Origin of the sequence: Herbaspirillum rhizosphaerae, assembly GCF_046025915.1 — a bacterium.
GTDB lineage: Bacteria > Pseudomonadota > Gammaproteobacteria > Burkholderiales > Burkholderiaceae_D > Herbaspirillum > Herbaspirillum rhizosphaerae_A.
The window spans coordinates 1-57,671 of the sequence record NZ_JAQQFR010000001.1 but is presented as its reverse complement, the minus strand read 5'-3'; the positions used below and the strand labels follow the sequence as shown (position 1 = coordinate 57,671).

The following is a 57,671-nucleotide window of genomic DNA, read 5'->3' as shown; positions in this document are numbered from 1 at the left end:
CAATCGATAGCACGCCCAAGAAGGCAGTACCATCGGCAGCAAGGGAAGTGGATTCAAAAGCGACCAAATCCGGCATCAGTGCAGGCGGCAACAAAGCCCGCGCAGAAGTAGCAACCAAGGCAGCAAACAAGGAAGCAAGCGCCGGATTAAAGGATAAAATTGAAAAACCCGTAGTATTGAAAGTAAGCGAAGTGGCAACTAAAACTCCCAAAACTACCCCTGATACGCAAACCTTGCTCACTGAGGAACAAATCCTCAAGATGGGCGAGAAGGACTACATGAACGAAGCGCAACTTGCTTTCTTCAAGGCCCGTTTGCAACAGCTGGAAAAAGACCTGCTCAAGAACGCAGGCGAAACCACTGAACATTTGCGTGAAACCGTGTTGGTTCCCGATCCTGCTGATCGCGCGACCATCGAGGAAGAGCATGCGCTGGAATTGCGCACCCGCGACCGCGAACGCAAGTTGCTCAAAAAAGTGCAGCAATCCATCGTCTCCATCGATGCAGGCGAATACGGTTGGTGCGAAGAGACAGGCGAGCCTATCGGCATTCCTCGTCTGTTGGCACGTCCGACTGCAACTTTGTCTCTGGAAGCGCAGCAACGTCGCGAACTGAAGCAAAAGCTGTACGGCGATTAAACTCCAGTAGCAATCCCAAGCGATGACGCCGCCTGGCTGGCGTCATCCGCTCACCAACTCCATTGTTGACCTTCCTCTTGCCGCGCAAGCTGCATGATGTGATGTCTTTGCGCCTGTGGTCTTTGATCCGGGCGGTAATGTTTCGTTGATCACCAGACGTCCTTCGGCGGCCACTCTCCGGCTCGGCCTTTTCTTCTCCCTTTGTTTCTTTGGTCGTACCCATGTGCTGCGTCATTGCTTCTCCAGCGGCCCAGCTGCATGGCTAAAGTATCTTGCCTTCTCAAAATGCAACAGTGTTGCAATATGCTGATATAATTCGCGCTCGCCGACATGCTCGGTGTGACAGCGTCGCGGCATCGCGTGGATGCGTTGTCGCTTTTCTGTCTCTATGTTTTTCTTCAACAGTTTTTACCCGAAACACCTGACCACTATGGCCGTCGCCATCGCCTCTTTGCTGCATGCCTCCTGCCTTCGCGCATCCGTGCGGGTGCGATGGTCATCGGCACCCGCGCGGTCATTCTCGTTGCGCTCATCAACGCCATCGTCTGCACGGCGTGGCGGATCGACGCTGCTTCTGTTGTTATTGCTGTCGGCGACACTACTGTTCTCTCAATTTCTCGGTTTGTTGCATGGCATCGCACATGCTGGCTGGCCACCCGCCATGGAGCGCATTGCCGAAGCTTCTTTCAATGCCGCTTTGTTCAACTATGTCGATGGCGGCGAAGTTACTGATGTTGCTGACCCGGCTGAAGCAGCCAACCAGCGCAGCGATGCCGGCAAGGCCGTCGGCACACAAAGTCTTGAACATCCAAAGCATCATCATCATTCCTGTGTCGAATACGATGCCGCCAGTAGTGCAAGCGGCATTCATGTCCATTTCTTTTCTCCCCCGCTGATTCCAGGTGCGCAGGTGCTTGCTCTTTGGCAGGCATTCGCTTCCTGGGACGCTCCGCTTGCTTGTCATTTTTTCTCCCGCGCACCGCCGCGCTGATCACTGAAACCGTCGATTTTTTGACCGGATCGTAATACGTACGCCTCATAGCGCCGTCAGCCTACCGCCACAACAACTGCGGCATCGGCCGCTGAAGCTACCTGTCCGGACAAACCTCCACTCTCAATTGTCAGTCAAGGAACACCATGCAAGTCCAGCCAACCCTATTGGCAAGCGCCGTCCTGTCCGCGCTCGCCGCCATGTCCACGGCCGCTATCGCGCAAACGGCGCCGCAACAAAGCGATCCATCGCCACAAGTTCAGCAAGCGCAAAAATTGCAAGAAGTCGTCGTTACGGCCAGCCCGTTTGCCTCCGAAGAAAACGCACAGATCCTCACGCCGGCCAAGGTTTTGTCCGGCGACGAGCTACGCAACAAGCTCGGTAACTCGCTCGGCGATACCTTGTCGCACGAGCTTGGTGTGTCTGCCTCCAGCTTCGGTGCAGGCGCCTCGCGTCCTATCATCCGCGGCATGGAAGGTCCGCGCGTGATGATGCTGCAAAACGGCATGTCAACGGCTGACGTATCGACTGTCTCCAATGATCACGCCGTCGCCGCCGAAGCTGCGACCGCGCGCCAGATCGAAATCCTGCGCGGCCCGGCTGCGCTGTTGTACGGATCGGGCGCCATTGGCGGCCTGGTCAACGTCGTCAACGACCGTATTCCGACCGAACTGGTGGGCAAGCCGACCGGGCAGGTCGAGGCACGCTACGGCACCGTCGACGGGCAGAAAAATACCTCCTTCGGCGTCGACGGCTCCGCAGGTCAGATCGGTTTGCATGTCGACGGTAATTACCGCGACACCGACAACTACAAGATCCCCGGCAACGCCAAACAAGGTGATGCCACCACTGCCTCCGGCCGTTTGCCGAACTCCTTTACGCACGAGAGCAGCGTCGGCGTCGGCGGTTCCTACATCGCAAACTGGGGCCATATCGGCGCGTCGGTATCGTCGCTGGACGACCACTACGGGATTCCGACGGCAGAGAAATCCTTCATCGATTTGCACCAGACGCGTTATGACATCGATAGCCTGATCAAGGAACCGTTCGCCGGTATCGAGTCGTTCAAATTCAAGCTCGGCTATACCGATTACACCCATACCGAGAAAAAAGAAAACGGCACCGCCGACACCGTATTTACCAACCGCGCATTGCAGACTCGCTGGGAGCTGACGCACAAACCGCTGGCGGGATGGCGCGGCAACTTCGGCATCCAGACCGAGCAAAGCAACTACGCGGCGTTGTCGGCGACGGATGGCTCGCCGCAGCTGACGCCCAAAACCAAGTCCAGCTCGTTCGCCGGCTTTCTCGTCGAAGAGCGTAAATTCGGCGATGTACTGGCCAGTGCGGGTCTGCGTCTGGAGTCGGTGCAACGCCGTCCGGAGGGGTTACTGAATCGTGACTTCAATCTCTTCTCATGGTCTACCGGAGCCTTGTGGAGCTTCATGCCGGGTTATGGACTGGGTGCGACCTATTCCGTAGCCCAGCGTGCACCCACGGTCGAAGAGTTGTATTCCAACGGCCCGCACGAGTCGACATCTACATTCGATGTCGGTGATAGCAGTCTGAAAAAAGAGATCTCGCATAATACCGAGCTGACGCTGCAAAAGACGGAAGGGTTGGTGCGCTGGAAGGGCAATCTGTTTCAGAACAAGGTCAAGAACTACGTCTATGGCCGCACCAACGGTCAGGTTGACGACAGTGGCAATCCTGATCCTGCCGGCGAGTTTCTGCAGCGCTTTTGGTCGCAAGGCGACGCCACGATTTATGGCGCCGAAGCCGAGGTCAGCTATAACCTGAGCGGCGAAGGTTTTTCGGTGCGCGGGTTCGCCGATACCTCGCGAGGCAAGCTGGACAATCAGGGTAGCCTGCCGTTGCAACCAGCCACTCGCTATGGGGTTGACGTCGGCTATCGTCAAGGGCCGTGGGCCAGCGGTGTGCGCGTATTGCGCGCGCTCAAGCAAGATCGTTTGGCGTCCTTCGAACAAAGCGTCACGCCATCCTATACGCAGATCGACGCCAATCTGTCGTACACACAAAAACTGCAATCTACGCGCGTCACCTGGTTTGCACTGGTCAAGAATTTGCTGAATCAGGACATTCGTTTTTCAACATCGGTGTTGAAAGATACCGTGCCACAAACCGGTCGTAATCTGATCCTTGGTGTCCGTACCGAATTCTGATTGGTCGACTCTCCAGGTTTTTCAAACCGGTGCAAAGTAATGCTTTTCACCGGTTTTTTTTCGTCTGCAATTGACGGCGGATTGCTATATTCTGTCCAGCAATACAACGAAAAAATGCTGGTTCACCGGGGGAAGTGCATGTTGAACAAACGGATGGTCTCTGTGCTGCTGAGGTCGCTGCCGATGCTGTCACTGTTGCCGTTTTCACTGGTATGCGGGCCGGCACAGGCAGCAGAACTGGTGGTCAGACTTGGTTTCAGCAGCCCGCTGTCCGGTCCGCAGGCGCCCGCTGGCAAGGACTCACTGAACGGCGTGCAAATGGCCATCGAGCGTCTCAATCAGCAAGGCGTCAAGGTCGATGGCAAGGTGTTGCGGTTTGAGCTGCTGATCAAGGATGACAAGGCCAATCCGCAAACCGGCGCCGTCGTAGCAAAGGAACTGGTGGATGCTGGCGTCAAGGCGGTGCTTGGACCTTTTAATTCCGGTGTGGCGCTGGCGACGTCTAAAATCTACAACGATGCAGGCGTCGTCTCCCTGACAGTCGCCTCCAATCCCAAAGTGACGCAATCTGCGCTGAACCATGTTTTTCGCATTGCTGCCAGTGACAGCGAGATGGGCAGCAAGATGGCCTTGTACGCCGCACGCAACCTCAAACTCAAAGCCGTCGCTATTGTTGACGACGGCTCGGCGTATGCACAGGGGCTGATCGAGGAGTTTCAGAAAACCGTCAGACAAAATGGAGTTCAGATCGTATACAAGGCCGCGATCAGCGACAAGGAGACTGATTTTAGCGGTGTACTCAACAACATCCGCGCTGCACGCGCCGAGGCTATCTTTTTCGGCGGCTATGTGTCACAGGCCAGCGGCATGTTAAAACAGATGCAGCAACTGGGTATGCCGACCTTGTTGCTCGGTGGCGATGCACTTTGTTCTTCCGTGATGTTGACGCAGGCGGGCACCAGTCTTGGCGATCGTACCTATTGTGTGCAGGGCGGTGTATGGCTCACGCGCGTGTCGGACGGTGCGGTGTTTGCGTCAGCGTATCAAAGCAAGTACGGCAGCATGCCGGACGTGTATGCACCGACCTTTTACGATGGCGTGATGTTGCTTGCTCAGGCGATGAAATCATCCAACTCCATCGACACGCGCAACTTTTTGCCCGTGTTGGCACGTCTGCGCTACAAGGGCATTACCGCAAGCTACGAGTTTGACGCCAAGCACGACATGAAAGAATCGACCGTGACCATTTTGCGCTTCAAAGACGGCAAGCTGGCGCCGTTGTCGAGCTTCTGATTTTCGGATCGTACGCTTGGTGTGGAAGACGGTGGGCGAAAGCGGGCGACTATTTGATGGGCAGACGGATCGTGCTCTTCACTTCTTCCATGACGGCGTAGGTGTGTGTCTCGCGTACGCCTTTGAGCTGCAGCAGCGACTTGCCGAGAAATTCGCGGTAGGCGTTCATGTCCTTGACCCGCGATTTGACCAGATAATCAAAGCCACCCGCCACCATGTGGCATTCCATGATTTCGGGAATGCTCTGGACGCTTTTTTTGAAGGCTTCAAACACGTCTGCCGTGGTGCGATCCAGCACGACCTCAATAAATACCAGCAGCGACACGTCGAGCAATTCAGGATTGAGTTGGGCCGCATAGCCCAGGATATAACCAGCATCCTGCAGTTTGCGGACCCGCTCAAGGCAGGCGGCAGGGGACAGATTGACGCGCGCGGCCAGGTCGACATTGCTGATCCGGCCGTCGTTTTGCAACTCCGACAGAATCTTTTTGCTGATTTTATCTAACGTAGCCATAGAATCTGAATTTAATTTTGCCAAAGGCAAATTAGGTGAATTAAATTCTGATTATAAGTGCAATTATCGGGACTAATATCATTCAAGAGTAAATAGAATCGAGCACCATAAAAACGTTGCGCCGGAATCTGCACACCAGACCCGGACGCGACAAGCCGACCAAAGCACAGAAGAGAGACTTGCCCGCCATGCCATTATCTGCAGTTGCGCCTTGCGACCGTCTTGCCTTTTTGCCGTCCCGGCCTGAATTCAGCGATTTACCCCAAGCCTGACCTTCAACCAAGAGAGGAAACAACATGTATAACCGCATGCATATCATCGCCGCTTCACTTGCCATCATCCCGGCATTCGCATCTGCTCAGGAAGTGCAAACAGTGAAGATCGGTTTCAGCAGCCCGCTGACCGGGCCACAAGCTTCGGCCGGCAAGGATAACCAAGGCGGTTTGCAAATGGCGGTCGAGCGTCTGAACACGCAAGGTCTCGTCATCGGCGGCAAAAAGATCAAATTCGAAATCGTCGCGGAAGATGACCAGGCCGATCCGAAGTCGGGCGTGGGCGTAGCGCAAAAGCTGGCTGACCAGGGCGTCAAGGCCATCGTCGGTCCTTACAACTCGGGCGTGACTATTCCTGCATCGCGCGTCTACAACGACGCCGGTATCGTCACCGCGACGGTTGCTTCCAATCCGAAGATCACCCAGCAAGGTTTTGCCACACTGTTCCGCGTTGCCGCAAGCGACAGTCAATTGGGCGGCAAGATGGCGCTGTACGCAGCCAAGGAACTGAAGATCAAGACAGTGTCCGTGATCGATGACCGTACTGCCTATGGCCAAGGTCTGGCGGAAGAATTCATCAAGATTGCACAAGCCAACGGCATCAAGGTTGTGAGCAAGGACTTCACCAACGACAAGGCAACCGACTTCACCGCTATCCTGACCTCCATCAAGGGCAAGAAGCCACAAGCCGTGTTCATCGGCGGCTACGCGCCACAAGGCGGCCCGATCAAGCGCCAGATGAAGCAATTGGGCATCGACGCTTTGCTGATGGGCGGCGACGGTATCTGCTCGCCTGAAATGGGCCGTCTGGGCGGTGACGCGATTGGTGAAAGCGTCTACTGTACTCAAGGCGGCACCATGCTGGAGAAGGCCAAGGAAGGCAAGGCTTTCGCTGATGACTACCAAAAGAAGTTCGGTCGTCCTGCAGAAGTCTACGCAGTCTCGTTCTATGACGGCATGATGGTCATCGCTCAGGCAATGAAGGCGGCAAATTCTGTTGAACCAAAGGTCTACGGCCCTACGCTGGCTAAAATCAAATACAAAGGCGTGGCAGGTCAGTACGAGTTCGACGACAAGCATGACCTGAAGCAATCGCCAGTGACGATTTTCCGCTTCAAGGATGGCGTGCCGGTTGCTCTGACCAGCTACTAATCGGTCATCCTCCACGTTTCATTTCTGCCAGGGAATAATCGCAGTCTTGCGATTGCTTCCCTGAAATGATCCCCAGGTAATCCAGGTAGTTCATCCCCGGTCCTCTGCAGCGCAGCAGGGCCGGGATTGCCGCAGCCTCATCTTTCCGATCGGGCGGCATTGATGCATCCGTATCACCAATACGGCGCACGCAATCGGAAATGCAATACACTGCCCATTGCGAATAGTTTCTAGTATTTTGCAGAAGGAAGTTTCATGCTCAGTTATACCCGTACCGTCCAGACCATCGACGCCCATACCGGCGGCGAACCCCTGCGTATCCTGGTGTCCGGCCTGCCGCAAGTGCCCGGCGCCACCATTCTTGAAAAACGCAGCTGGCTCAAAGAAAACCGTGACGACTTGCGCCAGTTCCTCATGAACGAGCCGCGCGGCCACGCCGACATGTACGGGGCTTACCTGTTTCCACCACTGACGCCGAATGCCGATTTCGGCGTTATTTTTATCCACAACGAGGGCTACAGCGACATGTGCGGCCACGGCATCATCGCGCTGGGCAAAGTGCTGGTCGAGATGGGCTATGTTGAGCGCACTTCACCGGTGACCCGCATCTGCTTCGACGCGCCGGCCGGCTTCATTGACGCCAGCGTGGAGTGGGACGGCCAGCGCGCCGGCAAGGTCACCTTCAAGAACGTGCCGTCTTTCATCTATCAGCGCGATGTCGAAGTCGACACCCCGAGCTTCGGCAAGATCACCGGCGACATCGTCTTTGGCGGCGCCTTCTACTATTACGTCAATGCCGACCAGGCCAACTTGACCGTCAAGCCGGAACTGGTGCGCCAACTGATTCAGCTCGGTGCCGAGACCAAGGCCGCCGTCAAGGCCAAGGTCAAGATTCAGCATCCGCTGGAGCCGGGTTTGAATACGCTGTACGGCACCATCATCGACAGCGCACCCAATTTCCCCGGTGCCGATCAATCCAACGTCTGCATCTTCGCTGACCGCGAAGTTGACCGTTCGCCGACCGGCACCGGCACCTCCGGCCGCGCGGCGCAATTGTTCCAGCGCGGCAAACTGGCGTTGAATCAGAACTACGTCAACGGCAGCATCGTCGGCAGCAACTTCGGCGTCAAAGTCACCGGCACCACCAAGGTCGGTGAGCTTGATGCCGTTTTCACCGAAGTGACTGGTTCGGCGCACATCATGAGCACCAACCAATGGGTGCTGGAAGAGTCCGACCCGTTTCCGACCGGCTTCTTCCTGAGGTAAAGCTATGCATATTCTCGACGCCCGACAAACCGCCGACGCGCTGCCATATAGCCGCCTGGTTCCTGCGCTGGCACAGGCCGCGCAGGAGTATTCCGGCGGCCAGATCACTGCGCCCGACCGCCAGGTCGTACCGATCGATGCCGCCAGCGTGCTGCTCAGCATGCCGGCTGTCAGCGCCGATCTCAGTGTCACCAAATTGATCACCGTCCATGCCGACAATGCCAAACACGGCTTGCCGGTGATCCAAGGCGAAGTGGTCGTATTCGAAACCCATACCGGCCGTCGCATCGCCTTGCTGCACGGCCCGACCGTGACCGCACGCCGCACTGCGGCGATGACCTTGCTCGGTATCCAGACGCTGGCGCCCGCCACGCCGAAGTCGGCGTTGTTGATCGGCACCGGCGTGCAGGCTGCTGCGCACGCTGACGCGCTGGTGGAGTATTTCGGCGTCACGCAATTCTGGATCGTGGCGCGCGACATCGCACGCACTCAGGCATTTTGCAGCGAGCTCAGCACGCGCCACATCGATCGCAACATCGTCGCCAGTCCCTTGTCTGCGGACGCGCTGCATCAAGACGTGCCCGCCACCGACGTGCTGATCGCGCTGACCACTTCCCGCAGCGCCGTGATCCCGGCCACACTTGCCCCACATACGCTGGCCATCGGCGTCGGCGCCTTCAAGCCCGACATGGTGGAGTTCCCGGCGCAACTGCTGGCTGAGCGCACCATCGTCGTCGACGATGTCGAGGGCGCCAAGCATGAGGCAGGTGATCTGATTCAGGCCGGCGTCGACTGGAGCAAAGTCCGTAACATCGGCGACATCCTTGCCGGTCGCGGTGAACCGCTTCCTGCCGATCGTGGCCTGCCGGTTTTCAAAACCGTGGGACAGGCTTCGTGGGATCTGGCGGCGGCGCGCGTTGTACGCGACATGTTGCAGGCCTGAAGCTGCAGGCCAGAACTGAGCTGACGCAGGGAAATTTTCTTTTTCAGATTTACAAAGAACCGCCTCATCACAACCGGGGCGGAAAAAAGGGAGCATAGGAGACATATGGACATATTCATCCAGCAAATCATCAACGGCCTGGTCTTGGGGAGCATGTACGCCCTGATCGCCTTGGGTTATACGATGGTGTACGGGGTCTTGAACCTGATCAATTTTGCGCACGGCGACGTGCTGATGATCGGGGCGATGGCCGGGTTGAGCATTCTGAAACTGGTGCAGCACGTTGCCCCCGATTTGCCGGGCATCGTCAAGTTGATCATTGCGATCATCGGCGCGATTCCCGTGTGCGTGATCGTCAGCATGATCATCGAACGCGTGGCCTATCGTCCGCTGCGCAATGCACCGCGTCTTGCCCCGCTGATCACCGCCATTGGTGTCTCAATCCTGCTGCAAACGCTGGCCATGATGATCTGGGGCCGCAGCCCGGTTCCTTTCCCGCAAATCATGCCGTCGGATCCGGTGCATATCGCCGGCGCGCTGATCTCGCCAACGCAGATCATGCTGTTGCTGTTGGCGCTCGCCGCCATGATCGGCCTGGTGCTGATCGTTGAGAAGACCAAGATGGGCCGTGCCATGCGCGCCACCGCCGAGAACCCGCGCATTGCCGGGTTGATGGGCGTGGACTCGAATCGCGTGATCGTCGTCACCTTCATCATCGGCGCCGCACTGGCAGCGATTGCCGGCGTCATGTGGGCAGCCAACTACTCCACAGCGCAATTCGCCATGGGCTTCGTGCCGGGGTTGAAAGCCTTCTCGGCAGCGGTCTTGGGCGGTATCGGCAATATCTATGGCGCCATGCTGGGCGGCATTCTGCTGGGCCTGATCGAAAGTCTGGGCGCCGGTTACATCGGCGATCTGACGGGCGACTTCCTGGGCAGTAACTACCAGGACATCTTCGCCTTCATCGTGCTGATCATCGTCTTGACCTTACGCCCATCCGGAATCATGGGTGAACGCGTCGCCGATCGTGCATAAGACTGTCACGAACAGTTTCAGACAGCCTCAGAACAGATAAAGAAAGAGAGACCGACATGGCCTTCCTCACCTTCGACAAGAAACGCAACCCGCGCCAGGCAAACATCAGCCTGGCTGCGCTCCTGATCGTCATGATCGTCTTCCCCTTCGTTGCCAGCATGTTTGGTAACTCCTGGGTACGCATCATGGACATGGCTTTGCTCTACATCATGCTGGCCCTGGGCCTGAACGTGGTGGTAGGCTTTGCCGGCCTGCTGGACCTGGGCTACATCGCCTTCTACGCCATCGGTGCTTATACCGCCGGCTTGCTGGCCTCGCCCCAGTTCGCCGACGTGCTGCAATCCTTCGTCAACACCTATCCGGCCGTGGGCAACTTCCTCGTCATGGTCTGCGGTCCGCAGATCGTCCAGAGCGGTATCCACCTGTCGCTGTGGATCATCGTGCCGCTGTCGGCTTTGATTGCCGCCTTATTCGGCGCACTGCTGGGCGCACCGACCTTGAAACTGCGCGGCGACTACCTCGCCATCGTGACCCTGGGCTTCGGTGAAATCATCCGCATCTTCATGAACAACCTCAACGCCCCGGTCAACATCACCAACGGGCCGCAAGGGATCAACCTGATCGACCCGATCCGCGTCTTCGGCGTCTCGCTGGCCGGCGAACCCGGTTCCGGCTCCATCGTCAAGTTTCTCGGCTTCTCCATGCCGTCGGTCAACGCCTACTACTTCCTGTTCCTGCTGCTGTGCATCGGCGTGATCTTCTTCTCGATCCGTCTGCAGGACTCGCGTCTGGGCCGTGCCTGGGTGGCGATTCGCGAAGACGAGATCGCCGCCAAGGCCATGGGCATCAACACGCGCAACGTCAAACTCCTCGCGTTCGCCATGGGCGCCTCCTTCGGTGGTGTGGCCGGCGCCATGTTCGCCTCCTTCCAGGGCTTTGTCTCGCCGGAATCCTTCTCCCTGACCGAATCCATCGCCGTGCTGGCCATGGTGGTGCTGGGCGGCATCGGCCACATCCCCGGCGTCGTGCTGGGCGGCATCATCCTCGCCGCCTTGCCGGAAGTGCTGCGTCACGTGGTCGAACCGGTGCAGATGAGCCTGTTCGGCAAAGTCTGGATCGACGCCGAAGTGCTGCGCCAACTGCTCTACGGCCTGGCCATGGTCGTCATCATGTTGAACCGTCCGGCCGGCCTGTGGCCTTCGCCCAAGCATGAAGACCGCCCCGAAGCCGACCACCCGCACAGCGACGAGCCGGTCGGCGTCGTCAAAGCGTAACCACATCGACGAACACAGAGGACGAATCAATGAGCACCACCACCCTGTTAAAAATCGCCGACGTCAGCAAACGCTTCGGCGGCCTGCAAGCCCTGTCGGGTGTCAGCCTGACGATCGAACAAGGCCAGATCTATGGCCTGATCGGCCCCAACGGCGCCGGCAAGACCACCTTCTTCAACGTCATTACCGGTCTGTACCAACCCGATACCGGCAGCTTCGAGCTGGCCGGCAAGCCCTACAGCCCCAGCGCCCCGCATGAAGTGGCCAAGGCAGGTATTGCCCGCACCTTCCAGAACATCCGCCTCTTCGGCGACATGACCGTGCTGGAGAACGTCATGGTCGGCTGCCACGTGCGCACCAAGCAAAACGTCTTCGGCGCCGTGTTCCGTCACAAGGCAGCAAGAGACGAAGAAGCACAAATCAAAGAGAAATCGCAGAAGCTGCTCGACTTCGTCGGCATCGGCCAGTTCTCGTCGCGTACCGCGCGTCATTTGTCCTACGGCGATCAGAGAAGATTGGAAATTGCCCGCGCACTGGCGACCGAGCCACAACTCTTGGCGCTGGACGAACCTGCCGCCGGCATGAACGCCACCGAGAAGCTCGGCCTGCGTGAACTGCTGGTCAAGATTCAGGCGGAAGGCAAGACGATTCTACTGATCGAACACGACGTCAAACTGATGATGGGCCTGTGCAACCGGCTGACGGTGCTGGACTACGGCAAGCCGATTGCCGAAGGCGTACCGGCCGATGTGCAGAAGAACCCCGCCGTGATTGAGGCGTATCTGGGCGCTGCCCATTAATGCGCACCTTGTTCGCCTACTGCGCGGGCGCAGACCAGCACTGCGATGCTCGCCGTACCTCCGTACGGCTGCGCTTCTCCTGCCGGCCTGCCCCCGCTCGCTACGGCGCTCAAGGTACGCCACAGAGTCAACGAAGCGCTGTATAAAAAGTTGAAAGATCATCATGACAACAAATATCTTAAAAGTTGAAGACCTCAGCGTCGCCTACGGCGGCATCAAGGCCGTCAAGGGCGCGAGCCTGGAAGTCAACGAAGGCGAACTGGTCACGCTGATCGGCGCCAATGGTGCCGGCAAGACCACCACCTTGAAAGCCATCACCGGTACGCTGCCGAACTGCAAAGTCAGCGGCCACATCACCTATCTCGGTCAGGCGCTGAAGGGCCAAAGCTCCTTCAACCTGGTGCAGCAAAAGCTGGCGATGGTACCGGAAGGGCGCGGTGTTTTTACGCGCATGAGCATTCACGAAAATCTGTTGATGGGTGCCTACACCAGCGACGACAAACAACAGATTGCGCAAGACATCGAGCACTGGTTCACTGTGTTTCCCCGCCTGAAGGAACGCGCCAGCCAGATGGCCGGCACGCTCTCCGGTGGTGAACAGCAGATGCTGGCCATGGCGCGTGCACTGATGAGCCATCCGAAATTGCTGTTGCTGGATGAACCGTCGATGGGCTTGTCGCCGATCATGGTGGAGAAGATCTTCGAAGTGATCCGCACGGTGTCGGCGCAGGGCATCACGATCCTGCTGGTGGAGCAGAACGCCAAGCTGGCCTTGGAAGCGGCACACCGCGGTTATGTGATGGAGTCGGGCCTGATCACCATGACCGGCAACGCCAAGGAGATGCTCAACGATCCGCGTGTGAAGGCGGCTTATCTGGGTGAAGGCTGATGCAAGACTGACATCAGGCTGACAACGCTAGAGCAGGCTTCCTTGGTAGCATTCGGATACATCCTTTAAGGAACCATGCCGGGTGTTAAGGGCTCCATACAGCAGTCCCGCTGCATTCGCAGTGCATATGTTTTCGGCAACAGTGCTGTGCAGCGGGTTTCTGCTTTATTGATATCGTACGGAGCCCACCATGAATAAAAAATCCATTGTCTCCTCGGTTCTTGCCCTTACGCTCGGCGTCGGTGCTTTGCCTGCTGTTTATGCTCAACAATACGGTCGTGACGATGGCCGTCCACCGCAAGGTCATGATGATCGTCGCGGTCCTCCGGATCGTCACGACGACCATCGTAATGACCGCCGTGGCCCGCCGGATCGCCATGACGAACGCGGCGCAGGTCCTAACCACGCTTTCCATCGCGGTGACCGCTTGCCGCCGGAATACCGCAATCGCCAATACGTCGTCAACAACTGGCGCGAGCATCGCCTGAGTGCTCCTCCACGCGGCTATCAATGGGTGCAGACCGGCGGCGACTATGTGCTGGTCGCGATCGGCACCGGCATCATCATGCAATTGTTGCTGGGTAACTAAGCTGTCTGGCGCAATCCGCCAGAGAGACTTTTCAGCTCCATTCAACACCCGTCCCGCGACATCCGGACGGGTGTTTGTTTATCTGGCCAAGCTAAAACTTGATAAGAATATAATTTTGCAAAAATAGTTTTAACTTAATTTAATTTGTAATTAATGCAGTAAATGCAGAATTAATATTGGCGTATCCCGAATAAAATCGCAGCAAGCAAAAAACCGTGTTTTGCCGACTTTTCCGAGACAAACCAATATGAACAACGCCTCCCACCCGTCCGACGCTTTTACTTTTCTTCCTGCTTTCGCCGCTTTTCATCACGAAGTGCTGGCTGAGCAAACGCCATTGCGCGCAGCGATCACTGCCGTGTACCGCCGCGATGAGCGTGGTGCCGTGCAATGGCTGCTGTCGCAAGTGCAAAGCAATGCGACCTGGACCGAGGCGACCCAAAAGCTCGCGCGCAAACTGGTGCAGGCAGTACGCACCAAACGCACGCGCTCGTCCGGCGTGGATGCGCTGATGCATGAATTCTCGCTGTCGTCGGAAGAGGGCGTGGCGCTCATGTGCCTGGCTGAAGCGCTGCTGCGCATTCCCGATCACCAGACCGCCGACCGCCTGATCGCCGACAAGATCAGCAAGGGCGACTGGCGCAAGCATCTGGGCGAGTCGCCATCGCTGTTCGTCAATGCGGCAACCTGGGGCTTGCTGATCACCGGCAAGCTGGTCGGCACCAATAGCGAAAGCGGTCTGGCTTCGGCGCTCACGCGTCTGATCAACAAGGGCGGTGAACCGCTGATCCGCAAGGGCGTCGATCTCGCCATGCGCATGCTGGGCAATCAGTTCGTCACCGGCCAGACTATCGCCGAAGCGCTCGACAACAGCCGCGACAACGAAAAACGTGGCTATCGCTATTCCTACGACATGCTCGGCGAAGCAGCGCTGACCGAGCACGACGCCGCCTTCTATTACAAATCCTATGAAGACGCGATCCACGCCATCGGTCGCGCCTCCAACGGCCGCGGCATCAAGAACGGTCCCGGCATTTCGGTCAAACTGTCGGCGCTGCATCCACGCTATTCGCGTGCGCAACATGCGCGCGTGATGAACGAACTGCTGCCGCGCCTGAAGCAATTGCTGGTGCTGGCCAAGTCCTACAACATCGGCCTCAACATTGACGCCGAAGAAGCCGACCGCCTGGAACTGTCGCTCGATCTGATGGAGGCACTGGCATTCGATCGTGACCTCGACGGTTTTGAAGGCATCGGTTTCGTGGTACAGGCCTATCAAAAGCGTTGCCCCTTCGTGATCGACTACCTCGCTGATCTGGCGCGCCGCAGCGGTCGCAAGCTGATGGTGCGCCTGGTCAAAGGCGCGTACTGGGATAGCGAAATCAAGCGCGCGCAAGTGGACGGCTTGTCCGGCTATCCGGTCTACACACGCAAGGTGCACACGGATTTGTCCTACCTGACCTGTGCGCAAAAACTGCTGGCCTCGACCGACGCCATCTATCCGCAATTCGCCACGCACAACGCGCACACGCTGTCCGCGATTTACACCTGGGCGCAACAACACAAGATCGACGATTACGAGTTCCAATGTTTGCACGGCATGGGCGAGACGCTGTACGACCAGGTGGTCGGCGCCGATCAGCTCGGCAAGGCTTGCCGCATTTACGCCCCGGTGGGTTCGCATCAGACGCTGCTGGCTTACCTGGTGCGCCGTCTGCTGGAGAACGGCGCCAACTCGTCCTTCGTGAATCAGATCGTCGACGAAAACGTTGCCATCGACACGCTGATCACCGACCCGATCGCTGCCGTGCAAAAGTCCGGCGGCGAGCCGCATCCGCAGATCGCCTTGCCCCGCAATCTGTACGGTGAAGAGCGCAAGAATTCCACCGGCATCGATCTCAGCAACGAAGACAGCCTGCGCGAGCTCGACCGCATTTTTGTGCAAGCCTCTACCCATCAATGGCAAGTCGCACCGTTGTTGCATGATGGTGCCAACTCCACCGGCGAGTTGCAGCAAATCTGCAATCCGGCGGATCGCCGTGATGTCGTCGGCCAGATTGTTGAAGCCTCGCGCGCCGATGTAGAAAGCGCGCTGGAAGCCGCAACTGCCTTCGCCTCCGAATGGCAATCGGTATCCTCATCCGACCGCGCGCAAATGCTGGAGCGCGCCGCCGACTTGTTCGAGACACATCAGCCGGAACTCATGGCGCTGGCCGTGCGCGAAGCCGGCAAGTCGCTGCCGAACGCCATTGCGGAAGTGCGCGAAGCAGTCGACTTCCTGCGTTACTACGCATTGCAAACACGCCACGATGGCAACGCGCTGGCCTGGGGCCCGGTGGTCTGCATCAGCCCATGGAATTTCCCGCTGGCGATTTTCATCGGCGAAGTCAGCGCCTCGCTGGCCGCCGGCAACGTCGTGCTGGCCAAGCCGGCAGAACAAACACCACTGATCGCGCATCGCGCCGTGCAATTGCTGCATGAAGCTGGCGTGCCGCGCGCAGCGTTGCAATTCTTGCCCGGCCGCGGCGAGACCGTCGGCGCTACGCTGACGGGCGACGTGCGCGTCAAAGGCGTGATCTTCACCGGTTCGACCGAAGTCGCGCAACTGATCAATCGCACGCTGGCGCAACGCATCAAGGACGAGCACGGCGACATTCCGTTCATCGCTGAAACCGGCGGCCAGAACGCCTTGATCGTTGACTCCAGCGCCTTGCCTGAACAGGTGGTGCAGGATGTCCTGAGCTCGGCCTTCGACAGCGCCGGCCAACGCTGCTCGGCGCTGCGCGTGCTGTGCTTGCAGGAAGACATTGCCGACAAAACCATGACCATGCTGAAGGGCGCGATGCAAGAGTTGCGCGTCGGTCGTCCGGATTGTCTGGAAACCGACATCGGCCCGGTCATCGACATCGAAGCGCGCACGCAATTGCTGGCGCACATCGAACAGATGAAGCAGAACTGCAAGGTCTATCAGCTGCCGCTGGATGAGCGTCACGCGCAAGGCACCTTCGTCGCACCGACCGTGATCGAAATCGACTCTATCGCGCAGCTCAAGCGCGAAGTCTTCGGCCCGGTGCTGCACGTGCTGCGCTATCGCCGCGACCAGTTGCCGCAACTGATCGACACCATCAATGCCAGCGGCTACGGCCTGACACTGGGCGTGCATTCGCGCATCGATGAAACCATCGATTTCGTTGCGCAGCGTGCGCATGTCGGCAACATCTACGTCAATCGCAACATCGTCGGCGCGGTAGTCGGCGTGCAACCTTTCGGCGGCGAAGGCAAGTCGGGTACCGGTCCCAAGGCCGGCGGCCCGCTTTACCTGAAGCGCCTGCAGCGCCACGCCGAAGTCAAATTGTTCAGCGACAACAAGGGCGCTGCATCGGCACCGTTGAAGGCATTGCTGGATTGGGCCGCCACCCACGGTCACGCCAAACTGGCGCAAGTCGGCGCGACCTATGTGCAGGAAAGCCTGCTCTACAAGACGCTGACCTTGCCCGGCCCGACCGGCGAACGCAACACGCTGTCGTTCGCACCACGCGGCAAGATCCTGTGCGCCGCCGACGACGTCTCGGCCTTGCTCAATCAACTGGCGGCGGTGCTGGCGACCGGCAATACGGCGGTGGTACCTGCGATGCAAAGCAAACTGATTCCTGCCGGTTTGCCGCAAGTAGTGCATCAGGCGATTGACGTCAGCGGCGACATTGCGGCGGCGGATATTCATCTGGCGCTGGTCGATGCGCCGGTCATCACACAATGGCGCAATGTGCTTGCTGCACGCGATGGCGCCTTGGTACCGCTGGTGCCGACGGCTGAAGATGCGCCGATTGCCTTGTGGCGTCTGGTGGCTGAACGTGCGCTGTGCGTCAATACGACGGCTGCAGGTGGTAATGCGAGCCTGATGACCTTGTCGGTTTAAGCAGATAAAAAAATTGCCGTCGTCCTGACGAAAGTCAGAACCCAGTGTTGTCAGGACGGCCGATACGACACTGGGCCCCAGCGTACGCTGGGACGACGGATTTTTTGTATTTCCTGTTCTTGTGCCGTTTCTCTTCCTTAAAGTAGACAGATTGTCATCTGTCCACGTCTTGCTCTTCCTCCATTCTGTTTTGTCCTGCCCGGCGGCGTAAAATATGGCCTTCGGACGCGACGCGCCCACGTACTTTGCAATCTCCTTGCAATCTGCGCGGCTGACCCCATTTCACCAGAACAAGCAAAGCGACATTCTGTAGAAACACCATTCATTGAGGCATTAGCATGGAACAATTTCACGGCACGACCATCCTTTCCGTTCGACGCGGCAATACCGTGGCGCTCGGCGGCGACGGGCAGGTGACGCTCGGCAACGTGGTCATGAAGGGCACGGCGCGCAAAGTGCGCAAGCTCTATAACGGCAAGGTTCTGGTCGGTTTCGCCGGCGGTACGGCCGATGCATTTACGCTTCTTGACTTGTTTGAATCCAAGCTGGAAAAGCATCAGGGCAACCTCATGCGCGCCTCGGTTGAGTTGGCCAAGGAATGGCGCACCGACCGCATGCTGCGCCGCCTCGAAGCCATGCTGCTGACCGCCGACCGCGACAGCACGCTGGTGATCACCGGCAACGGCGACGTGCTGGAGCCGACCGACGGCATCGGCGCGATCGGATCGGGCGGTACCTTTGCCCAATCGGCCGCCAAGGCGCTGCAAGAGAATACCGAGCTGTCGCCCGCCGACATCGTCAAGAAATCACTGGTGATCGCAGGCGAGCTCTGCATCTATACCAATCTGAATCACATTATCGAAACCCTCGACTAACCTGCCCACGATCTTACTGCGAGGCCGTGATCCGGCGTCGGGCGGTGCTCGGAATCCTCATGTACTAAAGTACACTCCAAGGGTTTCAACTGAGCTCCGCTCCGTCCGCCACCGGCTGACGACCTCTCGCTACAGATCGTGAACAGGTTTCAGGTCCTTTGAACCATACAGAGCAAAGAACATCGCCATGAACATGACTCCCAAAGAGATCGTCTCCGAACTGGATAAACACGTCGTCGGCCAGGGCCGCGCCAAGCGCGCCGTCGCCATTGCGCTGCGCAACCGCTGGCGTCGTCAGCAGGTCGCCGAACCGCTGCGCCACGAAATCACCCCAAAGAACATCCTGATGATCGGTCCCACCGGTGTCGGTAAAACCGAAATCGCCCGTCGCCTGGCCAAGCTGGCCGACGCACCTTTCATCAAGATCGAAGCCACCAAGTTCACCGAAGTCGGCTATGTCGGCCGCGACGTCGATACCATCATTCGCGACCTGATCGACATCGGCATCAAGCAAACGCGTGAAGGCGAAGTACGCAAGGTGCGTGCTCGCGCTGAAGATGCTGCCGAAGACCGCGTGCTCGATATCCTGCTGCCACCCGCGCGCGATTTCGGCTTCACGCCGGAAGGCAACAAGACTGCTGCGGTCTCGGGTGACGGCGTGGAAGAAAAGGGTAGCACCACACGCCAGACTTTCCGCAAGCGTTTGCGCGAAGGCGCACTCGATGACCGTGAAATCGAGATCGAGTTGTCAGACGCCGCGCCTTCCATGGAAATCATGGCGCCGCCGGGCATGGAAGAAATGACCGAGCAGATCAAGTCGATGTTTTCCGGCATGGGCAACAACCGCAAGAAAACTCGCAAGATCAAGATCAAGGAAGCCATGAAGTTCCTGATCGACGAAGAAGCCGGCAAGCTGGTCAACGAAGAAGAGTTGAAGCAGAAGGCGATCACCAACGTTGAGCAAAACGGCATCGTCTTCCTCGACGAAATCGACAAGATCGCCACACGCTCTCAAGGCAGTGCCGACGTCTCGCGCGCCGGTGTGCAGCGCGATCTGCTGCCACTGGTGGAAGGGACGACCGTCAACACCAAGTACGGCATGATCAAGACCGATCACATTCTGTTCATCGCTTCGGGGGCTTTCCATCTGGCCAAACCGTCCGATCTGATTCCGGAATTGCAAGGCCGTTTCCCGATCCGCGTCGAACTGGATTCCTTGTCGATTGATGATTTCAAAACCATCCTGACCGGCACCGACGCCTGCCTGACCAAGCAATACCAGGCCTTGCTCGAAACCGAAGGCGTCAAGGTGGAGTTTGACGACAGCGGCATCCAGCAACTGGCGGAGATTGCGTTTTCGGTCAACGAAAAGACCGAGAACATCGGCGCCCGTCGTCTCTACACCGTGATGGAAAAGTTGCTGGAAGAGATCTCGTTCTCCGCCGGTGAAACCGGTGAGCAGACCATCGCAATCGATGCGGCCTACGTCAAGGATCGTCTGGGTGAACTGGCGGTCAACGAAGACCTATCGCGTTACGTGCTGTAAGCGTAACAGGACAGAACCGCAGAGAAGGAGCGCGCAGCCATGGCAAACAAGGCACTGGCAACGAGGCAGAAGATGAGCTTTCGCGTCGAGCCTTCGCAAAAACTTGCCAAGCCGCGCAATCCGGTTGCGGTCGCCGCCAAGCAGCGCGCCGCCGGTCCGCATCGCAAGACGGCATCGGCGCTGCGGCAGTCGGCCCGGTTGGACGTGAAAAAGAAACTGGACGAACCGGAGCAGGATTAATGCTTCGGCTTTTACCGATCAGTTGCAATGAAAAAGCCACGGATTTCCGTGGCTTTTTTACGTGCGGGTAGCGTGTAGAACAGTAGCTACGCAATCAATGTTTGCTGCGGATCACACCCGGATTGTCGTCGCCTTCATCCGGGCCATGGACGCCGAACGAGAACACGTCAAAGGCGTCGCCTTCGCTGCTGAGTCGGTATTGATAAGGATGCCCCCAGGGATCGCGCGGCAGCCGATCGATATAGCCGCCGGTTTTCCATTCCTTCGGGATCGGGCTGCGGGTTGGCTTGACGATCAGCGCCAGCAGGCCCTGATCATTGGTCGGATAGCTGCCGGTGCCTTGCTTGTAGAGTTGCAGCGCTTTTTCAATCTCGCCGAGATCTTGTTCGGCGGTGACGGTTTCCGGATTGTGCGCGTGATTGACGACGGTCATCAGACGCGGTGCGGCGACGATCGCGATCACCGCAATGACGGCGATTGCTGCGAGCAGCTGGAATTTCGTCAAACCGCGTTGCCGTGCATGGTTGGGCGTGCGAGGGTCGGGTTGCGTGGTCGTGCTGCGCATTGAACGTGCTTTCCAGAATTGCTGTGAGTGTGACAAGATGCGAGAGTATAAGGCACATAAGGCACCCCATGCATCGAGGTGGAGCGTCGCAGCGGGAAACGGTGGAATTTTTCGCAGCAGACTGTCCCGCACAATGCCGGTGTTGTCAAAATAACATTGTTATGCGCGGCATCGCCGCCGGAGGAAGACATGTCGGAGCAGTACATCCTGGCGCTCGACCAGGGCACCACCAGTTCACGTGCGATTCTGTTTGATCGTGCCGGCCATATCGTCAGCACGGCGCAAAAGGAATTTCAGCAGATCTATCCGCATCCGGGCTGGGTCGAGCACGACCCGCAAGAGATCTGGTCCACGCAAGCAGGCGTCGCTGCCGAAGCGGTGACCAAGGCGGGCGTGAATGGCGCATCCATTGCTGCCATCGGCATCACCAACCAGCGTGAGACCACCATCGTCTGGGATCGCGACAGCGGACGTCCGCTGTACAACGCCATCGTGTGGCAGGACCGGCGCACCGCTGCGTTTTGCGACGCGCTGAAATCCGCCGGCCATCAGGAATCGATCCGCGCCAAAACCGGCTTGCTGGTCGACTCCTATTTTTCCGGCACCAAGATCCGCTGGATACTCGACAACGTGCCCGGCGCGCGTGATCTGGCGAAAGCGGGGAAGCTGGCGTTCGGCACCGTCGACAGCTGGCTGATCTGGAATTTCACGCGTGGAGAACTGCACGTCACCGACGTCAGTAATGCCTCGCGCACCATGCTGTTCAATATCCATACGCTGGAATGGGATGACGAGTTGCTGGCCTTGCTGGATATCCCCCGCAGCATGCTGCCTGAGGTGCGGCAATCGAGCGAACTCTACGGTCACACTAAGACCACCGTATTTGCATCGAAGATTCCGATTGCCGGTATCGCCGGCGACCAGCATGCGGCCTTGTTCGGGCAGATGTGCACGGCGCCCGGCATGGTCAAGAACACTTACGGTACCGGCTGCTTCATGGTGATGAACACCGGCGACAAGCCCATCGTGTCGAAGAACAATCTGCTCACCACGATTGCCTGGCAGGTCGACGGCAAAGTGCACTATGCGCTGGAAGGCAGCATCTTCATCGGCGGCGCGGTGGTGCAGTGGCTGCGCGACGGTCTCGGCATCATCCGGCATTCCCGCGATGTGGAAGCGCTGGCGCGTAGCGTGCCCGACAGCGATGGCGTTTATCTGGTGCCGGCGTTTGCCGGACTCGGCGCGCCGCACTGGAATCCACATGCGCGCGGCGCCATGTTCGGCGCCACGCGCGGCACCACCTCGGCGCATCTGGCGCGCGCCGCCCTCGACAGCATCGCTTATCAGACCATGGATGTGCTGAAGGCGATGCAGGCCGATGCCGGATTGGATATTACGCAATTACGCGTCGATGGTGGGGCGACCGCCAATGACCTGCTGATGCAGTTTCAGGCCGACATTCTCGGCGTCGAAGTGATTCGTCCGGAAGTGACGGAAACCACCGCGCTGGGCGCTGCCTATCTGGCGGGGCTGGCAGTCGGATTCTGGCCGGATCAGGAAGCCCTGCGCCGGCAATGGCGTCAGGACGCCAGCTTCAAGCCGGCCCTGCCCGCAGAGCAGGTCGGCAAGCTGGTGCGCGGCTGGCAGCGCGCGATTGCGGCTGCCAAGTCGTGGGCTGACGACAGTTAATACACAGTCAGCGCAGTCAGATTACGGCGCAGTCAGCGTCACAGCCACACCGGCCTGTTCGGTGACCGAGGCCGACAGCGTGGTATACAGCTCGGAGCCGTCGCGTGCGCTCAGCCATTGCTTGCCGTCGTATTTGAAGTGATAGCCGCCCGATTTGGAGGCCAGCCACAACTCTTGCATCGGTGCCTGGCTGTTGACGATGATTTTGGAACCGTTATCGATGCATTCGATTTCCAGCACGTTGCCGCTGCGGCTGCACTCGACGTCGAGGTCAGTGTCGTCGGTGGCCTGCTCCAGTGCGGCTTCGATCGCGTTCAGCGCGGAATCCGCGAGGGCCAGGAATTCTGATTCTGTCATGCTACACTCCGAGACATTGATGTAAACCCGTGATTCTATCGTGAAGTCTCCATTTTATTTTTCCCCGGCCCGTCCGGCGTCCCTCTCACTGAGCGCTGTTGCGTTGATCGTGCTCTTGACCGGCTGCGGTCAGAAGGGGCCTTTGTACCTGCCGAAACCACCGGCGCCGCATCCTGTCAGGACTGCGCCTGCTCCGGCGGCAGCCGATGTCGGCGCTGATGCTGCAACTGATCCTGCAACTGATTCTGCAACCGATGCTGCAACTGATGTGTCAACCGGCAAAGCCGGTGCGGCATCATCGAATACCGCTGTTCCCCAATCAAAATAATTCTCGCTGTCTCTACTTTATGTCCCATTTTTCCTATCGCGACGGCGTTCTGCACGCTGAAAATCTGCCCCTGAATGCACTGGCCAAGCAATTCGGCTCGCCGCTCTACGTGTATTCCAAGGCAGCATTGACCGCCAACTACTCCGCCTACGCTGATGCCTGCAAGAAAGCCGGCCGCAGCGTGGATGCCGGTGACGGCGGCGCGCTGGTGTGCTATTCGGTCAAGTCCAACTCCAATCTGGCCGTGCTGAACCTGCTGGGCAAACTCGGTTCCGGCTTCGACATCGTATCGGGCGGCGAACTGCTGCGCGTGATTGCCGCCGGCGGCGATCCGCGCAAGGTGATCTTCTCTGGTGTCGGCAAGGGCCGCGACGAAATGCGTCTGGCGCTGGAGCACGACATCCTGTGCTTCAACGTCGAATCGATTCCTGAAGTGCATCGCCTCAATGAAGTCGCAGGCGAAGTCGGCAAGCGTGCGCGCATCTCGCTGCGCGTTAATCCCAACGTCGACGCCAAGACCCATCCCTACATTTCCACCGGCCTGAAAGAAAACAAGTTCGGCGTCGCCTACGAAGATGCCTTGGCCTGCTACCGCGATGCGGCGGCCCTGCCGAACATCGAAGTCGTCGGCATCGATTGCCACATCGGTTCGCAATTGCTCGACGACGCGCCGTTGCTGGAAGCGCTCGACAAAGTCATCGAATTGATCGATCAGCTGGAAGCCGAAGGTATCGCCATCCACCACCTCGACATTGGCGGCGGCATCGGCATCACCTATGACGACGAGCAACCGGTTCCGGTCGGCGACTACCTGGGCCGTCTCTTCGCCCGCGTCGATGCCTGGCGCAAGCAAAAATACGACGGCCGTGCCATCAAAGTCATGTTCGAACCCGGCCGTTCCATCGTCGGCAACGCCGGTCTGCTGATCACCGAAGTGCAATACCTGAAGCACGGCGAAACCAAGAACTTCGCCGTGGTCGACGCCGCCATGAACGACCTCATGCGCCCAGCCCTGTACGAAGCCTGGCATGGCGTGCAAGCCGTGCAACAGCGCAAGGATGCGGCGCAGACCTACGACATCGTCGGTCCTGTCTGCGAATCCGGCGACTGGCTGGCGCGTAATCGCGAACTGGCGCTGGCGCCCGGCGATTTGCTGGCGCTGATGTCGGCAGGCGCGTACGGCATGACCATGGCCTCCAACTACAACACCCGTGGCCGTGCAGCGGAAGTGCTGGTCGATGGCGACAAGGTGCACCTGATCCGCAAGCGTGAAAATCCGGCTGACCTGTTTGCGCTGGAAGCTATCGTCGACTGATGTCGACTCATTGATGGGCATTTCATACTGAAAGCGGGGCGAGTTCCGAAAGGACTCGCCCCATTTGCTATTTGATGATGGACCTTGACTTCGATGAACGACAAGATGCGTAAAGCTTCACCTGCCACGTCCCGCTTTACCATGCTGGACAACCGTTTTTTCGATCAGGACAGTCCTGCGCTGGCGCGCGCGCTCATCGGCAAAGTAATACGCCGGCGCTGGAAAGACCAATGGCTCTCCGCCCGCATCATTGAGACCGAAGCCTATTGCCTCGACGAGCGCGGCAGCCACGCCTCGCTGGGCTACACCCACAAACGGCGCGCGCTCTTCATGGACGGCGGCACCATCTACATGTATTACTCGCGTGGAGGCGATTCGCTCAACTTCAGCGCAGCCGGCCCGGGCAATGCCGTACTCATCAAATCAGCCTATCCCTGGATCGATGCCATCGCCGGCTCCGAAGCACTGGCCGTGATGCAGGCTGAAAATCCCGATGCGCAAGGCGCTGCGCGGCCTCTGCACCGGCTGTGTGCGGGGCAAACCTTGTTGTGCAAGTCTTTAGCCCTGCGTGTCCCCGATTGGGACGCGCGTTGCTTTGATCCGGAAGAATTGTTCGTCGACGATGTTGGAGAGAAACCGCAGACCCTGATCGAGACTACACGACTGGGCATTCCAGCCGGCCGGGATGAGCATCTGCCATACCGCTATGTCGATCCTGCCTATGCCCGCCATTGCACGCGTAATCCGCTGCGCAGAGGTCAGTGCGTACCCCTGCACTACCGCTGGGTGGATCGCGACGGCCAGGCGGCACCGGCGCAGGAATTTCCGCAAGACGTCATCCCGGTTGCAAGGTGATTTGCCCACTCCGTAATTACTGACGAGACTGACAAATCAACGCGATCGGCGTTGATACAGTGATGTACCGACTGCCGGTTTTCATTACGGCCGTGTTACATCGGGCAGCCGGGCGATGGGGATCAACTTAGTGCACTCCAACCTGCCGGGTATTCTTATGTCGAGAAGGGTTTTTTCTGTTTTCTTTTGAGAAACGATGCGTCAGAATGACGCGGGCAAGAATAATTATTGCTGTACATCACATCATTGCCGCCATTAATAAAAACAGGGGAAAAGCAATATGCAGTGTCTGCACTGTGGTGCCGATAACAGGGATTCGGCCAAGTTCTGTCTCGCGTGCGGTACGTCTTTTACTGCTTCCGCATCTCCATCAATTTCAGCTTCTCCGATAACGCCGCCAACCGATACCATTGCTTGCCCCGGCTGCCAACATGGCAACAAGCCGGGCACAAAATTTTGTGCCAAGTGCGGTACGAATCTTCAGGCGACAGTCAGCACAGCGGTGATCGCTGCACCGGCGGAACCCGTCATCACGCCTGTCGATGCGTCAGCATCCATCGCTGCGGTTGCTGCAAATCCTGCGCCGTCTCAGCCTTTGATGCCACCGCCACCGCCGGAGATCGCTCGGGAAGAAGTTGTTGCCGAACCTGTCTTTGAGCCGGTTGCCAACGTCATTGCGCCCGCTCCTGAGGTAATTCAGGAGCCGATTACAAAGGCGGTTGAACCAGTCAAGCCGGAACCTGTAACTGAGCCTTTAGTTGCTGCAGTGGTTGTTCCGCCTGAGGTCGAAGCCGCCATTAACGTCAATCCAGCGGCAGCATCGATCCCGGCTGCCGCCACGAGCAAGTCTTCCTCGCGTACGCCCTTGTTTGCCGGCATTGCGGTCCTCGTGATTGCCCTCGGCGCAGGCGGTTTCTGGTATTCCCAGAAGGGAGTTGCCACGACTCCGGCAGTGACCGCACAGGTGGTTGCACCTGCCGCAGTGCCGGCACAAGAAACTGCGCCTGTAGTTGCCGCTGCTCCGGCAGCAACGGTGCCCGCGGCAACTACAGAGGCTGCGCCAGCACTAGCGCCAACACCGGTCGCAACCGCACCGGTGGCAGCATCTGCGCCTGCTGCCGCTGAACCGGCAGCAGAATCCAAGCCGGCGCCCAAGCAAGCTTCAGCCGAAGAACTGGCTGCACAAAAGGCCCAGTTGCAGGCCAAGAAGTTGGCCGCAGAAGAAGCGCGCAAGAAAAAGCAGGAAGCCTTGCAGGCTGAGCGTGAAGAGCGTCGCGCGCGCTTGGCCGAGGCACAAGCGCAATCCCGTGCCAACACTGCGCAGGCGACTAACTCCACACCCGGCCCGACCAAGGTGTTTACGCCAAACGCTCCCGGCACCGCCGAGCGGGTTGCCGAATGCCAGCGGCAGTCTTTCTTCATGCGCGAAAAATGCATGTGGGAAGTGTGCAACGGCAAGTGGGGCAAAGACGGTTGCCCTTCCTACGAGCGTAATTAAGCGCCTCTTCACTACGATCCGGTCGCTCATCACCGCCATCCGGACGCCATCTGAGGGAAGCCGTCGGGAAGCCTTGTCATCAGGGCTTCACGCACGCTGCAAATCAAATCAACAAGGGGAAATCGCATGACCGATACAACAACTGCCGCAAAGGCATCGGCACCGCTGATGTCAACAATCGAATCGCTGCTGCAGGCAGCGTCTGCGTTCAAGAACTTTCGCGCGCTCACACTGCTCGGACTGACGTTTGTGACAGCGGTCCTGACGGGTGGTCTGTTCGCCTATCTTGCCAGCGTCACCGGCATCTATTTTCTGTTTTTCCTAGCCACACTTCTGAGCATCATCGTACTTTTCTACGGCAGCAACGGCGTGGGCATCCTGTTGATGAACGACGCGCAAGGGCATCCGGACAGCCACAGCATCATCGATGCGGTTTTGCTGTCGCTCTACACTAGCCATCGTTTGCTGGCGGTGGTTTTTCTCCAGATCCTGATCGTGCTGGCAGTGATTGTAGTCGTCGCGATTGCACTGGCGATCTGCAAGATTCCTGTGCTGGGTCCGTTGTTGTACACCTTCGTATTCCCGGTCTCGGCGGTGGTGCTCGGGATTCTTGTGTTCGCCCTGTATTTCGTCATGCTGCCGTTAGCGGCGCCAGCGGTCTGGAGCGGCAGCAGCGTTTTCCAGGTGATCGCGCAGCTCAACATGGTGGTGCGCAAGCAATTGATCATGGTGCTGTTGTCTGAGTTCATCCTGATGCTCATTACCGGTTTCGTCGCCTTCATCATTACGATGGTGATCGTGTCCGGATCGGCGATCACCTCCAGCATGTCGCTCGGCATCATCGGTTTTGGCGGCGGTGGTTTATTGGGTCTGGCGTCGGGCTTCGGTTTTGGCGGCATGGGTGGCAATGGTCACATGATGGCCGGTATGGTCGGCGGCGGATTGCTGTTCGCCGTTGGTGCGTTGATTCCAAGCCTTATCTGGAGCAAAGGTATCTGTCTGATCTATCTCAACAGCACGCGCGATCTGGATTTCTCCAAGGCGGAAGAGCAGCTCAACAGCAAACTGGATTCGGTACGCAAGAAAGCAGAAGAAGCGCGCGAACGCGCCCGCGATCTGGCGGCCCAGCAGAAACAGAAAGCAGGTGCGAATCCTGTGGCGGCTACTGCCGGAGCCGTCATTGATACGCAGGCTCCTGCTGTGGTTGCACCGTCTGCACCTGCTTGCCCTGTATGCCACGCAGGAATTTCGTCCGATGACGTGTTCTGCGGCAATTGCGGCAACAAGCTGAAATAAGAGGACAGACATGGCGCGCTTTTGTACGCAATGCGGTGTTTCCAATCTGGACACCGCCCGGTTCTGCGAAGAATGCGGAACGCCGCTGAAGGCAGCAGTGTTCGCGACGCCCGCAGGCGCTCCTGTGACGCTTGCTGCTCAGGAAGAATTTCATGCGGCCGTCGTGCCGCCTGGATTGACCAGGCGCAAGCTGGCAATCGGTGCCGGCATCGTCGCAGTTTTGTTGGTTGCTGGTGGTGGACTGGCGGTATGGCTGGCGCCGGAATCCCCTTCCGAAGCCAGTTTCAAACGTGCCATGGAGGGCTATCTGGCCGACAACGCGGGCGCACGTGAGAACCTGCTCTGTGTCACTAACATGCGCTATCAGGGTGACTCGATCCGGGTGGCTGAATATGACGCTTTCACCAAAAAATGGATGGATGCGCTGGCTGAAAGCGGTGTGTATGCACCGGCCCAAGTGGTGCGCAGCACTACCGGATTTTTCGTGCAGAACCAGTATGTCTATGCACTCACCGAAGCGGGAAAACCTTGGATCAGAAATAATCGTCTTTGTCTGGGCAACAGTGTGCAGGTGACGACGGTTTCCGGTTTTGATCAGGTGCAGAAGAACGGCGAGCGTAGCGTCGCCATAGCGCGCGCCCAGCTGGAGATCAAGGACGAAGCGCCCTGGCTGAAACAGTCGTCTCAGCGTGACGAGATCCTGCAAAAGACCAGCAAGACAAGCATGCAGTTGAACATGCCGGTGACGCTAGTCGACGGCAAATGGAAGGTTAGTCAGGATGCGTCCCTGCTCAGGCGTACAGAGTTCAGCAATGGCTTTAATCCGTTCGGCAGCGAGAGCTCACGCCTCGGCCGGGATGCGGCAGCATCGTCCAGCGGCGGCATCTTCAGCAAGATCAAGCGCTGGTTCTCTTTCGGTGGCCATCCGCTAGTGGGCAAATGGCGCGAGCAAAGCGGCATGGTCAATTTCGAGTTCACCAGTGATCAGATGATCGAGGGCGGCACGGTCATCAAGGCGCGCTTTGAGAGCGACGGCAACACCGTCAAAATCTGGCCGGAAGAGGGCGGTGGCACCCAAGGCCTGATCGTCACCATGCTTGACAAAGACACTGCAGTCATCGACATGGGTCTGATCAAGATGAAGTTGCTTAGGGTTAACTAACCCTGATGTCAAATCACCTGGCCATCGATTCATCGATTTGTCAGCTATTCGTCAAACTATTCCTTCGTCGGATCGGCCGTACCACATGCTGTAAAGCGGCGCGGCCTTCCTGACGCACGCGTAACGGGGGAGGATAGAGCAGGGCAGGGAAGGCAGGCGGGTGCGGAATTTGCATCCACATCAGAAGACGCTCCCGATACGGCTTCCTGCCGTTATAATGCGCGTTTTCGCCCACTAGCCCTCCCACTTTCCGGGCCTTTTTCAAAGCCCTTTTGCGTAAGGAAATTGCATGAATGCCCTGATCTGGTTCGTCATACTTTATTGGGTGATTTCAGTTGGTATCGGCCTTTACGCAACCAAGTTCGTCAAGAGCGGCAAGGACTTCGCCGTGGCCGGCCGTTCGCTGCCGATGTCGGTGGTAACGGCGACAGTGTTCGCGACCTGGTTCGGTTCGGAAGCGGTGCTGGGCGTCTCGTCGACTTTCCTCAAAGAAGGTCTCGGCGGTATCGTTGCCGACCCCTTCGGCTCCTCACTGTGTCTGATCCTGGTCGGCGTGTTCTTCGCCAAGCCGCTGTACCGCATGAATCTGCTGACCATCGGCGACTACTATAAGAAGCGTTTTGGCCGCGCCGCAGAAATGCTGGTGACGATCTGCATCGTAATCTCTTACCTCGGCTGGGTGGCGGCGCAGATCAAGGCGCTGGGCCTGGTGTTCAGTGTGGTCTCGGGCGGCTACATCCCGATGCACTGGGGCATGATCATCGGCGCAGCCAGCGTGCTGATCTATACGCTCATGGGCGGCATGTGGGCGGTGGCGATCACCGACTTCCTGCAAATGATCATCGTCGTGGTCGGCATGCTGTATATCGGTTGGGAAGTCTCCGGCATGGTCGGTGGACCGGCGGTCGTGATCCAGCATGCGGCGGATGCCGGCAAATTCAACTTCTGGCCTTCCCCCACGCCCAAGGAGGTGCTGTGGTTCTTTGCCGCCTGGATAACTATGATGCTCGGCTCGATTCCGCAACAGGACGTGTTCCAGCGTGTGATGTCGTCGAAGAATGAAAAGATCGCGCGTAATGCCTCTATTCTCGGCGGTGTGATCTATTTCATGTTTGTGTTCATCCCGATTTTCCTGGCGTACTCGGCGACGCTGATTGATCCCGCCATGGTTGCCCGTCTGCTGGAAACCGATTCGCAACTGGTGCTGCCGACGCTGATCATGGAAAAGATGCCGGTGTTTGCGCAGGTCATGTTCTTCGGTGCGTTGCTGTCGGCGATCAAGAGCTGTGCCAGCGCGACCTTGCTGGCGCCGTCGGTAACCTTCACCGAAAACGTGATCAAGGAAATCCGTCCATGGAAGAGCGACAAGGAATTCCTGTTCTCCATGCGCGTGGTGGTGCTGATCTTCACCATCGCCGTGACCTCGCTGGCCTTGAACAGCCAGTCCAGCATTTATCAGATGGTCGAAAACGCCTATAAGGTGACGCTGGTTGCTGCCTTTACGCCGCTGGCGTTCGGCGTCTACTGGAAGCGCGCGACGCGTCAGGGTGCGTTGGCCGCGATGATCCTCGGTCTGGTCTCATGGATCACGCTGGAATACGCCGCGCCGGAAGGCATGTGGCCGCCGCAGCTGGTCGGTTTGCTCATGAGCATCGGCGGCATGGTGGTTGGTTCGCTGATGCCGCAACTGGTGGCGCCAATTCCTCAGGTACCGGCGCAAGCTGCATTGAGCACCGACGGTCAGAGCAGCTAAGTTGATCCTGCTTGCCTGGTTAGTGTCAGCAATAGAACGCGCTAATCAGGCAAGCAATCTAGCAATGCAAGCAGTGAAAAAAGCTTGTCAGTGGTGTAAGACACTCACTCATAAGTCACTTCACGCAACGCCGATAGACAAACCTGAGTCGCTCGTGCACAACTGATTACATCCTCTTCCTCACCCTCGGGTGATTCGCATTTTTTGCATGACCAGGCGAATCGCCGAGCGGCCCGGCTCTTCAGTATTTCCCTTCTTTCAGCAGCATCCATCCGGTCTTTTCGCTCCGGCCGCCTCGCGTTTTTCATTTGCGTTTTCTCAGGGAAAGTTGTCGCTCAAAGACGACTTTATTGTCGAAAAACCAATTGGAACTAATCGGTATTAAATCGACCTCATAAAGCATGTCTTTGCAAATTCATGAATACGACTTTGCCGCGGATGCATTGTTTCTCGACTTCGACGGCACCCTCGTGAACCTGGCTCCCGAGCCCGACAGCGTGGTGCCTGCTCCGGATCTGATCGAAATGTTGCAGCGGCTCCAAGAACTCTCGCATGGCGCGTTGGCAGTGGTCAGCGGTCGTCCGGTGGTGCAGCTCGACCATTATCTGGCGCCACTCCACCTGCCTGCTGCTGGGGTGCACGGGCTGGAAAGGCGCGACGCATCGGGACGCTTGATTCAACTGTCTGCGCCCGACACGGCTCGCCTGATGGAACGTCTGGCACCGCTGGTGGCGCGCCATCCCGGGCTGTTGCTGGAACCCAAGCGCGGCGCGTTGGCGCTGCACTATCGCAAGGCACCGCATCTGGAAGAGACCTGTATCGAAGCCATGAATCACGCCGTCTCGCGCGTGCCCGGTTTTACCGTCCTGCGCGGCAAGATGGTGGTGGAAGCCAAAGCGGCGCTGGCCGACAAGGGGGATGCCATTGCGTCCTTCATGCGTGAAGCACCGTTTGCCGGACGCCGTCCGGTATTCGTCGGCGACGACGTGACCGATGAGGCAGGCTTCGACTGGGTACAGTCGCACGGCGGCGGCTTCGGCATCAAGATCGGCGAAGGGCCGAGCAAGGCGAACATGCGGCTGGATAACCCGGCCGCTCTGCATCAATGGCTGGAGCAGGCGCTGAAAGCTGTCGACCGGCGTTCTTAGGCATTGTTAACAGGAACATTTTTTCGCGCACCCGAAGTCGAATCAGCTAGCTGGCGCCGCGCAGTCAAGCACGCCGGTCATGACATCCGGGCAACAACAAAAAGAGTAAAGAGAGGAAAGGCCGCATGAGCATGTCATCCACATCATCACCGTCATCCATCGACACTCCCAGTAACGACACCTCGACCGGCGTCAGCAACGACGGCGACCGGCCTTCCACTTCATCCCTCGATCTCGGCGTCATCGGTAACTGTTCTTACAGCGCGCTGATCGACAAGCTCGGTCGTGTCGTCTGGTGTTGTCTGCCGCGATTCGACGGCGATCCGGTCTTCAATGCCTTGCTTGATCCTGGTGAGAATGGCAGCTTGTGGAGTTTCGAGCTGGAGAATTTTTCCCACAGCGAGCAGTGGTACGAGCCGAATACGGCCGTGCTGAAAACGCGTCTCTACGACACGCTGGGGCAGGGCGTCGAGATCACCGACTTTGCTCCGCGTTTTCCGAGCCGGGGCCGCTTCTTCCGGCCGCAGACACTGGTGCGCCGCGTGCTGCCGCTGAACGGCGCGCCGCGCCTGCGCGTGCTGCTGCGTCCGCGTTTTGACTGGGGACGTGAGGTGCCGGAAATTACGCGCGGCAGCAATCACGTGCGCTACGTCGGTTCGGAAATGATCCTGCGCCTCAACACCGACGCACCCATCAGTTATCTGCTCGATGAAACCGCTTTCGTCATCAGCCGCCCGTTCAACTTCTTGCTCGGTCCCGATGAAACGCTGACCGGTGGTATCGGCGACACCGCACGCAGCTTTGAACAGGAAACCGTCACCTACTGGCGCAACTGGAGCCGCAGTCTCGCCACACCGCTGGAGTGGCAAGCCGCCGTCATCCGCGCCGCCATCACGCTCAAGATGTCGGTGTACGAAGATACCGGCGCGATCATCGCCGCCATGACCACCAGCGTGCCGGAAGCGCCGGGCAGCGCGCGTAACTGGGATTATCGGTATTGCTGGCTGCGCGACGCCTTCTTCGTGGTGCGTGCGCTGAACAGCATCTCAGAACTTGGCACCATGGAAGACTATCTGCGCTGGCTCACCAATGTCGTGGTGCGCTCGGCCGGCGGCCATGTGCAGCCACTGTACGGCATCGGTCTCGAAGAAGCCTTGCCGGAACAGATCCTCGATCACTTGCCCGGCTATCGCCATCATGCGCCGGTGCGCGTCGGCAATCAGGCCTACGAGCATTTCCAGCATGACGTCTACGGCAACATCATCCTCGGGGCCGCGCAGGCTTTCCACGATGTTCGTCTGCATCACCGCGCCGGCATTGAACAGTTCAAACATCTGGAAGCCGTCGGCGAGCGCGCCTTTGAAATGTACGACCGCCCCGACGCCGGTATGTGGGAGTTGCGCACGCGCTCGCGCATTCATACTTCGTCGGCGCTGATGAGCTGGGCGGCCTGCGACCGGCTCGCCAAAATCGCCGTACGGCTGGAGTTGACTGATCGCGCCACCTACTGGATCGAGCGTGCCGACATGATCGGCAAGCGCATCCTGACCGAAGCCTGGAATGAAGAACGTCAGACCTATGCCGAAAGCTTCGGTGGCCGTGACCTCGACGCCAGCGTCTTGCTGATGGTGGAGGTCGGCCTGATTTCGCCGACCGACAAGCGCTTTATCGCGACTGTCGACGCGCTGGAAAAATATCTGTGCGACGGCCCTTACATGCGCCGTTACGAAGCGCCGGATGATTTCGGTCGTCCCGAAACCGCCTTCAACATCTGCACCTTCTGGCGCATCGATGCACTGGCTCGCATCGGCCGCAAGGAGCAGGCGCGTGAAATTTTCGAGGCCATGCTGGCCGCACGCAATCATGTTGGCCTGTTGTCCGAAGACACGCATCCGGTCACCGGCCAGATGTGGGGCAATTTCCCGCAGACTTATTCGATGGTCGGGATCATCAATTGCGCGATGCGCTTGTCAGCATCGTGGGAGAGCGTGATCTGACGCGCGTTTGCCTATGCATATATTCCCGCCGTCTTCGTTTCTATCCGTCCAACACAACAAAAAAGGAGTTCCACCATGTCCCGCCTCGTCGTAGTTTCAAATCGTCTCGCTGATCCGCGCAAGCCGGCGGCCGGGGGACTGGCGGTGGCACTGGGCGAAACCCTCAAACGTACCGGTGGCGTCTGGTTCGGCTGGAGCGGCAAGGTTGTCGAAGACGGCACGCCTGGTGAAGGCGCCTTGCATGTCAGCCAGGCCGGTTCCGTCACGCTGGCCGAACTCGATTTGTGCGCCGAAGATCACGATGCTTACTACCGCGGCTATGCCAACGGCGTGTTGTGGCCGGTGTTCCATTACCGGCTCGATCTGGCGCATTTCGAATCCGGTCATCTGGGCGGCTATCGTCGGGTCAACCAATTGTTCGCGCGCAAGCTGATGGCCTTGCTCAAGCCCGACGACCTGATCTGGATTCACGACTATCACCTGATTCCGCTGGCGGCAGAATTGCGCGCCATGGGTTGCGGCAACCGCATCGGCTTCTTCCTCCACATTCCGCTGCCGCCGCAACAAATCTTGGCAGCGATTCCTTCGCATGAATGGCTGATGCGCGCCTTGTTTGCTTACGATCTGGTCGGCTTTCAGACCGAGGCCGATCTGCTGCACTTTTCACACTACGTCAAAGCCGAAGCCACCGCTGAGACCGTCGGGGTCAGCCAGTTCCGCGCCTTCAACAGTACGGTGCAGGCCAAGGCTTTCCCGATCGGGATCGATGTCGAGGACTTTCAACGTCTCGGCTGTGCCCGCGAAGCACGCGAAACCTTCGAGACCACGCGCAAGGAATACTCGCGGCGACGCTTGCTGATCGGCGTCGACCGGCTCGATTACTCCAAGGGGTTGCCGCATCGCATCCGCGCCTTCCGCGAGTTGCTGCAGCAGTATCCGGAAAACCGTCACAGCGCAACGCTGCTGCAAGTGGCCTCGCCGAGCCGTGAAGACGTCGACGCCTACGCCGACATCCAGCGCGAACTGGAAAGCCTGTGCGGCTCCATCAACGGCGATTACGGTGATTTCGAGTGGATGCCGATTCGTTACATGCACCGCACCGTCGCGCGCAAACGCCTGCCGGGTTTGTACCGTGCCTGCGCGGTAGCGCTGGTGACGCCGCTGCGCGACGGCATGAATCTGGTCGCCAAGGAATTCGTCGCCGCTCAGGACGAGGAGGATCCCGGCGTGCTGGTGCTGTCGCGTTTTGCCGGCGCCGCCGAGCAGATGAAAGAAGCCTTGCTGGTCAATCCCTACGATACGCACGGTACGGCACAGGCGATCCAGCACGCCTTGCAGATGCCGCTGGAGGAGCGCAAGGAGCGCCATGCTGCCTTGCTGGCACGGATTCGTGAGTTCGATGTGCACTGGTGGTGCCGCAGTTTCTTGCAGACTCTGGAACAATCCCGCAGCGAAGCCTAGTTTTTTCCTCATTTCACAATAATCAATGGCATTTGTTGCTTTTTGGAATGCCTGCAGAGCTCCTTGTCCGGCCTTGACGGGCCTGACTTGCGGCGGACTCGTAAAAATGCCTGAAAAACCTTTATAATTCAGGGTTTTGGACGATTTTTGCCGGAGTAATTTATGCCGATTTACGCGTATCGCTGCGAAGCGTGTGGTTTTGCCAAAGATGTGCTGCAAAAGATGTCTGACGACGCGTTGACCGTTTGCCCGTCCTGTAACAAGGACAGCTTCAAGAAACAACTGACCGCCGCCGGCTTCCAGCTCAAGGGTGCGGGCTGGTATGTGACCGATTTCCGCGGCAATGGCAGCGGTGTCGCCAACAGTACCGGCGCGACCGGCACGGCCTTGCCTGCAAGCGAAGCGCCTGCGTCTTCTGACGCCACAGGCGGCACTCCTGCGCCAGCTGCTTCCACAACTGCTGCACCGGCCGCCGCTCCTGCTGCTTCGAGTACGCCGAGTGCCCCCAGCACTCCAAGTACGCCGAGCGCTTCTTGAGCAAAACCGCGAAAACCCATCCCATGCGCAAATACTTCATCACCGGTCTGCTGATCCTTGTCCCGCTGGCAATCACGGTGTGGGTGCTAAATCTGATCATCAGCACCATGGACCAGTCGCTGCTGCTGCTGCCGGTAAGCTGGCGGCCTGAAGCACTGGTCGGTTTCCGCATTCCCGGCCTCGGCACCATCCTTACGCTGCTGATCATCTTCTTTACCGGGCTGGCCACGCGCAACTTCATCGGCCGTCAGGTGGTGTCGTTGTGGGAAGGTTTGCTGACCCGTATTCCGGTGGTCAAGTCGATCTACTCCAGCGTCAAGCAAGTATCCGACACGCTGTTCTCGTCGTCCGGCAATGCGTTTCGCAAGGCGGTGCTGGTGCAGTATCCGCGCCAGGGTTCGTGGACTATCGCTTTTCTGACCGGTGTGCCCGGCGGCGAAGTGAAGAACCACCTGCAAGGCGATTACGTCAGCCTGTACGTGCCGACCACGCCGAACCCGACCTCAGGATTTTTCCTGATGGTGCCGCGCGCCGATACCGTCGAGCTGGACATGAGCGTGGACGAAGCGCTCAAGTACATCGTCTCGATGGGGGTTGTCGCGCCGGAGATGCAAGCAGACAAGAAGATCATCACGGATATCGCCGCCGATGCGGCCAAGCATAATTGACGGGGCGTTCAGCGCCACGGAGTCATCATCATGACCGCGCTGTTCTGCCCCGCCTTCGCCCGCCAGCACTAAAGAACACACAAGAACACAAAAACTGAATCAAACGAAACTGAAAATCGGAATAACGGAACCTGAATATGTCCATGCGAACTCAATACTGCGGCCTCACCACTGAGGCACTGCTCGGCCAAACTGTCAGCCTGTGCGGCTGGGTGCATCGTCGTCGTGACCACGGCGGCGTGATTTTCATCGACCTGCGCGACCGCGAAGGCCTGGTGCAAGTCGTCTGCGATCCTGATCGTGCCGACGTGTTCAAGAACGCTGAAGCCGTGCGCAACGAATTCTGCCTGCGCATCACCGGCGTTGTGCGTAACCGTCCTGACGGCACTGGCAACACCAACCTGAAGTCGGGCAAGATCGAAGTGCTGGCGCATGAACTGGAAGTGCTGAACCCATCGGTCACGCCACCGTTCCAGCTGGACGACGACAACCTGTCGGAAACCACACGCCTGACACACCGCGTGCTGGATCTGCGTCGCCCACAAATGCAAAACAACCTGCGCCTGCGTTACAAGGTCGCGATGGAAGTGCGCAAGTTCCTCGACGCGCAAGGCTTCATCGATATCGAAACACCGATGCTGACCAAGTCGACACCGGAAGGCGCCCGCGATTATCTGGTGCCGTCGCGCGTGAACGCCGGCGAATTCTTCGCGCTGCCGCAATCACCGCAGCTGTTCAAACAGCTGCTGATGGTCGCCAACTTTGACCGTTACTACCAGATCACCAAGTGCTTCCGCGACGAAGATCTGCGCGCTGACCGTCAGCCTGAATTCACCCAGATCGATTGCGAAACCTCGTTCATGAACGAACAGGAAATCCGCGATCTGTTCGAAGGCATGATTCGTCTGGTCTTCAAGAACGTGCTCGACATCGACCTGCCGGACCCGTTCCCGGTCATGGACTTCGCGACAGCGATGGGCATGTACGGTTCGGACAAGCCGGACATGCGCGTCAAGCTGGAATTCACCGAACTGACCGACGTCATGAAGGATGTCGATTTCAAGGTCTTCGCCGGCGCAGCCAACAGCGAAGGCGGCCGTGTGGTCGGTCTGCGCGTGCCTGGCGGCGCAGAAATGCCGCGTTCGGAAATCGACGCCTACACCCAGTTCGTCGCCATCTACGGCGCCAAGGGTCTGGCGTACATCAAGGTCAATGAAAAAGCCAAGGGTCGTGACGGTTTGCAATCGCCGATCGTCAAGAACCTGCATGACGCAGCTCTGGCCGCCATCGTCGAAAAGACCGGCGCGCAAGACGGCGATCTGATTTTCTTCGGCGCCGACAAGATCAAGGTCGTCAACGATGCAATCGGCGCGCTGCGCGTGAAGATCGGTCACAGCGATTTCGGCAAGAAGAATGGCCTGTTCGACGACGTCTGGCGTCCGCTGTGGGTGGTTGATTTCCCGATGTTCGAATACGACGAAGACAACCAACGCTGGGTCGCGCTGCATCACCCGTTCACTTCGCCGAAGGATGGTCACGAAGATTTCATTTCGACCAACCCGGCAGCAGCCATTGCCAAGGCCTATGACCTGGTGCTGAACGGTTGGGAAATGGGTGGCGGTTCGGTCCGTATCCATCGCGCCGATGTACAGAGCAAGGTGTTCCGCGCACTGAAGATTAACGATGAAGAAGCACGCCTGAAATTCGGCTTCCTGCTGGACGCGTTGCAATACGGCGCGCCTCCGCACGGTGGTATCGCGTTCGGTCTGGATCGTCTGGTGACCATGATGGCCGGTGCTGAATCGATCCGCGACGTGATCGCTTTCCCGAAGACCCAGCGCGCGCAAGATTTGCTGACACAAGCACCGTCGGCGGTCGACGAGAAGCAACTGCGCGAATTGCATATTCGTCTGCGCAATGCGGAGCCTGTGATCAAGGCCTAAGTCTGGCAATACCGTCCGCGCCTTGGCCCTGATTGGCGCGGATAAAAAAGAAGGCGCATGCAGCAATGCATTGCGCCTTTTTTTACGTCCGCGTTTTTTTGTTGTTGCCACCTGTTCGCGCCTCGGCATGCGTTGCTGTGAGCAGCCCTGGGTCTGCGCATCGGTGAAGCCGGCATGGCGATTGGATATAAATCTTTTACGCATGCATGCGCTGCAAGCATGGCAACATGCGCAGATATCATTTCCGGCTTGCTTCTTGCTGACCCTATTATCCAACGCATGTCCATGTGTTCAATCTAAGGGGGGAGATCATGCAAACCAATACTGCTTATGCTGCTGCACCGGTTGCTGTCAGCGGCGACCAACGACGACGAGCGATTGTCGCCACTGTGATCGGCAACGGACTCGAGTGGTTCGACTTCACCGTCTACAGCTTCTTTGCCGTCATCATCGCCAAACTATTTTTCCCGACCGGTAACGAGCTGACTTCGCTATTGCTGGCGGTGGCGACTTTCGGCGTGGGCTTCTTCATGCGTCCGGTCGGCGGTATCTTGCTCGGCATCTATGCTGACCGCGTGGGTCGCAAGGCAGCTTTATCACTGACGATTTTGCTGATGGCGGCCGGCACGACGCTGATCGGTCTGGCACCAACGTATGAACAGATCGGCCTGTTTGCTCCCCTGATCATCGTGGTCGCGCGCTTGCTGCAAGGATTCTCCGCAGGCGGCGAAATGGGCAGCGCCACCGCCTTCCTCACCGAGTACGCACCGGTCAAGGAACGCGCGTTTTATTCCAGCTGGATCCAGGCCAGCATCGGCGTGGCCGTGTTGCTGGGTGCTGCAGTCGGTACCTTTGTCACCAGCAGCCTCAGCCCTGAGGCGCTGGCAAGCTGGGGCTGGCGTCTGCCTTTCCTGCTGGGCATCATCATCGGCCCGGTCGGCTATTACATCCGTCATCATCTCGATGAAACACCCACTTTCCTTGAAGCCAAGGACAAGACCGATTCGCCGCTCAAGGAAATCATCAGCAACTTCCCGCGCGAAACGCTGGCGAGCTTTTCCATGGTGATCCTGTGGACCGTCTGTACCTACGTGCTGTTGTTCTACATGCCGACTTACTCGATCAAGGTGCTGAAGCTACCGCAGTCGACCGGTTTCATCGCCGGCATGGTGGGTGGTCTGTGCATCATGGTGTTTGCGCCTATCGTCGGCCGCATCGCTGACCGTTTCGGTCGCCGCGGATTGTTGTCCGGTGCAGCGCTGCTGATTCTGCTGCTGGCTTATCCGATGTTCGCTTATATCAACGCGGCGCCGGGTCTGTTCTCGTTGCTGATTTTCCAACTGGTGTTCGGCATCCTGATTGCGACCTACACCGGCCCGATTCTGGCGGCATTCTCTGAACTGTTCCCAGCGAAGGTGCTGTCGACCGGTTTGTCGGTTGCCTACAACCTGGCGGTGACCATTTTCGGCGGTTTCGCATCGTTCTTCATCACCTGGCTGATCGCGGCAACGGGCAGCACCATGGCGCCGGCGTTCTACGTCATGATCGCCGCCGCCATCAGTCTGGTCGGCACCCGTTTCGTGCGTGAGCCATCGTATTTGCAACAAGCTTAAATTTAATTTTCCATGACCAAGATTCTCCTGCAGGGCGGCAACGTCCTTGATCCGGCCCACGGCAGTTTGCTGCTGCGCCACGATGTTCTGATTGAAAACGATCGCATCATCGATGTGTCGTCGACACCGATCGATGCGCCTGACGCTAGGCGTATTGATGTCAGCGGCAAGACCGTCATGCCCGGCCTGATCGATTGTCATGTCCACGTGCTGGCTTCGCTGGCGAACCTGGGCGCGAATGCATTGCAACCTGGTTCACTGACCTCGATTCGCGCCTTGCCGATTGTCGAAGCCATGTTGAATCGCGGCTTCACGACGGTACGTGATGCCGGCGGCGCCGACTGGGGACTGGCGCAAGCCATCGCCATCGGACTGGTGCCGGGTCCGCGGATTTTTCCATCGGGCAAGGCTTTGTCGCAAACAGGGGGCCATGGCGATTTCCGTCCGCGTTCTGATGTGCTGGAGCCTTGCTCCTGTGCTTTCCGTGCGGGTGCGATTGCGCGTGTGGCGGACGGTGTTGATGCCGTGCGTCTGGCTGCGCGTGAAGAAATTCAGAAGGGCGCAACGCAGATCAAGATCATGGCGTCGGGTGGCGTCGCGTCGCCAACCGATCCGATCGGCAACACGCAATACAGCGAGGATGAAATCCGCGCCATCGTTGCCGAGGCCGAGGCTGCACAGACTTACGTCATGGCGCATGCCTACACCGGACGCGCCATTTCACGCGCCGTGCGTTGCGGCGTGCGCACCATCGAACACGGCAATCTGGTCGATGCCGACGCAGCGCGCATCATGCATGAGCATGGCGCCTTCGTGGTGCCGACACTGGTGACGTACGACTCGCTGGCGCGCGATGGTGCGCGTCTTGGCTTGCCCGCAGATTCGGTCGCCAAGATCGAATCGGTGCGTCAGGCCGGTCGCGATTCGCTGAAGATTTATGCCGAGCACGGCGTGCAGATGGGCTTCGGTTCCGATCTGCTGGGCGAGATGCATCAGGATCAGTCGCAGGAGTTCGTCATCCGCGCGGAGATTCTCGGCAACCTGGAAGCGATCCGTTCGGCGACCTCGATCGCTGCTGCCATCCTGCAACGCGAGGGCGAACTGGGCACTGTCCGTGCCGGTGCGCGCGCCGACCTGATCGTGGTCAATGGCAATCCACTCGACGACATCCACTTGCTGGCAGGCCAGGGCGAGCATCTGTCGCTGGTCATGCAAGGCGGCTATCTGCATCGCAGCAGTATTTGAGTCGTACCTGAGCCGGTTTTGAGCAGTATGTCATTCGGTGCCTGCCGGGCACGCTTTTCGCTCTATGATGGGGTTCTGAGTAGTTTGTTTCTTTGTCCCTTGTTCGATCACGGACCCCATCATGCGTATTTCTCCACTTCCTCCTTTACCGTCGCTGATCGCGTTTGAGGCTGCCATGCGGCACAGTAGCTTCACGCGCGCCGCGGCAGAGCTGCATCTGACGCAGAGCGCCATCAGCCGCCAGATCGCGCAGCTCGAACGTTTCCTCGGCAAGAAGTTATTCATCCGCGAGCCGCGCGCCCTGCGGCTGACCGTCAGCGGCCAGCGCTACGCCGAAGAAGTGCAGCGCCTGCTGGTCGGTTGCGCCGAGGTTACTGAAGACATCATGAAGCGCAAAGGACACAGCGAACTCACCGTCGCCTGTTCTTCCGGCGTTGCGGTGCTGTGGCTGACGCCGCGTCTGGCGCGCTTCCGGGCGCTGCAGCCGGAGTGCCATCTGCGGCTGATCGTCAACGACAGCCTGGCCGCTTTGTCGGAAACTGATTTCGACATGGGCATCTACTTCCTGCGCGACGGGCCGCCGTCGGGCCTGGCGGCGCGGCGGCTGTATGATGAAGAAGTCTTCCCGGTCTGCTCACCGGCTTATCTTGCCGGACGTACGCTGACGCCCAAAGATTTGTTGCAGGAAACTCTGCTCATGCAGGAAGACGGTCAACGCCAGTGGTTGTCCTGGCAGAACTGGATGGCGCAGAACGATCTCGCCGACGTGCGCATCGAGCATCAGATCCTTTCCAATCAATATCCGATATTGTTGCAGCTGGCGATGGAGGGGCACGGCATCGTTCTGGCCTGGCGCCACATGATCGATGCCTGCATGCGCGAAGGCCTGCTGGTGCGCGCCTGTGAAGCGAGCGCCAGCCTGGGTGGCGGTTATTACGCGGTGTGGCCGCGCGACCGTATCGAGCATGCGGCGGCACGCAGCTTCCGCAACTGGCTGGTGGAGGAGAGTGCGGCCTCGATGGACGCATGACTGTGCGCACCGCAGAATCCCCGCTGACGATACAATGAGCGTTGGCAACGTTGTCACATGCTCAAGAGAAATGAACCGTCCATTTAAAATTCCCGAGTCCGTCCTGGTGGTCATTTACACCGAACAACTCGATGTCCTCCTGATCGAACGTACTGACAAGGCCGGTTACTGGCAGTCGGTGACGGGTTCCAAAGACACGCTGGATGAGCCGCTGGCAGAAACTGCCCGGCGCGAGGTAGGTGAGGAAACAGGGATCTTGGTCAGTGACGAAATCAGTGTTTCGCCGACAGCCGCGAATCGGGTTCCGTGCGATCATCTGCTGGACTGGCAGTTGTCCAACGTGTACGAAATTTATCCGGTCTGGCGGCATCGCTATGCACCGGGTGTTACGCGCAATACCGAGCACGTGTTCGGCTTGCTGGTGCCGCACGGCATTCCGGTGACGCTGGCGCCGCGCGAGCATACGCGTTACCAATGGTTGCCGTATCGTGAGGCCGCCGATCAATGTTTCTCACCGTCGAATGCAGAGGCGATTCTGCAGTTGCCGCAATATATTTCTGCCGGACCAGATCGCTCCCAATAAACAGCAACATCAACAAGGGGTTTTGCCGATCTATGAAGTTACGCATCGCCACTTACAATATCCATAAGGGCGTCACCTCCTTTAGCGGACGCCCGCGCATCCACGCGTTGAAACAGGCGCTGACTCAGCTCGACGCTGACCTGCTGTTCCTGCAGGAAGTGCAGGGGCGGCACGATCGCATCGCCATACGCCATGCCGCGCATTGGCCGCAGCAGGCCCAGCATGAATATCTCGCCGGTGAGTCACATCATGTTGCCTACGGCATGAACGCGGTGTACGACCATGGCCATCACGGCAATGCCTTCCTCTCGCGGTTTGCGATTGCATCTTCGCGTAATCAGGATGTTTCTGATCACGCCTATGAGTCACGCGGCATTCTGCATTGCGTGGTCAATATCGAAGGCGTTGAAGTGCACTGCTATGTCATTCATCTGGGTTTGTTTGCGCGCAGCCGCCATCGCCAGACGGCCGCGCTGATCGAGGCCGTACGCGCTTCGTCGCCGCCGGATGCGCCGCTAATCATCGCCGGCGATTTCAACGACTGGGGCAACAAGCTCAGTGATTTTCTGCGTATTCGCCTGGGTGTCACCGAAGTCTTCGAGCAGCAATCCATGCCGCATGGTTTGATGGGTTATCTGCGCAAGCTCGGCGGCATGCGGCAAGTGGTGCAGCCGGCACGCACTTTTCCGGCATCAATGCCGTGGCTGCGGCTGGATCGCATTTATCTGCGCGGGTTTGAAGTGGAGTCGGCAGAGGTCATGCGCGGCGGATTGTGGTCCACGCTGTCAGATCACGCGCCCATCGTCAGCACCTTGCGCTTAAAATGACGCCAACGCCACCTTCGCTGACTTTTCCCTTGTCCCATTTGACGTCTGTTTTTTCTTCTCCTGTCTTGCTCTCGCTATGCGCGTAATCAGCTATAGCGGGGACAACAATGTGACGCTGTTGCGCAGCGGTGCGGAATTCTTTCCCGCGCTGATTGCCGCCATCGACGACGCTCACGTCGAGATCTATCTTGAAACCTACATTTTTCGCATCGACGACACCGGCATTCTGGTGCGTGACGCTTTGGAGCGCGCGGCCAAGCGCGGCGTGATCGTCAGCGTCATCACCGACTGGGTTGGCACGGGGCGTGTCCACAGCAAGCAGATCAAGGCGACGCTGACTTCCGCCGGCGTTCAGCACCGTTCTTTCAATCCCTGGTTTCGTCGCGGTGTCGCGCGCAGCCATCGCAAGTTGTGCGTGGTGGATCGCAAATGGGCGTTTGTCGGGGGGCTTAATATCATCGACGATTTTGTCGATGACTCAAATCATTCGACCCTCCCGGCGCCGCGCTGGGATTTTGCGGTGCAGATCAACGGGCCGCTGGTTGAAGCGATCCACGAAGAAATGCAAAACCAGTGGATACGCACCGGCAAGATGAAGCTGCGCGCGCGCTGGGATAAATTCAAAATGGCGCGCTACACCCAGCACGGCACCGAGCCGGGCCAAGCGTTGGCAGGGCTAGTGGTGCGCGACAACCTGCGCAATCGCCGCACCATCCAGCGCGCCTATCTGCAAGCGCTGGGACGGGCGCGCGAAACCGCTTTTCTGGCCAATCCTTATTTCGCTCCGGGCCGCAAGCTGCGCCGGGCTCTGGAAGAGGCCGCCATGCGCGGCGTGAAGGTGACCTTGCTGTTGGGCGTGGGGCAGTTCTATCTGCAAGATGCGGTGGCGCATTCCTTCTATCCGAAACTGCTGCGGGCCGGCGTGCGCATCATCGAATACACCAAGACCCAGCTGCACGCCAAAGTCGCCGTCATTGACGACGAATGGGCGACGGTCGGCTCCAGCAACTATGACGGCCTGAGCCTGTTCGTCAATCAGGAGGCCAACGTGGTCGTCAGCGATGTCGAATTTGCACATACCCTGCGCAATGAAATCGAAGTCGGGCTGAGCGAAGGCAGGCTGGTGCAATTGCAGGACTTTGAGCACTCGGCCTGGTACAAGAAGCTTTGGTACGGCGCGGCCTTCCTGTTCTATCGTGGCGTCATCCATGTCATCACGCTGGGGCAGGACGCCTGACCGGCGCTTCTTGTCACTCTCTTTTCACAGGTTTGCTCGATAATGCAGTTTTATTGTTGCCAGCGGTCGGGCAAATGTGTCGCTGCAACGAAATTCCTATCCAATCAATAAAAACAATTAATTTCTCATTTTTAATTAATTTAATTAAAGTTCACGCAGTGGCGCATCAAGCTGTCCATAGATGATCTCGGCTGGGCTGAAAGTGTTAGCGGGTTTAGCGTAAAGACATTGAACGGAATATCGGGCGCTAGAGGTTCATTCTTTTTTTCATCAATTTTTCGCGGTTCATTCCGGGCCGCGACCACACCAGGAGACTTCATTATGTCAACCGAAGCCAAGTGCCCCGTTCATCATGCCACCGGTGGCGGTACGACCAACAAGGACTGGTGGCCAAACCAGTTGCGCGTTGATTTGTTGAGCCAGCATTCCAATAAGTCCAACCCACTGGGCGACGAGTTTAACTACGCTGAAGCATTCAAACAGCTGGACTACAAGGCGCTTAAGGCCGATCTGGTCAAGTTGATGACGGACAGTCAGGATTGGTGGCCGGCCGATTTTGGTCATTATGGTCCGCAGTTCGTTCGCATGGCTTGGCATGCTGCGGGCACTTACCGCACTATGGATGGGCGCGGCGGCGGCGGGCGTGGCCAGCAGCGTTTTGCACCACTCAATTCCTGGCCCGACAATGTGAATATCGACAAGTCGCGTCGCCTGCTTTGGCCTATCAAGCAGAAGTATGGTCAAAAAATTTCCTGGGCCGACTTGCTGATTCTGACTGGTAATGTGGCGCTGGAGTCCATGGGTTTTCGCACTTTCGGCTTTGCCGGCGGTCGCGCGGACGTGTGGGAGCCGGATACAGACGTGAACTGGGGTGCGGAAACGACTTGGTTGGCCACGGACAAGCGCTTCTCCGGCGACCGCGAACTGGACGAAAACCTGGGCGCGACGCACATGGGTCTGATTTACGTGAACCCGGAAGGTCCGAACGCCAGCGGTGACTATATGGCCGCAGCCAAGGATATCCGCGCCACGTTTAGCCGTATGGCGATGAACGATGAAGAAATCGTTGCCTTGATTGCCGGCGGCCATACTTTTGGCAAAGCCCACGGTGCTGCACCGGAATCGCACAAGGGGGCGGAGCCTGAGGGCGCGCTGATAGAGGCGCAGGGCTTGGGCTGGGTCAGCACTTTCGGGCAGGGCCACGGCAAGGACACTGTCTCCAGCGGTCTGGAAGTGACCTGGACCAAGACCCCGGCGTTGTGGAGCAACAACTTCTTCGAGAACCTGTTCAAGTACGAATGGGAACTGACCAAATCGCCCGCCGGCGCGAAGCAGTGGGTCGCCAAGGATGCGGAGGACATCATTCCGGATGCGCACATCAAGGGAAAATTCCACAAGCCCACGATGTTGACCACCGACCTGACACTGCGCTTCGACCCTGAATTCGGCAAGATTTCCCAGCGTTTTTCAGAAGACCCGCAGGCCTTTGCCGAAGCCTTTGCCCGCGCCTGGTTCAAGCTGACGCACCGCGACATGGGGCCGCGTGCACGCTATCTGGGGCCTGAGGTGCCGGCTGAAGAACTGATCTGGCAAGATCCGATTCCGGCCGTGGATTACAAGCTGGTGGATGCCGCTGACGTGGCTGCACTCAAGGCCAAGGTGCTGCTCTCCGGCTTGTCGACGAGCGAACTGGTCGGCACTGCATGGGCTTCAGCCTCGACTTTCCGCGGCTCGGACAAACGTGGTGGTGCCAACGGTGCCCGTATTCGCCTGGCCCCGATGAAGGATTGGGACGTCAATCAGCCGGTGCAACTGGCTAAGGTACTCAAGGCGCTGGAGGGTATTCAGTCCGATTTCAATCAGTCGGCCACGGCCGGCAAGAAGATATCGCTGGCCGACCTGATTGTGCTGGCTGGCAGCGTCGGGGTGGAGCAGGCGGCCAAGGCCGCAGGTGTCAACGTGACCGTGCCATACACACCGGGACGTAACGATGCACGGCAGGATCAGACGGATGTGGATTCCTTTGCTGTGCTTGAGCCGCGGGCTGACGGTTTTCGCAATTACGTCGGCAAAAAGTTCGGTGTTCCAGCGGAGGTCTTACTGATCGACAGGGCACAGTTGCTGAATTTGACTGCACCCGAGCTGACGGTGCTCATCGGTGGCCTGCGTGCGATCAACATCAACGTTGATGGCGTCAGGCACGGTGTGTTCACCACTACGCCGGGCGTGCTGAATAATGACTTCTTCGTCAACCTTCTCGATATGGGTACGCAGTGGAAACCGCTGGCGACCGATGCAGAGGTGTTTGAGGGACGCGACCGCAAGAGCGGTGAAGTCAAGTGGACGGGTACGCGGGTGGATCTGGTCTTCGGCTCAAACTCGGTACTGCGTTCTCTCGCCGAGGTCTATGCCGAATCCGATGCAAAGGAAAAGTTCGTCAAAGACTTCGTCGCGGCCTGGGTCAAGGTGATGAACGCTGATCGCTACGATTTGGCGTAATGAGATGAAAATGGCGTAGGTACACGCCATTTTCAATTCAGGCTCAGCACTGAGTCGTAACAACGAAAGCGATACATCTGTACAGGTGTATCGCTTTTTTACTTCAGCCCGCCAGGGTTCTTGATGCGTGTTCTTCGGCAGCCACATGTCCAGCTTCACTATAGATAAAAATCTTTGAATAATTGTGGCCTACATACCGAAAATCCACCGTATCGCCATTGCCTCTGAAATGGACTAAGATGGATGTCCCGGATTTCAACAAGCAAGTCAGTCCACCCCCGGAAAGACTTCGGATATTTAATCAAAGGAGTGAAACATGGATGACGTCGTTATTGTTGCAGCACAGAGAACAGCAGTCGGTAAGTTCGGCGGTTCCTTGTCGAAAATTGCCGCCTCTGATCTGGGCGCGCAAGTCATCAAAGCATTGCTGGCGAAGACAGGCATCAAGCCTGAAAGCATCAGCGAAGTCATCCTCGGCCAGGTGCTGACAGCCGGCGTCGGCCAAAATCCGGCGCGCCAGGCAGTGATCCGTTCCGGCCTGCCTGACATGGTGCCGGCCTTTGTGGTCGGCAAGGTGTGCGGCAGCGGCCTGAAAGCGGTGCAACTGGCGGCGCAGGCGATCAAGTGCGGCGACGCACAGATCGTGATTGCCGGCGGCCAGGAAAACATGAGCGCCTCGCCACACGTGCTGAACAATTCGCGCGACGGTTTCCGCATGGGCGACGCCAAGCTGACCGACACCATGATCGTCGACGGCCTGTGGGACGTCTATAACCAGTACCACATGGGTATTACGGCTGAAAACGTCGCCAAGAAATACGACATCTCCCGCAAGGAGCAGGACGAGTTTGCCGCCGCTTCGCAAAACAAGGCAGAAGCTGCGCAAAAGGCAGGCAAGTTCAAGGATGAAATCGTTCCGATCGAGATCAAGAACAAGAAGGAAACCATCGTTTTCGACACCGATGAATTCGTCAAGTCCGGCGTCACCGCGGAAGCGCTGGGTGCGCTGCGTCCTGCTTTCGACAAGGAAGGCACCGTCACCGCCGGCAACGCGTCGGGCATCAATGACGGCGCTGCCGCCGTAGTCCTGATGTCGGCCAAACTGGCGGCGGAACTCGGCCTGCCGGTGCTGGCCAAGATCAAGTCGTATTCGTCGGCTGGTCTGGATCCAAGCATCATGGGCATGGGCCCGGTGCCGGCGTCGCAACTGACCTTGAAGAAGGCCGGCTGGACACCGCAAGACCTGGATCTGATGGAAATCAATGAAGCCTTTGCCGCGCAAGCGATTGCCGTCAACAAGCAAATGGGTTGGGACACCAGCAAGATCAACGTCAATGGCGGCGCGATTGCGATCGGTCACCCGATTGGCGCGTCAGGCTGCCGCGTGCTGGTCACGCTGTTGCACGAAATGGTTCGCCGTGACGCCAAGCGCGGTCTGGCCAGCTTGTGTATCGGCGGCGGCATGGGTGTGGCGCTGGCAGTCGAGCGCTGATCCCGATGGCCTGCGTTGATGGCATTCATAGAGTGTCAGCGATGCAGGCGAGTCGCTGAAGTAATAGTGTGATGTAGAACGTGCCGGCCTTGATGTTGAATCATCAGGGCCGGCATTTTTACTCCTTCGAGCACAAGCATGGACACCACTCGTATCGACAAATGGCTTTGGGCTGCACGCTTCTTCAAGACGCGGTCATTGGCGAGCGACGCCGTCGAGCGTGGCAAGGTGAAGTTCAATGGTGACCGCACCAAGCCTTCGCACAATGTAAAGATCGGCGATACCTTGCTGATCGACAACGGCGCCACCGAATGGGAGGTCGTGGTCTGCGGTATCGCTGAAAAACGCGGCTCGGCGGCTGTGGCGCAGACGCTCTACGGCGAGACGGCGGCCAGTGTTGAAAAGCGCCGCCTGACGACGGAGCAGCATCATTTCTTCCGTGAGCCGGCTTCCGCCCTGAAAGGCCGTCCGACCAAACGCGATCGCCGTTTGCTGGATCAATCTTCTTCCTGACCTCTTTCAAAATCGACTTCTGGTGCCGTACGACGCGCTGCTGAACCTGGTCATTTTCGTGCCACTTGGGCACCGTTTCCTGCTCGCAAGATTGCCGTCCGGCTTCTGCGTTGTATCAGCGCCTCTTGCTTCTCAAAGTAAATCTGCAAGCCCGTCATTTTTTGTTTGACATTTATCGGGCAATGAATAATAGTACGACCGTTCGCATAAAAAATTCTGAGCTGCCCAGGTAAGCTGAATACAACAATAAAGACCGGTGCAGCACGTAGCAGTTGGCGTTTTTCGAGATACAGCAATGATTGAGACATCATCCTCCGTGACACGGCCGAAGTTCATGCGCAAGGGCGAGCTGACGCGCGCCGCCATTCTTGACGTGGCGCTGGAGCTTTCCAGCCGCGACGGCCTGGAAGGCCTCACCATTGGTTTGCTCGCTGAAAAAATGAAGATGAGCAAATCCGGCGTGTTCGCCCATTTCGGATCGCGTGAAGATCTGCAAATCGAAGTGGTGCGCCTGTACCACCATCGCTTCGAGCAAGAAGTTTTCTATCCCAGCATCAAGGAGCCGCGCGGCCTGCAGCGCCTGCAAGGCATGTTCGCGCGCTGGGTCAAGCTGGTCAGCGTGGAAATCGCGCTCGGCTGCATCTACATCAGCGGCGCGGTCGAATACGACGACCGTCCCGGCGCCATCCGCGACCACCTGGTGGCGATGGTGCAGGCATGGCGCGACGCGCTGCATCGCTGTATCAATCAATCGATGGAAATGGGCCACCTGCGCGACGACATCAACGTCGAGCAAATGGTCTACGAAATCTACGGCCTGATCCTCGCGCTGCATCACGATGCGCGCTTCCTCAAGATTCCGGGCAGTGTAGAGCGCGCGCAGGCCGGCTTCGACCGTCTGATCGACAGCTATCGCAACCCGCAAGCACCGCAAATTTCGGCAACCGCCAAGGCCGCCACAAGCAAAAGCACGAAAAGTACGAGCGCCGCTACAAAAAAAGCAGCTTAGTTAGTTTTAAATATCACTGATTCATTTCTGATTCATCAGTTCTGCCGGAGACAAAACATGCCCCAATACAACGCCCCCCTTCGCGACATGCAATTCGTTCTGCATGAGTTGCTGAAGGTAGAAGACGTCCTCAAGACTTTGCCGGCGCACGCCGACACCAACCGCGAACTGATCGACCAGGTGCTGGAAGAGGGCGGTAAGTTCACCTCGCAGGTGCTGTTTCCTCTGAACCACTCGGGCGACCGTGAAGGCTGTACGTACAACAAGGAAACCAAGACCGTCACGCCGCCGAAGGGCTACAAGGAAGCCTACAAGCAATACGTCGAAGCCGGCTGGGCAGCATTGTCCTGTGATCCTGAGTTCGGCGGTCAGGGTTTGCCGCTGGTGATGAACAACTCGTTCTACGAAATGCTGAATTCGTCGAACCAGGCGTGGACCATGTATCCAGGCCTGTCGCACGGCGCTTATGAATGCATTCACGCGCATGGATCCGACGAGCAAAAAGCGCTGTATCTGCCGAAGCTGATTTCCGGCGAATGGACCGGCACCATGTGCCTGACGGAAGCGCATTGCGGCACTGACCTGGGTTTGCTGCGCTCGAAGGCTGAGCCGCAAGCCGACGGTTCCTACAAGATCACTGGCAGCAAAATATTTATTTCTGCCGGCGAACACGACATGTCCGACAACATCGTCCATCTGGTGCTGGCGCGCCTGCCCGATGCACCTCAAGGTTCCAAGGGTATCTCGCTGTTCATCGTGCCGAAGTTCATGCCGAACGCTGACGGTTCGCTGGGTTCGCGCAACCCAATCGCCTGCGGCGCCATCGAAGAAAAAATGGGCATTCACGGCAACGCGACTTGCCAGATGAATTTGGACGGCGCCGTCGGCTGGCTGATCGGCGAACCACACAAGGGTTTGAATGCGATGTTCGTGTTCATGAACGCCGCCCGTCTGGGCGTCGGCATGCAAGGCCTGGGCCTGACCGAAGTCGCGTATCAAAACGCGCTGGTCTACGCAAAAGACCGCATCCAGATGCGCAGCTTGTCGGGCGTCAAGGCGCCGGACAAGGCTGCGGATCCGATCATCGTTCACCCTGATGTGCGCCGTATGCTGCTCACTGCCAAGGCCTATGCCGAAGGCGGCCGCGCATTCTGCTCCTACGTGGCACTGCAACTGGACAAGGAACTGAATCATCCGGACGAAGAAGTCCGCAAGGAAGCCGCCGACCAGGTCGCGCTGCTGACGCCGGTGGTTAAAGCCTTCATCACCGACAACGCCTGGATCGCGACATCCGAGTGTCTGCAAGTCTACGGCGGTCACGGTTACATCTCCGAATGGGGCATGGAGCAGTATGTGCGCGACGCTCGCATCAACATGATCTACGAAGGTACAAACACCATTCAGTCGCTGGATTTGCTGGGTCGCAAGATTCTGATGGACAACGGCGCCAAGCTGAAAAAATTCGGTGCGCAAGTCCAGGCTTTTATCGAAGACAACGGCACCGACGAAGCGATGTCCGAATTCATCTCGCCATTGGCTGACATCGGCGACAAGGTCAGCAAGCTGACCATGGAAATCGGTATGAAGGCATTCCAGAATCCGGATGAAGTCGGCGCGGCTGCCGTGCCTTACCTGCGCGTGGTTGGCCATCTGGTCTATGCCTACTTCTTCGCACAAATGGCGAAGATCGCGTTGGAGAAACAGGATTCGGGTGACAACTTCTACAAATCCAAACTGGCGACCGCACGTTTCTACTTTGCGCGCCTGCTGCCTGAAACCGCGACCCTGATCCGTCAGGCGCGTTCGGGTTCGGCCAATCTGATGGCTTTGGACGCGGATCTGTTCTAAGCGTCCTCATCTCAAGCTGAATCAAGCTGCAAACGTGACGGCGAGGCAAGTTTTTCGAACCTCGCCGTCACGCCAGTGTCATCACAACGCAGCATGCTGTAAAAAATTGCGGGAAGGCGTAGAGTGTCGCAAGCCGTCGGGGTTTTCCGGGTTTGTCGTACTGTCCTCTGCTTCCTGATTAGCCAGACCTCATTTCTGCATCACTAAAAGGAGACACGCGTGTCCAACTTCATCGTCAAAAAAGTAGCCGTTCTCGGCGCGGGTGTGATGGGCGCCCAGATTGCTGCGCACTGTATCAACGCAAAAGTGCCGGTCGTCCTGTTCGACCTGCCGGCCAAAGAAGGCCCAAAGAATGGCATCGTTCAGCGCGCCATTGAAAACCTGAAGAAACTCAGCCCGGCACCCTTGGGCAACAAGGAAGACGCCGCCCTGATCCAGGTTGCCAACTACGAAGACGACATCGAGCTGCTCAAGGGCTGCGATCTGATCATCGAAGCCATCGCCGAGCGCATGGACTGGAAGCACGACCTGTACAAGAAGGTCGCTCCGCATATCGCGCCGAACGCCATCTTCGCCTCCAACACGTCCGGCCTGTCGATCACCGCGTTGTCCGAAGGTTTCGATGCCGAACTGAAAGCGCGTTTCTGCGGCGTGCACTTCTTTAACCCGCCGCGCTACATGCACCTGGTCGAACTGATCCCGACCGCAACCACCAATCCGGAAATCCTCAACCAGCTCGAAGCCTTTCTGACCACTACGCTGGGCAAGGGCGTGGTACGTGCTTTCGATACGCCTAACTTCGTGGCGAACCGCGTCGGCGTGTTCGGCATCCTGGCAACTGCCATCGAAGCAGAAAAATACGGTTTGTCGGTCGACGTCGTCGACGATCTGACCGGCGCCAAGCTGGGCCGCGCCAAGTCGGGCACCTTCCGTACTGCGGACGTGGTCGGTCTGGACACGATGGGTCATGTCATCAAGACCATGCAAGACAACCTGAAGGACGATCCGTTCTTCTCGTCGTATGCGACGCCGCCATTGCTGGCGAAACTGGTCGAGCAAGGCGCGCTGGGCCAGAAGAGTGGCGCCGGTTTCTACAAGAAGGTCGGTAAGGACATCCTGCGCATCGATCCGGCCAAAGGCGATTACGTCCCGGGCGGCGGCAAGGCTGACGACATCATCGCGCGCATCCTGAAAGAAAAAGATCCGGTCAAGCGCATGAAGGCGCTGCACGATTCGACCAATCCGCAAGGCCAGTTCCTGTGGGCGATCTTCCGCGACGCCTTCCATTACATTGCCGTGCATCTGGAAACCGTCGCCGACAATGCGCGCGACCTCGACTTTGCAATGCGCTGGGGCTTCGGCTGGAGCGTCGGTCCTTTCGAGACATGGCAGGCTTCCGGCTGGCAGCAAGTCGCGACCTGGATCAAGGAAGACATCGACGCCGGCAAGGCGCTGTCGACAGCGCCGCTGCCGGCGTGGGTGTTTGATGGCCGCGAAGGTGTGCACAGCGCGCAAGGGTCTTACTCGCCATCGAAGAAGACCAATGTCGCCCGTTCCGAACTGCCGGTATATCAACGCCAGGCGTTCCGCGCACCGCTGGTCGGCGAAGGCGCTGCCGACGGCAAGACTGCCGGCACCACCTTCTTCGAAGACGACTCGGTCCGCATCTGGCATCAGAACGACGACGTCCTGATCCTGTCCTTCAAGACCAAGATGCACGTCATCGGTCAAGGCGTCATCGACGGCATCAACAAAGCCCTCGACGAAGCCGAGAAGAACTTCAAGGGTCTGGTGATCTGGCACGCGGACGCAGCCGAAGGCGGCGCGTTCTCGGCCGGCGCCGACCTGCAATCCATGCTGCCGCTGTTCATGTCCGGCGGCGTCAAAGCCATCGAGCCGGTCGTGCATCATCTGCAACAAGCGCATCAACGCCTGAAATACGCCAACGTCCCGGTCGTCGCTGCAGTTGCCGGTCTGGCGCTGGGCGGCGGTTGCGAATTGTTGCTGCATACCGCGAAGCGTGTTGCGTCGATCGAGTCATACATCGGTCTGGTGGAAGTCGGCGTGGGTTTGATCCCGGCCGGTGGCGGCCTGAAGGAGGCGGCCGTGCGCGCCGCGAAGGAAGCCAAGGGCAACGACATCCTGCAATTCCTCAAGGATTACATGTTGGCTGCGGCCACCGCCAACGTTTCCAAGTCGGCGCTGGAAGCACGCAAGCTCGGTTACCTCAAGGCGGACGACGTCATCGTCTTCAACCCTTACGAATTGCTGCACGTGGCCAAGGTCGAAGCGCGCGCGATGTTCGACTCCGGTTATCGTCCTGCGCTGGCACCGCAAGTCTCGGTGGTCGGTCGCTACGGCGTCGGTACCATCATGGCGCAACTGGTCAACATGCGCGACGGCGGCTTTATCTCCGCGCATGACTTCAAGCTGGGCCAGATGATCGCCGAGATCGTCAGCGGCGGCGAAGTCGAAGAAGGCAGCGTGGTCAACGAGCAATGGTTGCTGGATCTGGAGCGCAAGGCGTTCATGGAACTGCTGAACCATCCGAAGACCCAGGAACGAATCATGGGGATGATGCAAACCGGCAAGCCGGTTCGTAACTAATGCACGCATCCACATAAAAAATCAGGAGCCATAAATGACCAAACAACTTCAAGACGCCTACATCGTCGCTGCGACGCGAACCCCGATCGGTAAAGCGCCGCGCGGCATGTTCAAGAACGTGCGCCCGGACGACCTGCTGGTGCGTGTGATTCAATCCGCGATTGCGCAAGTCCCGGGCCTCGATCCGAAACTGATCGAAGACGCCATCATCGGCTGTTCTTTCCCTGAAGGCGCGCAAGGCCTCAACATGGCGCGTAACGCCGTGCTGCTGGCCGGCTTGCCGAACACCATCGGCGGTGTGACCATCAATCGCTACTGCGCATCCGGCATTACCGCGATTGCAATGGCAGCAGACCGTATCCGTGTCGGCCAGGCCGATGTCATGATCGCCGGCGGCGCCGAGTCGATGTCCATGGTGCCGATGATGGGCTTCCATCCATCGATCAACATGGGTGCCTTCAAGGATGAAAATATCGGCATGGCTTATGGTATGGGCCTGACCGCTGAAAAAGTCGCTCAGCAATGGAAGGTCTCGCGCGAAGCGCAGGATGCTTTCGCTCTGGCCTCGCATCAAAAAGCAATCGCTGCGCAGCTGGCGGGCGAATTCAACGATGAAACGACTTCCGTCGACATCATCGAGCGCTTCCCTAATTTGGCTACCGGTCAGATTGACATCAAGACCCGTACCGTCAACAAGGACGAGGGCGCGCGCGCCGACAGCACCATCGAAGCACTGATCAAGCTGAAGCCGGTCTTCGCCGCTAAGGGCAGCGTCACCGCTGGCAATAGCTCGCAGACTTCGGACGGCGCAGGTGCGTTGATCCTGGTCAGCGAAAAGATCCTGAAGCAATTCAACCTGACGCCGCTGGCGCGTTTCGCCTCGTTTGCAGTGCGCGGCGTACCGCCGGAAATCATGGGGATCGGTCCGAAGGAAGCTATCCCCGTTGCCCTGCGCGCGGCCGGTATTACTCAGGATCAGCTGGATTGGATTGAGCTGAACGAAGCTTTCGCCGCACAAGCGCTGGCGGTGATTCAGGATCTGGGTCTGGATCCTTCCAAGGTCAATCCGATGGGCGGCGCGATTGCACTCGGCCACCCGCTTGGCGCGACCGGCGCGATTCGTGCAGCGACTACCATCCACGCAATGCGCCGTAAAAACCTGAAGTACGGCATGGTCACCATGTGCGTCGGGACGGGCATGGGCGCAGCAGGTATCTTTGAACGCATGTAAGTCAGCACCAAAACGACAAGTTTAGGAATCAAGCCGCACAGTCACTGGCCGTGCGGCTTTTTTTATCGGAGATATATGGACATTCAAATCACCAAAGAAAACGGCATTCTGACCATCGGCTTCAATCGCGAGGAAAAGAAGAACGCCATTACCGCCGCGATGTATCAGCAGTTGGCCGATGCCATGAGGGACGCGGAAACCGATAGCGCCGTGCGTGCTATTTTGTTCGTCGGTAAGGCGCAGGCATTTACTGCAGGCAACGATCTGGAGGACTTCCTCAAGAATCCTCCTAATAGTAAAGATGCGCCGGTGTTCAAGTTTCTGTGGGAGATCAGCCACGCCAGCAAGCCGGTAGTTGCCGCCGTCTCCGGCGTCGCTGTTGGTATTGGCACTACGCTGCTGTTGCATTGCGATCTGGTCTACGCAGCGGACAATGCGCGCTTCTCGATGCCCTTCACACAATTGGGGCTGTGCCCTGAGGCCGCCTCCTCACTGCTGCTGCCGCATCTGGTCGGCTATCAGCGTGCCGCCGAGAAACTATTGCTGGGTGAAGCTTTCGACGCTGCCGAAGCGCGCGATATGGGGATCGTTAATCGCGTCATGACGGTGGAAGAGTTGCTGCCTTTCGCGCAAAAGCAGGCGGCCAAGCTGGCGGCGTTGCCGGCGAGTTCGATTCGCGTCACCAAGCAATTAATGAAGAAGAACCGTGTCGCTGCGACCGAGACGCAGATGACGGCGGAGATTGAACACTTTGCGAAGATGCTGACGGCGCCGGAAGCGAAGGAGGCATTTACGGCCTTTTTCGAAAAACGTAAGCCGGACTTTACGAAGTTTGCCTGATTGTTTGGGCGGCCTGGGCGAGCGGAACCGGGTGCCGTGATCGTAGCTGCATAAGCATTGAGTTTCCTACTGTGCGACATCCCTATATATAGAAGCGAATATAGAGGTA

Annotated in this window: 49 protein-coding genes and 1 pseudogene (1 of these 50 running past the window's edge); 45 read left to right on the top strand and 5 right to left on the bottom strand. The window is 58.3% G+C overall.

Annotation, left to right across the window (positions count from 1 at the left end; genetic code table 11):
• On the bottom strand, window positions 1-211 hold the 5' portion of the coding sequence (locus PQR63_RS00250; RefSeq protein WP_408164652.1) for a hypothetical protein. 482 nt of this gene lie to the left of the window's left edge; the window shows 211 of its 693 coding nt (coding positions 1-211); it begins with the start codon at window positions 209-211; its stop codon lies beyond the left edge, outside the window.
• 22 nt (window positions 212-233) lie between these two features.
• Between PQR63_RS00250 and dksA the strand changes: the two genes are divergently transcribed.
• The 4 genes from dksA to PQR63_RS00230 all read left to right on the top strand — a co-directional run bounded on the left by dksA (window position 234) and on the right by PQR63_RS00230 (window position 5,105).
• Window positions 234-638 carry an RNA polymerase-binding protein DksA gene (gene dksA / locus PQR63_RS00245; protein WP_034378678.1) on the top strand — a complete coding sequence of 135 codons (405 nt, stop codon included), beginning with the start codon at window positions 234-236 and terminating at the stop codon, window positions 636-638.
• Between the two features lie 388 nt (window positions 639-1,026).
• Complete coding sequence (locus PQR63_RS00240; protein WP_408164650.1) at window positions 1,027-1,629, top strand: hypothetical protein; 603 nt, start codon at window positions 1,027-1,029, stop codon at window positions 1,627-1,629.
• A 146-nt stretch (window positions 1,630-1,775) separates the two neighbouring features.
• A complete protein-coding gene (locus tag PQR63_RS00235) occupies window positions 1,776-3,812 on the top strand; it encodes a TonB-dependent receptor (RefSeq protein ID WP_408164648.1) in 2,037 nt (678 codons plus the stop codon).
• Window positions 3,813-3,950: 138 nt separating this feature from the next.
• On the top strand, window positions 3,951-5,105 hold the full coding sequence (locus tag PQR63_RS00230; RefSeq protein ID WP_408164646.1) for a branched-chain amino acid ABC transporter substrate-binding protein: 1,155 nt from the start codon (window positions 3,951-3,953) through the stop codon (window positions 5,103-5,105).
• 49 nt (window positions 5,106-5,154) lie between these two features.
• Here PQR63_RS00230 and PQR63_RS00225 read toward each other — a convergent pair whose 3' ends face one another.
• Window positions 5,155-5,619, bottom strand: coding sequence for an Lrp/AsnC ligand binding domain-containing protein (locus PQR63_RS00225; protein ID WP_007875383.1), 465 nt, complete (start codon window positions 5,617-5,619; stop codon window positions 5,155-5,157).
• A 296-nt stretch (window positions 5,620-5,915) separates the two neighbouring features.
• On the opposite strand from PQR63_RS00225, the gene PQR63_RS00220 reads away from it, so the two are divergent.
• From PQR63_RS00220 to PQR63_RS00165, 12 genes are all read left to right on the top strand, one after another.
• Window positions 5,916-7,043: a branched-chain amino acid ABC transporter substrate-binding protein gene (locus PQR63_RS00220; protein ID WP_408164644.1), complete on the top strand. Its 1,128-nt coding sequence runs from the start codon at window positions 5,916-5,918 to the stop codon at window positions 7,041-7,043.
• A 255-nt stretch (window positions 7,044-7,298) separates the two neighbouring features.
• Complete coding sequence (gene lhpH / locus PQR63_RS00215) at window positions 7,299-8,309, top strand: trans-3-hydroxy-L-proline dehydratase (protein ID WP_408164643.1); 1,011 nt, start codon at window positions 7,299-7,301, stop codon at window positions 8,307-8,309.
• 4 nt (window positions 8,310-8,313) lie between these two features.
• A complete protein-coding gene (locus tag PQR63_RS00210; RefSeq protein WP_408164641.1) occupies window positions 8,314-9,252 on the top strand; it encodes a delta(1)-pyrroline-2-carboxylate reductase family protein in 939 nt (312 codons plus the stop codon).
• Window positions 9,253-9,357: 105 nt separating this feature from the next.
• Entirely contained in the window at window positions 9,358-10,287 is a 930-nt protein-coding gene (locus tag PQR63_RS00205) for a branched-chain amino acid ABC transporter permease (protein WP_050478544.1), read from the top strand.
• A gap of 56 nt (window positions 10,288-10,343) precedes the next feature.
• Window positions 10,344-11,561 carry an ABC transporter permease subunit gene (locus PQR63_RS00200; protein ID WP_408164638.1) on the top strand — a complete coding sequence of 406 codons (1,218 nt, stop codon included), beginning with the start codon at window positions 10,344-10,346 and terminating at the stop codon, window positions 11,559-11,561.
• A gap of 29 nt (window positions 11,562-11,590) precedes the next feature.
• Window positions 11,591-12,361 carry an ABC transporter ATP-binding protein gene (locus tag PQR63_RS00195; RefSeq protein ID WP_408164636.1) on the top strand — a complete coding sequence of 257 codons (771 nt, stop codon included), beginning with the start codon at window positions 11,591-11,593 and terminating at the stop codon, window positions 12,359-12,361.
• A 163-nt stretch (window positions 12,362-12,524) separates the two neighbouring features.
• Window positions 12,525-13,250 (top strand): ABC transporter ATP-binding protein, encoded by a 726-nt coding sequence (locus PQR63_RS00190; RefSeq protein WP_408164635.1) that lies wholly within the window; start codon window positions 12,525-12,527, stop codon window positions 13,248-13,250.
• A gap of 190 nt (window positions 13,251-13,440) precedes the next feature.
• Entirely contained in the window at window positions 13,441-13,839 is a 399-nt protein-coding gene (locus PQR63_RS00185; protein WP_408164634.1) for an RcnB family protein, read from the top strand.
• Between the two features lie 247 nt (window positions 13,840-14,086).
• Window positions 14,087-17,755 (top strand): trifunctional transcriptional regulator/proline dehydrogenase/L-glutamate gamma-semialdehyde dehydrogenase, encoded by a 3,669-nt coding sequence (gene putA / locus PQR63_RS00180; protein WP_408164632.1) that lies wholly within the window; start codon window positions 14,087-14,089, stop codon window positions 17,753-17,755.
• 338 nt (window positions 17,756-18,093) lie between these two features.
• A complete protein-coding gene (hslV, locus tag PQR63_RS00175; RefSeq protein ID WP_007878415.1) occupies window positions 18,094-18,630 on the top strand; it encodes an ATP-dependent protease subunit HslV in 537 nt (178 codons plus the stop codon).
• Window positions 18,631-18,817: 187 nt separating this feature from the next.
• Window positions 18,818-20,176, top strand: coding sequence for an ATP-dependent protease ATPase subunit HslU (hslU, locus tag PQR63_RS00170; protein ID WP_408164630.1), 1,359 nt, complete (start codon window positions 18,818-18,820; stop codon window positions 20,174-20,176).
• A gap of 39 nt (window positions 20,177-20,215) precedes the next feature.
• Window positions 20,216-20,416 carry a hypothetical protein gene (locus tag PQR63_RS00165; protein WP_094565723.1) on the top strand — a complete coding sequence of 67 codons (201 nt, stop codon included), beginning with the start codon at window positions 20,216-20,218 and terminating at the stop codon, window positions 20,414-20,416.
• A gap of 94 nt (window positions 20,417-20,510) precedes the next feature.
• Here the strand turns inward: PQR63_RS00165 and gspG are convergent, their stop codons facing one another.
• Window positions 20,511-20,981, bottom strand: a complete 471-nt coding sequence (gene gspG, locus PQR63_RS00160; RefSeq protein WP_408164628.1) for a type II secretion system major pseudopilin GspG — start codon at window positions 20,979-20,981, stop codon at window positions 20,511-20,513.
• A 189-nt stretch (window positions 20,982-21,170) separates the two neighbouring features.
• Between gspG and glpK the strand changes: the two genes are divergently transcribed.
• Window positions 21,171-22,670: a glycerol kinase GlpK gene (gene glpK / locus PQR63_RS00155; protein WP_408164626.1), complete on the top strand. Its 1,500-nt coding sequence runs from the start codon at window positions 21,171-21,173 to the stop codon at window positions 22,668-22,670.
• A gap of 21 nt (window positions 22,671-22,691) precedes the next feature.
• On the opposite strand, the gene cyaY is transcribed toward glpK, so the two are convergent.
• Window positions 22,692-23,027 (bottom strand): iron donor protein CyaY, encoded by a 336-nt coding sequence (cyaY, locus tag PQR63_RS00150; RefSeq protein WP_408164624.1) that lies wholly within the window; start codon window positions 23,025-23,027, stop codon window positions 22,692-22,694.
• 40 nt (window positions 23,028-23,067) lie between these two features.
• On the opposite strand from cyaY, the gene lptM reads away from it, so the two are divergent.
• From lptM to PQR63_RS00035, 23 genes and pseudogenes are all read left to right on the top strand, one after another.
• Window positions 23,068-23,355, top strand: coding sequence for an LPS translocon maturation chaperone LptM (gene lptM, locus PQR63_RS00145; protein WP_408164622.1), 288 nt, complete (start codon window positions 23,068-23,070; stop codon window positions 23,353-23,355).
• Between the two features lie 19 nt (window positions 23,356-23,374).
• Complete coding sequence (lysA, locus tag PQR63_RS00140; protein WP_408164620.1) at window positions 23,375-24,670, top strand: diaminopimelate decarboxylase; 1,296 nt, start codon at window positions 23,375-23,377, stop codon at window positions 24,668-24,670.
• A 105-nt stretch (window positions 24,671-24,775) separates the two neighbouring features.
• Window positions 24,776-25,525 (top strand): DNA-3-methyladenine glycosylase, encoded by a 750-nt coding sequence (locus PQR63_RS00135; protein ID WP_408164618.1) that lies wholly within the window; start codon window positions 24,776-24,778, stop codon window positions 25,523-25,525.
• Window positions 25,526-25,805: 280 nt separating this feature from the next.
• Window positions 25,806-25,985 (top strand): annotated as a pseudogene (locus tag PQR63_RS00130) (double zinc ribbon domain-containing protein); the annotation flags it as partial.
• Between the two features lie 42 nt (window positions 25,986-26,027).
• Window positions 26,028-27,023, top strand: coding sequence for a hypothetical protein (locus PQR63_RS00125; protein WP_408165380.1), 996 nt, complete (start codon window positions 26,028-26,030; stop codon window positions 27,021-27,023).
• Window positions 27,024-27,149: 126 nt separating this feature from the next.
• Window positions 27,150-28,319, top strand: coding sequence for a hypothetical protein (locus tag PQR63_RS00120; protein ID WP_408164616.1), 1,170 nt, complete (start codon window positions 27,150-27,152; stop codon window positions 28,317-28,319).
• 10 nt (window positions 28,320-28,329) lie between these two features.
• On the top strand, window positions 28,330-29,481 hold the full coding sequence (locus tag PQR63_RS00115; protein WP_408164614.1) for a zinc-ribbon domain-containing protein: 1,152 nt from the start codon (window positions 28,330-28,332) through the stop codon (window positions 29,479-29,481).
• 289 nt (window positions 29,482-29,770) lie between these two features.
• Window positions 29,771-31,234 (top strand): high affinity choline transporter 1, encoded by a 1,464-nt coding sequence (locus tag PQR63_RS00110; protein WP_408164612.1) that lies wholly within the window; start codon window positions 29,771-29,773, stop codon window positions 31,232-31,234.
• Window positions 31,235-31,635: 401 nt separating this feature from the next.
• A complete protein-coding gene (gene otsB / locus PQR63_RS00105; RefSeq protein WP_408164610.1) occupies window positions 31,636-32,382 on the top strand; it encodes a trehalose-phosphatase in 747 nt (248 codons plus the stop codon).
• A 131-nt stretch (window positions 32,383-32,513) separates the two neighbouring features.
• Complete coding sequence (locus PQR63_RS00100; protein ID WP_408165340.1) at window positions 32,514-34,379, top strand: glycoside hydrolase family 15 protein; 1,866 nt, start codon at window positions 32,514-32,516, stop codon at window positions 34,377-34,379.
• A 75-nt stretch (window positions 34,380-34,454) separates the two neighbouring features.
• Window positions 34,455-35,840, top strand: coding sequence for an alpha,alpha-trehalose-phosphate synthase (UDP-forming) (gene otsA, locus PQR63_RS00095; protein ID WP_408164609.1), 1,386 nt, complete (start codon window positions 34,455-34,457; stop codon window positions 35,838-35,840).
• A 162-nt stretch (window positions 35,841-36,002) separates the two neighbouring features.
• Entirely contained in the window at window positions 36,003-36,377 is a 375-nt protein-coding gene (locus PQR63_RS00090; protein ID WP_408164607.1) for an FmdB family zinc ribbon protein, read from the top strand.
• Window positions 36,378-36,400: 23 nt separating this feature from the next.
• A complete protein-coding gene (locus PQR63_RS00085; protein WP_408165338.1) occupies window positions 36,401-37,045 on the top strand; it encodes a DUF502 domain-containing protein in 645 nt (214 codons plus the stop codon).
• Window positions 37,046-37,182: 137 nt separating this feature from the next.
• On the top strand, window positions 37,183-38,988 hold the full coding sequence (gene aspS, locus PQR63_RS00080; RefSeq protein ID WP_408164605.1) for an aspartate--tRNA ligase: 1,806 nt from the start codon (window positions 37,183-37,185) through the stop codon (window positions 38,986-38,988).
• A gap of 311 nt (window positions 38,989-39,299) precedes the next feature.
• Window positions 39,300-40,601, top strand: a complete 1,302-nt coding sequence (locus PQR63_RS00075; protein WP_408164603.1) for an MFS transporter — start codon at window positions 39,300-39,302, stop codon at window positions 40,599-40,601.
• A gap of 12 nt (window positions 40,602-40,613) precedes the next feature.
• Window positions 40,614-41,846, top strand: coding sequence for a metal-dependent hydrolase family protein (locus PQR63_RS00070; RefSeq protein WP_408164602.1), 1,233 nt, complete (start codon window positions 40,614-40,616; stop codon window positions 41,844-41,846).
• A gap of 121 nt (window positions 41,847-41,967) precedes the next feature.
• Window positions 41,968-42,876: a LysR substrate-binding domain-containing protein gene (locus tag PQR63_RS00065; RefSeq protein ID WP_408164601.1), complete on the top strand. Its 909-nt coding sequence runs from the start codon at window positions 41,968-41,970 to the stop codon at window positions 42,874-42,876.
• A 70-nt stretch (window positions 42,877-42,946) separates the two neighbouring features.
• On the top strand, window positions 42,947-43,459 hold the full coding sequence (nudB, locus tag PQR63_RS00060) for a dihydroneopterin triphosphate diphosphatase (protein ID WP_408164599.1): 513 nt from the start codon (window positions 42,947-42,949) through the stop codon (window positions 43,457-43,459).
• A gap of 32 nt (window positions 43,460-43,491) precedes the next feature.
• Window positions 43,492-44,286, top strand: a complete 795-nt coding sequence (locus PQR63_RS00055; RefSeq protein ID WP_408164597.1) for an endonuclease/exonuclease/phosphatase family protein — start codon at window positions 43,492-43,494, stop codon at window positions 44,284-44,286.
• 76 nt (window positions 44,287-44,362) lie between these two features.
• Window positions 44,363-45,523, top strand: a complete 1,161-nt coding sequence (gene clsB, locus PQR63_RS00050; protein WP_408164595.1) for a cardiolipin synthase ClsB — start codon at window positions 44,363-44,365, stop codon at window positions 45,521-45,523.
• Window positions 45,524-45,844: 321 nt separating this feature from the next.
• Window positions 45,845-48,022: a catalase/peroxidase HPI gene (katG, locus tag PQR63_RS00045; protein ID WP_408164593.1), complete on the top strand. Its 2,178-nt coding sequence runs from the start codon at window positions 45,845-45,847 to the stop codon at window positions 48,020-48,022.
• Window positions 48,023-48,338: 316 nt separating this feature from the next.
• On the top strand, window positions 48,339-49,514 hold the full coding sequence (locus tag PQR63_RS00040) for an acetyl-CoA C-acetyltransferase (RefSeq protein WP_408164591.1): 1,176 nt from the start codon (window positions 48,339-48,341) through the stop codon (window positions 49,512-49,514).
• A gap of 138 nt (window positions 49,515-49,652) precedes the next feature.
• A complete protein-coding gene (locus tag PQR63_RS00035) occupies window positions 49,653-50,027 on the top strand; it encodes an RNA-binding S4 domain-containing protein (protein ID WP_408164589.1) in 375 nt (124 codons plus the stop codon).
• A 50-nt stretch (window positions 50,028-50,077) separates the two neighbouring features.
• Here PQR63_RS00035 and PQR63_RS00030 read toward each other — a convergent pair whose 3' ends face one another.
• Complete coding sequence (locus PQR63_RS00030; RefSeq protein WP_408164587.1) at window positions 50,078-50,335, bottom strand: hypothetical protein; 258 nt, start codon at window positions 50,333-50,335, stop codon at window positions 50,078-50,080.
• Here PQR63_RS00030 and PQR63_RS00025 point away from each other — a divergent pair.
• From PQR63_RS00025 to PQR63_RS00005, 5 genes are all read left to right on the top strand, one after another.
• A complete protein-coding gene (locus PQR63_RS00025) occupies window positions 50,323-51,036 on the top strand; it encodes a TetR/AcrR family transcriptional regulator (RefSeq protein WP_408164585.1) in 714 nt (237 codons plus the stop codon). The genes PQR63_RS00030 and PQR63_RS00025 overlap by 13 nt on opposite strands.
• A 57-nt stretch (window positions 51,037-51,093) precedes the next feature.
• Window positions 51,094-52,884, top strand: coding sequence for an acyl-CoA dehydrogenase C-terminal domain-containing protein (locus tag PQR63_RS00020; RefSeq protein ID WP_408164584.1), 1,791 nt, complete (start codon window positions 51,094-51,096; stop codon window positions 52,882-52,884).
• Window positions 52,885-53,103: 219 nt separating this feature from the next.
• Complete coding sequence (locus tag PQR63_RS00015) at window positions 53,104-55,491, top strand: 3-hydroxyacyl-CoA dehydrogenase/enoyl-CoA hydratase family protein (protein ID WP_408164582.1); 2,388 nt, start codon at window positions 53,104-53,106, stop codon at window positions 55,489-55,491.
• Window positions 55,492-55,525: 34 nt separating this feature from the next.
• A complete protein-coding gene (locus PQR63_RS00010; RefSeq protein ID WP_408164581.1) occupies window positions 55,526-56,722 on the top strand; it encodes an acetyl-CoA C-acyltransferase in 1,197 nt (398 codons plus the stop codon).
• A gap of 75 nt (window positions 56,723-56,797) precedes the next feature.
• Window positions 56,798-57,562 (top strand): enoyl-CoA hydratase, encoded by a 765-nt coding sequence (locus tag PQR63_RS00005; protein ID WP_408164579.1) that lies wholly within the window; start codon window positions 56,798-56,800, stop codon window positions 57,560-57,562.
• Window positions 57,563-57,671: the final 109 nt, after the last annotated feature.

Excerpts from the sequence above, each read along its gene's own strand:
- PQR63_RS00010 (WP_408164581.1), top strand. The coding sequence starts at position 55,526 with ATGACCAAACAACTTCAAGACGCCTACATCGTCGCTGCGACGCGAACC.
- hslV (WP_007878415.1), top strand. The coding sequence starts at position 18,094 with ATGGAACAATTTCACGGCACGACCATCCTTTCCGTTCGACGCGGCAAT.
- otsB (WP_408164610.1), top strand. The coding sequence starts at position 31,636 with ATGTCTTTGCAAATTCATGAATACGACTTTGCCGCGGATGCATTGTTT.
- katG (WP_408164593.1), top strand. The coding sequence starts at position 45,845 with ATGTCAACCGAAGCCAAGTGCCCCGTTCATCATGCCACCGGTGGCGGT.
- PQR63_RS00005 (WP_408164579.1), top strand. The coding sequence starts at position 56,798 with ATGGACATTCAAATCACCAAAGAAAACGGCATTCTGACCATCGGCTTC.
- PQR63_RS00070 (WP_408164602.1), top strand. The coding sequence starts at position 40,614 with ATGACCAAGATTCTCCTGCAGGGCGGCAACGTCCTTGATCCGGCCCAC.
- PQR63_RS00200 (WP_408164638.1), top strand. The coding sequence starts at position 10,344 with ATGGCCTTCCTCACCTTCGACAAGAAACGCAACCCGCGCCAGGCAAAC.
- PQR63_RS00110 (WP_408164612.1), top strand. The coding sequence starts at position 29,771 with ATGAATGCCCTGATCTGGTTCGTCATACTTTATTGGGTGATTTCAGTT.
- aspS (WP_408164605.1), top strand. The coding sequence starts at position 37,183 with ATGTCCATGCGAACTCAATACTGCGGCCTCACCACTGAGGCACTGCTC.
- PQR63_RS00055 (WP_408164597.1), top strand. The coding sequence starts at position 43,492 with ATGAAGTTACGCATCGCCACTTACAATATCCATAAGGGCGTCACCTCC.
- PQR63_RS00030 (WP_408164587.1), bottom strand. The coding sequence starts at position 50,335 with ATGTCTCAATCATTGCTGTATCTCGAAAAACGCCAACTGCTACGTGCT.
- otsA (WP_408164609.1), top strand. The coding sequence starts at position 34,455 with ATGTCCCGCCTCGTCGTAGTTTCAAATCGTCTCGCTGATCCGCGCAAG.
- PQR63_RS00135 (WP_408164618.1), top strand. The coding sequence starts at position 24,776 with ATGCGTAAAGCTTCACCTGCCACGTCCCGCTTTACCATGCTGGACAAC.
- cyaY (WP_408164624.1), bottom strand. The coding sequence starts at position 23,027 with ATGACAGAATCAGAATTCCTGGCCCTCGCGGATTCCGCGCTGAACGCG.
- PQR63_RS00090 (WP_408164607.1), top strand. The coding sequence starts at position 36,003 with ATGCCGATTTACGCGTATCGCTGCGAAGCGTGTGGTTTTGCCAAAGAT.
- hslU (WP_408164630.1), top strand. The coding sequence starts at position 18,818 with ATGAACATGACTCCCAAAGAGATCGTCTCCGAACTGGATAAACACGTC.
- PQR63_RS00085 (WP_408165338.1), top strand. The coding sequence starts at position 36,401 with ATGCGCAAATACTTCATCACCGGTCTGCTGATCCTTGTCCCGCTGGCA.
- PQR63_RS00185 (WP_408164634.1), top strand. The coding sequence starts at position 13,441 with ATGAATAAAAAATCCATTGTCTCCTCGGTTCTTGCCCTTACGCTCGGC.
- lhpH (WP_408164643.1), top strand. The coding sequence starts at position 7,299 with ATGCTCAGTTATACCCGTACCGTCCAGACCATCGACGCCCATACCGGC.
- PQR63_RS00115 (WP_408164614.1), top strand. The coding sequence starts at position 28,330 with ATGGCGCGCTTTTGTACGCAATGCGGTGTTTCCAATCTGGACACCGCC.
- PQR63_RS00065 (WP_408164601.1), top strand. The coding sequence starts at position 41,968 with ATGCGTATTTCTCCACTTCCTCCTTTACCGTCGCTGATCGCGTTTGAG.
- glpK (WP_408164626.1), top strand. The coding sequence starts at position 21,171 with ATGTCGGAGCAGTACATCCTGGCGCTCGACCAGGGCACCACCAGTTCA.
- PQR63_RS00020 (WP_408164584.1), top strand. The coding sequence starts at position 51,094 with ATGCCCCAATACAACGCCCCCCTTCGCGACATGCAATTCGTTCTGCAT.
- PQR63_RS00120 (WP_408164616.1), top strand. The coding sequence starts at position 27,150 with ATGACCGATACAACAACTGCCGCAAAGGCATCGGCACCGCTGATGTCA.
- lysA (WP_408164620.1), top strand. The coding sequence starts at position 23,375 with ATGTCCCATTTTTCCTATCGCGACGGCGTTCTGCACGCTGAAAATCTG.
- nudB (WP_408164599.1), top strand. The coding sequence starts at position 42,947 with ATGAACCGTCCATTTAAAATTCCCGAGTCCGTCCTGGTGGTCATTTAC.
- clsB (WP_408164595.1), top strand. The coding sequence starts at position 44,363 with ATGCGCGTAATCAGCTATAGCGGGGACAACAATGTGACGCTGTTGCGC.
- PQR63_RS00195 (WP_408164636.1), top strand. The coding sequence starts at position 11,591 with ATGAGCACCACCACCCTGTTAAAAATCGCCGACGTCAGCAAACGCTTC.
- PQR63_RS00220 (WP_408164644.1), top strand. The coding sequence starts at position 5,916 with ATGTATAACCGCATGCATATCATCGCCGCTTCACTTGCCATCATCCCG.
- PQR63_RS00025 (WP_408164585.1), top strand. The coding sequence starts at position 50,323 with ATGATTGAGACATCATCCTCCGTGACACGGCCGAAGTTCATGCGCAAG.
- gspG (WP_408164628.1), bottom strand. The coding sequence starts at position 20,981 with ATGCGCAGCACGACCACGCAACCCGACCCTCGCACGCCCAACCATGCA.
- PQR63_RS00210 (WP_408164641.1), top strand. The coding sequence starts at position 8,314 with ATGCATATTCTCGACGCCCGACAAACCGCCGACGCGCTGCCATATAGC.
- PQR63_RS00040 (WP_408164591.1), top strand. The coding sequence starts at position 48,339 with ATGGATGACGTCGTTATTGTTGCAGCACAGAGAACAGCAGTCGGTAAG.
- PQR63_RS00165 (WP_094565723.1), top strand. The coding sequence starts at position 20,216 with ATGGCAAACAAGGCACTGGCAACGAGGCAGAAGATGAGCTTTCGCGTC.
- PQR63_RS00225 (WP_007875383.1), bottom strand. The coding sequence starts at position 5,619 with ATGGCTACGTTAGATAAAATCAGCAAAAAGATTCTGTCGGAGTTGCAA.
- PQR63_RS00035 (WP_408164589.1), top strand. The coding sequence starts at position 49,653 with ATGGACACCACTCGTATCGACAAATGGCTTTGGGCTGCACGCTTCTTC.
- PQR63_RS00230 (WP_408164646.1), top strand. The coding sequence starts at position 3,951 with ATGTTGAACAAACGGATGGTCTCTGTGCTGCTGAGGTCGCTGCCGATG.
- PQR63_RS00205 (WP_050478544.1), top strand. The coding sequence starts at position 9,358 with ATGGACATATTCATCCAGCAAATCATCAACGGCCTGGTCTTGGGGAGC.
- PQR63_RS00100 (WP_408165340.1), top strand. The coding sequence starts at position 32,514 with ATGTCATCCACATCATCACCGTCATCCATCGACACTCCCAGTAACGAC.
- PQR63_RS00240 (WP_408164650.1), top strand. The coding sequence starts at position 1,027 with ATGTTTTTCTTCAACAGTTTTTACCCGAAACACCTGACCACTATGGCC.
- PQR63_RS00190 (WP_408164635.1), top strand. The coding sequence starts at position 12,525 with ATGACAACAAATATCTTAAAAGTTGAAGACCTCAGCGTCGCCTACGGC.
- PQR63_RS00235 (WP_408164648.1), top strand. The coding sequence starts at position 1,776 with ATGCAAGTCCAGCCAACCCTATTGGCAAGCGCCGTCCTGTCCGCGCTC.
- PQR63_RS00075 (WP_408164603.1), top strand. The coding sequence starts at position 39,300 with ATGCAAACCAATACTGCTTATGCTGCTGCACCGGTTGCTGTCAGCGGC.
- putA (WP_408164632.1), top strand. The coding sequence starts at position 14,087 with ATGAACAACGCCTCCCACCCGTCCGACGCTTTTACTTTTCTTCCTGCT.